General features: G+C 41.0%; 49 protein-coding genes (1 of these 49 running past the window's edge). 29 read left to right on the forward strand and 20 right to left on the reverse strand.

Annotated elements, in window-relative coordinates; genetic code table 11:
• Nucleotides 1-103 precede the first annotated feature (103 nt).
• On the forward strand, nucleotides 104-364 hold the full coding sequence (locus tag F0227_RS14585) for a DUF1330 domain-containing protein (protein WP_345775810.1): 261 nt from the start codon (nucleotides 104-106) through the stop codon (nucleotides 362-364).
• A gap of 51 nt (nucleotides 365-415) precedes the next feature.
• Here the strand turns inward: F0227_RS14585 and F0227_RS14590 are convergent, their stop codons facing one another.
• Nucleotides 416-724, reverse strand: a complete 309-nt coding sequence (locus F0227_RS14590) for a thiamine-binding protein (protein ID WP_216613436.1) — start codon at nucleotides 722-724, stop codon at nucleotides 416-418.
• Between the two features lie 279 nt (nucleotides 725-1,003).
• On the opposite strand from F0227_RS14590, the gene F0227_RS14595 reads away from it, so the two are divergent.
• The 3 genes from F0227_RS14595 (at nucleotide 1,004) to F0227_RS14605 (ending at nucleotide 2,861) form a co-directional block, all read left to right on the forward strand.
• Nucleotides 1,004-1,417 carry an NUDIX domain-containing protein gene (locus tag F0227_RS14595; protein WP_171753962.1) on the forward strand — a complete coding sequence of 138 codons (414 nt, stop codon included), beginning with the start codon at nucleotides 1,004-1,006 and terminating at the stop codon, nucleotides 1,415-1,417.
• 144 nt (nucleotides 1,418-1,561) lie between these two features.
• Nucleotides 1,562-2,221, forward strand: a complete 660-nt coding sequence (locus F0227_RS14600; RefSeq protein ID WP_171753963.1) for a hypothetical protein — start codon at nucleotides 1,562-1,564, stop codon at nucleotides 2,219-2,221.
• A 130-nt stretch (nucleotides 2,222-2,351) separates the two neighbouring features.
• A complete protein-coding gene (locus tag F0227_RS14605; protein ID WP_171753964.1) occupies nucleotides 2,352-2,861 on the forward strand; it encodes a YgjV family protein in 510 nt (169 codons plus the stop codon).
• Nucleotides 2,862-3,029: 168 nt separating this feature from the next.
• Here F0227_RS14605 and F0227_RS14610 read toward each other — a convergent pair whose 3' ends face one another.
• A complete protein-coding gene (locus F0227_RS14610) occupies nucleotides 3,030-4,775 on the reverse strand; it encodes a sigma-54-dependent Fis family transcriptional regulator (protein WP_171753965.1) in 1,746 nt (581 codons plus the stop codon).
• Between the two features lie 232 nt (nucleotides 4,776-5,007).
• Between F0227_RS14610 and F0227_RS14615 the strand changes: the two genes are divergently transcribed.
• Both F0227_RS14615 and F0227_RS14620 read left to right on the forward strand, forming a co-directional pair.
• Nucleotides 5,008-6,528, forward strand: coding sequence for an aldehyde dehydrogenase family protein (locus tag F0227_RS14615; protein ID WP_171753966.1), 1,521 nt, complete (start codon nucleotides 5,008-5,010; stop codon nucleotides 6,526-6,528).
• A gap of 357 nt (nucleotides 6,529-6,885) precedes the next feature.
• Nucleotides 6,886-7,488 carry a TfoX/Sxy family DNA transformation protein gene (locus tag F0227_RS14620; protein ID WP_171753967.1) on the forward strand — a complete coding sequence of 201 codons (603 nt, stop codon included), beginning with the start codon at nucleotides 6,886-6,888 and terminating at the stop codon, nucleotides 7,486-7,488.
• Between the two features lie 54 nt (nucleotides 7,489-7,542).
• On the opposite strand, the gene F0227_RS14625 is transcribed toward F0227_RS14620, so the two are convergent.
• On the reverse strand, nucleotides 7,543-8,376 hold the full coding sequence (locus F0227_RS14625; RefSeq protein WP_171753968.1) for a pyruvate, water dikinase regulatory protein: 834 nt from the start codon (nucleotides 8,374-8,376) through the stop codon (nucleotides 7,543-7,545).
• Between the two features lie 168 nt (nucleotides 8,377-8,544).
• On the opposite strand from F0227_RS14625, the gene ppsA reads away from it, so the two are divergent.
• From ppsA to mak, 4 genes are all read left to right on the forward strand, one after another.
• Complete coding sequence (ppsA, locus tag F0227_RS14630) at nucleotides 8,545-10,917, forward strand: phosphoenolpyruvate synthase (RefSeq protein WP_171753969.1); 2,373 nt, start codon at nucleotides 8,545-8,547, stop codon at nucleotides 10,915-10,917.
• Nucleotides 10,918-11,082: 165 nt separating this feature from the next.
• Nucleotides 11,083-12,327: a radical SAM protein gene (locus tag F0227_RS14635; protein WP_171753970.1), complete on the forward strand. Its 1,245-nt coding sequence runs from the start codon at nucleotides 11,083-11,085 to the stop codon at nucleotides 12,325-12,327.
• Between the two features lie 203 nt (nucleotides 12,328-12,530).
• Entirely contained in the window at nucleotides 12,531-14,183 is a 1,653-nt protein-coding gene (locus F0227_RS14640; protein ID WP_171753971.1) for an HD domain-containing phosphohydrolase, read from the forward strand.
• A gap of 183 nt (nucleotides 14,184-14,366) precedes the next feature.
• Nucleotides 14,367-15,275: a fructokinase gene (gene mak / locus F0227_RS14645; RefSeq protein WP_171753972.1), complete on the forward strand. Its 909-nt coding sequence runs from the start codon at nucleotides 14,367-14,369 to the stop codon at nucleotides 15,273-15,275.
• 82 nt (nucleotides 15,276-15,357) lie between these two features.
• On the opposite strand, the gene F0227_RS14650 is transcribed toward mak, so the two are convergent.
• Together F0227_RS14650 and F0227_RS14655 are read right to left on the reverse strand one after the other, a co-directional pair.
• Nucleotides 15,358-16,023: a 3-oxoacid CoA-transferase subunit B gene (locus F0227_RS14650; RefSeq protein ID WP_171753973.1), complete on the reverse strand. Its 666-nt coding sequence runs from the start codon at nucleotides 16,021-16,023 to the stop codon at nucleotides 15,358-15,360.
• 2 nt (nucleotides 16,024-16,025) lie between these two features.
• Nucleotides 16,026-16,691, reverse strand: a complete 666-nt coding sequence (locus tag F0227_RS14655; protein ID WP_171753974.1) for a CoA transferase subunit A — start codon at nucleotides 16,689-16,691, stop codon at nucleotides 16,026-16,028.
• Between the two features lie 227 nt (nucleotides 16,692-16,918).
• Between F0227_RS14655 and F0227_RS14660 the strand changes: the two genes are divergently transcribed.
• Nucleotides 16,919-17,842 (forward strand): LysR family transcriptional regulator, encoded by a 924-nt coding sequence (locus F0227_RS14660; protein ID WP_171753975.1) that lies wholly within the window; start codon nucleotides 16,919-16,921, stop codon nucleotides 17,840-17,842.
• Nucleotides 17,836-18,732: a LysR family transcriptional regulator gene (locus F0227_RS14665; RefSeq protein ID WP_171753976.1), complete on the forward strand. Its 897-nt coding sequence runs from the start codon at nucleotides 17,836-17,838 to the stop codon at nucleotides 18,730-18,732. The genes F0227_RS14660 and F0227_RS14665 overlap by 7 nt, the downstream gene beginning before the upstream one ends.
• Before the next feature lie 52 nt (nucleotides 18,733-18,784).
• Here F0227_RS14665 and F0227_RS14670 read toward each other — a convergent pair whose 3' ends face one another.
• The 3 genes from F0227_RS14670 to F0227_RS14680 are packed head-to-tail and all read right to left on the reverse strand — an operon-like array spanning nucleotide 18,785 to nucleotide 21,984.
• Nucleotides 18,785-19,756 (reverse strand): TAXI family TRAP transporter solute-binding subunit, encoded by a 972-nt coding sequence (locus F0227_RS14670; RefSeq protein ID WP_171753977.1) that lies wholly within the window; start codon nucleotides 19,754-19,756, stop codon nucleotides 18,785-18,787.
• Between the two features lie 60 nt (nucleotides 19,757-19,816).
• Nucleotides 19,817-20,647 (reverse strand): 3-keto-5-aminohexanoate cleavage protein, encoded by an 831-nt coding sequence (locus F0227_RS14675; protein ID WP_171753978.1) that lies wholly within the window; start codon nucleotides 20,645-20,647, stop codon nucleotides 19,817-19,819.
• A gap of 2 nt (nucleotides 20,648-20,649) precedes the next feature.
• A complete protein-coding gene (locus tag F0227_RS14680; RefSeq protein ID WP_171753979.1) occupies nucleotides 20,650-21,984 on the reverse strand; it encodes an aspartate aminotransferase family protein in 1,335 nt (444 codons plus the stop codon).
• Between the two features lie 348 nt (nucleotides 21,985-22,332).
• Here F0227_RS14680 and F0227_RS14685 point away from each other — a divergent pair, with 348 nt between their 5' ends.
• Nucleotides 22,333-24,801 carry a cache domain-containing protein gene (locus F0227_RS14685; RefSeq protein ID WP_171753980.1) on the forward strand — a complete coding sequence of 823 codons (2,469 nt, stop codon included), beginning with the start codon at nucleotides 22,333-22,335 and terminating at the stop codon, nucleotides 24,799-24,801.
• A gap of 175 nt (nucleotides 24,802-24,976) precedes the next feature.
• Nucleotides 24,977-27,472, forward strand: a complete 2,496-nt coding sequence (locus F0227_RS14690; RefSeq protein ID WP_171753981.1) for a cache domain-containing protein — start codon at nucleotides 24,977-24,979, stop codon at nucleotides 27,470-27,472.
• Nucleotides 27,473-27,520: 48 nt separating this feature from the next.
• On the opposite strand, the gene F0227_RS14695 is transcribed toward F0227_RS14690, so the two are convergent.
• Entirely contained in the window at nucleotides 27,521-29,737 is a 2,217-nt protein-coding gene (locus F0227_RS14695; RefSeq protein WP_171754032.1) for a YgiQ family radical SAM protein, read from the reverse strand.
• 181 nt (nucleotides 29,738-29,918) lie between these two features.
• Here F0227_RS14695 and F0227_RS14700 point away from each other — a divergent pair, with 181 nt between their 5' ends.
• Together F0227_RS14700 and F0227_RS14705 are read left to right on the forward strand one after the other, a co-directional pair.
• A complete protein-coding gene (locus tag F0227_RS14700; RefSeq protein WP_171753982.1) occupies nucleotides 29,919-30,602 on the forward strand; it encodes a hypothetical protein in 684 nt (227 codons plus the stop codon).
• 93 nt (nucleotides 30,603-30,695) lie between these two features.
• Nucleotides 30,696-30,890, forward strand: coding sequence for a DUF4250 domain-containing protein (locus tag F0227_RS14705; RefSeq protein WP_171753983.1), 195 nt, complete (start codon nucleotides 30,696-30,698; stop codon nucleotides 30,888-30,890).
• A 127-nt stretch (nucleotides 30,891-31,017) separates the two neighbouring features.
• On the opposite strand, the gene F0227_RS14710 is transcribed toward F0227_RS14705, so the two are convergent.
• A complete protein-coding gene (locus F0227_RS14710) occupies nucleotides 31,018-31,464 on the reverse strand; it encodes an META domain-containing protein (RefSeq protein WP_171754033.1) in 447 nt (148 codons plus the stop codon).
• A gap of 185 nt (nucleotides 31,465-31,649) precedes the next feature.
• Between F0227_RS14710 and F0227_RS14715 the strand changes: the two genes are divergently transcribed.
• The gene (locus F0227_RS14715) at nucleotides 31,650-31,913 is read left to right on the forward strand and encodes a DUF1289 domain-containing protein (RefSeq protein WP_171753984.1); all 264 of its coding nucleotides are present in this window, start codon (nucleotides 31,650-31,652) and stop codon (nucleotides 31,911-31,913) included.
• 96 nt (nucleotides 31,914-32,009) lie between these two features.
• On the opposite strand, the gene aguA is transcribed toward F0227_RS14715, so the two are convergent.
• Nucleotides 32,010-33,101 (reverse strand): agmatine deiminase, encoded by a 1,092-nt coding sequence (aguA, locus tag F0227_RS14720; protein ID WP_171753985.1) that lies wholly within the window; start codon nucleotides 33,099-33,101, stop codon nucleotides 32,010-32,012.
• Nucleotides 33,102-33,117: 16 nt separating this feature from the next.
• On the reverse strand, nucleotides 33,118-34,539 hold the full coding sequence (locus F0227_RS14725) for an APC family permease (protein WP_171753986.1): 1,422 nt from the start codon (nucleotides 34,537-34,539) through the stop codon (nucleotides 33,118-33,120).
• 531 nt (nucleotides 34,540-35,070) lie between these two features.
• Here F0227_RS14725 and F0227_RS14730 point away from each other — a divergent pair.
• The 4 genes from F0227_RS14730 to F0227_RS14745 all read left to right on the forward strand — a co-directional run bounded on the left by F0227_RS14730 (nucleotide 35,071) and on the right by F0227_RS14745 (nucleotide 39,569).
• Entirely contained in the window at nucleotides 35,071-35,676 is a 606-nt protein-coding gene (locus F0227_RS14730) for a TetR/AcrR family transcriptional regulator (protein WP_171753987.1), read from the forward strand.
• A 305-nt stretch (nucleotides 35,677-35,981) separates the two neighbouring features.
• Entirely contained in the window at nucleotides 35,982-37,028 is a 1,047-nt protein-coding gene (gene argF / locus F0227_RS14735; protein ID WP_171753988.1) for an ornithine carbamoyltransferase, read from the forward strand.
• Between the two features lie 211 nt (nucleotides 37,029-37,239).
• Nucleotides 37,240-38,760: an EAL domain-containing response regulator gene (locus tag F0227_RS14740; protein WP_171753989.1), complete on the forward strand. Its 1,521-nt coding sequence runs from the start codon at nucleotides 37,240-37,242 to the stop codon at nucleotides 38,758-38,760.
• 62 nt (nucleotides 38,761-38,822) lie between these two features.
• Nucleotides 38,823-39,569, forward strand: coding sequence for a helix-turn-helix transcriptional regulator (locus F0227_RS14745; protein WP_171753990.1), 747 nt, complete (start codon nucleotides 38,823-38,825; stop codon nucleotides 39,567-39,569).
• Between the two features lie 4 nt (nucleotides 39,570-39,573).
• Here the strand turns inward: F0227_RS14745 and F0227_RS14750 are convergent, their stop codons facing one another.
• On the reverse strand, nucleotides 39,574-41,829 hold the full coding sequence (locus F0227_RS14750; protein WP_171753991.1) for a bifunctional diguanylate cyclase/phosphodiesterase: 2,256 nt from the start codon (nucleotides 41,827-41,829) through the stop codon (nucleotides 39,574-39,576).
• A 396-nt stretch (nucleotides 41,830-42,225) separates the two neighbouring features.
• On the reverse strand, nucleotides 42,226-43,143 hold the full coding sequence (locus tag F0227_RS14755; RefSeq protein ID WP_171753992.1) for a DMT family transporter: 918 nt from the start codon (nucleotides 43,141-43,143) through the stop codon (nucleotides 42,226-42,228).
• 174 nt (nucleotides 43,144-43,317) lie between these two features.
• On the opposite strand from F0227_RS14755, the gene F0227_RS14760 reads away from it, so the two are divergent.
• The 3 genes from F0227_RS14760 (at nucleotide 43,318) to F0227_RS14770 (ending at nucleotide 46,091) form a co-directional block, all read left to right on the forward strand.
• Nucleotides 43,318-43,773: an Lrp/AsnC family transcriptional regulator gene (locus tag F0227_RS14760; RefSeq protein ID WP_171753994.1), complete on the forward strand. Its 456-nt coding sequence runs from the start codon at nucleotides 43,318-43,320 to the stop codon at nucleotides 43,771-43,773.
• 140 nt (nucleotides 43,774-43,913) lie between these two features.
• Nucleotides 43,914-44,825, forward strand: a complete 912-nt coding sequence (locus F0227_RS14765; RefSeq protein WP_171753995.1) for a sensor domain-containing diguanylate cyclase — start codon at nucleotides 43,914-43,916, stop codon at nucleotides 44,823-44,825.
• 63 nt (nucleotides 44,826-44,888) lie between these two features.
• Nucleotides 44,889-46,091 (forward strand): EAL domain-containing protein, encoded by a 1,203-nt coding sequence (locus F0227_RS14770; protein ID WP_171753996.1) that lies wholly within the window; start codon nucleotides 44,889-44,891, stop codon nucleotides 46,089-46,091.
• Nucleotides 46,092-46,253: 162 nt separating this feature from the next.
• Here the strand turns inward: F0227_RS14770 and rplY are convergent, their stop codons facing one another.
• From rplY to F0227_RS14795, 5 genes are all read right to left on the reverse strand, one after another.
• Complete coding sequence (gene rplY / locus F0227_RS14775; RefSeq protein WP_171753998.1) at nucleotides 46,254-46,532, reverse strand: 50S ribosomal protein L25; 279 nt, start codon at nucleotides 46,530-46,532, stop codon at nucleotides 46,254-46,256.
• 371 nt (nucleotides 46,533-46,903) lie between these two features.
• Complete coding sequence (locus F0227_RS14780) at nucleotides 46,904-47,632, reverse strand: glycosyltransferase (protein ID WP_171754034.1); 729 nt, start codon at nucleotides 47,630-47,632, stop codon at nucleotides 46,904-46,906.
• Between the two features lie 245 nt (nucleotides 47,633-47,877).
• The gene (locus tag F0227_RS14785) at nucleotides 47,878-49,209 is read right to left on the reverse strand and encodes a sensor histidine kinase (protein WP_171753999.1); all 1,332 of its coding nucleotides are present in this window, start codon (nucleotides 49,207-49,209) and stop codon (nucleotides 47,878-47,880) included.
• Nucleotides 49,199-49,858 (reverse strand): response regulator transcription factor, encoded by a 660-nt coding sequence (locus F0227_RS14790; protein ID WP_171754001.1) that lies wholly within the window; start codon nucleotides 49,856-49,858, stop codon nucleotides 49,199-49,201. The genes F0227_RS14785 and F0227_RS14790 overlap by 11 nt, the downstream gene beginning before the upstream one ends.
• Nucleotides 49,859-49,966: 108 nt before the next feature.
• A complete protein-coding gene (locus F0227_RS14795; RefSeq protein ID WP_171754035.1) occupies nucleotides 49,967-51,703 on the reverse strand; it encodes a DEAD/DEAH box helicase in 1,737 nt (578 codons plus the stop codon).
• A 79-nt stretch (nucleotides 51,704-51,782) separates the two neighbouring features.
• On the opposite strand from F0227_RS14795, the gene rsuA reads away from it, so the two are divergent.
• The 4 genes from rsuA to F0227_RS14815 all read left to right on the forward strand — a co-directional run bounded on the left by rsuA (nucleotide 51,783) and on the right by F0227_RS14815 (nucleotide 55,072).
• Nucleotides 51,783-52,478, forward strand: a complete 696-nt coding sequence (rsuA, locus tag F0227_RS14800) for a 16S rRNA pseudouridine(516) synthase RsuA (protein WP_171754003.1) — start codon at nucleotides 51,783-51,785, stop codon at nucleotides 52,476-52,478.
• Nucleotides 52,479-52,568: 90 nt separating this feature from the next.
• Nucleotides 52,569-53,762 (forward strand): Bcr/CflA family multidrug efflux MFS transporter, encoded by a 1,194-nt coding sequence (locus F0227_RS14805; protein WP_171754004.1) that lies wholly within the window; start codon nucleotides 52,569-52,571, stop codon nucleotides 53,760-53,762.
• Entirely contained in the window at nucleotides 53,762-54,430 is a 669-nt protein-coding gene (locus F0227_RS14810) for a DUF2913 family protein (protein ID WP_171754006.1), read from the forward strand. The genes F0227_RS14805 and F0227_RS14810 overlap by 1 nt, the downstream gene beginning before the upstream one ends.
• Before the next feature lie 303 nt (nucleotides 54,431-54,733).
• Entirely contained in the window at nucleotides 54,734-55,072 is a 339-nt protein-coding gene (locus F0227_RS14815; protein WP_171754007.1) for a DUF3135 domain-containing protein, read from the forward strand.
• A 62-nt stretch (nucleotides 55,073-55,134) separates the two neighbouring features.
• Here the strand turns inward: F0227_RS14815 and F0227_RS14820 are convergent, their stop codons facing one another.
• Entirely contained in the window at nucleotides 55,135-56,592 is a 1,458-nt protein-coding gene (locus F0227_RS14820) for a DUF2867 domain-containing protein (RefSeq protein ID WP_171754008.1), read from the reverse strand.
• 130 nt (nucleotides 56,593-56,722) lie between these two features.
• On the opposite strand from F0227_RS14820, the gene F0227_RS14825 reads away from it, so the two are divergent.
• A protein-coding gene (locus F0227_RS14825; RefSeq protein WP_171754009.1) for an MATE family efflux transporter crosses the window boundary here: on the forward strand, nucleotides 56,723-57,671 show its 5' portion. The gene runs 431 nt beyond the window's last position; only the first 949 of its 1,380 coding nucleotides appear in the window; the start codon lies at nucleotides 56,723-56,725; its stop codon lies beyond the right edge, outside the window.

Here is a 57,671-nt window from a genome sequence, read left to right on the forward strand (position 1 = left end):
GAAACTGGAAGCAAGCGCTGAACCGCTTTATGATTATGTTCGAAGACCGATTAACTGAATACTTGTAACCAATGGCAGTTACACAGAATTATTTACAGGGTCTATATACGCTGACTATAGGGCTGCTATGAAACCTATCTTAACTTCATATGGCGGTGGATTTGGTTTCGATTTTGTTGTTTCCGAAGTGCTGTTAGCTGAAGTTGATACCCCTATAAATCGAGTATTTACTATTCACTTTCCTAACCAAACTTCAGCAGATACCTTTTTCTCTGATAGTGAATATGTAAAAGTGAAAGCTCAGTATTTTGATAAATCAGTTTTCCATACCACAATCATTTCTAGTTATGAAAAAGATACTTAATGTGACATTAGCCGTCACGTCGAAAACATCAGTGACGGCATAACAATCAGTTTAGTTGTCTACAAACATGTGGTTGGCTTTGGTTACACCTCTGTCATAGGTGCAAAAAGTGTCGGTAGCAGCGTCGGTTTTACTGTGAATCTTAATGTTGGTTATTACTTCTACAGCACCCGCATCGTAACACGCTTGTTGTGCGTCTTTTACGATTTCAAGCAATTGGTTTAACTCACCTTTTAATGTGGTTTCCATTGCACTCACTTGGAATGGAACACCAGATGCTTTAACAACTTGAATCGCCTTATCGACGACTTCAAAATTGTTCCCTTCTTTAACTCTTGGGATAACTTGGAAAGCGAGCATTACTTCATCTAATCGAGGTTTTTGAGCTGACATTAATCGTGTCTCATTGGCTGTTGTTGGTATCGAATAGCGTATAGTAACATCAATTAAAAGCATCGAGGATTGCCCTTGAGAGTATCGGCTAGTAAAAAATTTAATAGAGATTGGCAACGCACTGCAATTTTGCTTTGAATCAGCTTTAGTGATGGCAGCACAATAGGTTAGACTCAGTGGCCGCGTTGCTTATGTATTAACGCGGCATTGGGTGATTGACATAATATTTCAGTTTGAGGCGGTAAAATGAGTAAGGTTATTGATAAGCTGGCGTGGGTTTTGGTTCAAGATGGCAAGTTGTTGGCTGTTCGATCTAAGGGGAAAAATCTTTTCTATCTTCCCGGTGGTAAACGTGAACTCGGTGAAAGTGACAGTGACGCACTAATACGTGAAATCAGAGAAGAGTTGTCTGTTGAACTGTCTGCAGATAGCATCGAATACATGGAAACTTTCGTTGCTCAAGCTGATGGCAAAGCAGAAGGTGTATCTGTCAAACTAACTTGTTATTTTGCGGAATTCTCAGGGGAGTTAGCGGCTGATGCCGAAATTGAAGAGCTCCGGTTTATTGATTCTAATGATGAAGGTGTCTGTTCTGTTGCGGCCTTGGTAGCATTACGTTGGTTAGTGTCGAAGTCGCTGGTAGGCGAAAAAATCGGCTAACAAGGCATTGTCGGTGAGTTAGGTTGAGCTTGGAACTTATAACTTAAGGTTAGGTTTTGGTATTTAAGCAGCAATAGTTTAGGCTGGATGACCGCGTTGAAAACGACTTACCGCGGCATCTGTTTATGGAGGAGTTGATAGCCTATGGGAAGCTTTTTTGAGAGTGAGTTTATGCTCTCTAACTCTTTACACTTTGTGCTGCTTACCAGTGCTTTGGTGTTAGCATTTCATTTGCCTATTTGGTGCGGATTTAACCTCTGTAAACGTAGATGGAAATACATAGATTATCTTTGGCCTTTGTTAGCTGGTATTGGTATGTTGGGTGCCGTGTCTGAAATTCGCTCCGTTGTAGCCGGAAACTGGGCGGCAACTGAACAAACTCGCGCAGTGACTACTCTTGAATCTATTCATGACTTCTCTGTTCGACAGATCAGAGGTGATATGTGTTCGGGAATCACATCAGTTAGTGGAGAAGACATATATTCAGACCCTTGTCGTTGGTATCTATCCATAGCCAAGCAGCTAAAGTCGTTAGATTTTAGTTCATTGCCCCAAGTGAGTCGTCGAAGCTTCCCAACCGATGGTCTTAGTCTGGAATGGATTGAAGATGATGTAGTTTGGGTCAAGGGTATGCTTGAGCAGTACAATCAGCAAAAAAATCAGTATAACAAAACGATTTCAGCGCAAGTAAAGCATCCTATGGAGCAAGTCTTTTGGTATATCAGCCCATACTTGGTCTGTTTTGCCGTAGCGTTACGTTTGGCTAAGGTGACCGGTGAACTCAAACTTGAGAAACAAACATAACTAAGCGTTTACGATAGAAATGTCCTGAGTGGCATTTTAATTATGAGTAGTATGAACCATCTAGCGAGTCGTCAGTATGAAGTTTGCCTGACTCACACTTAGCTGCGGCGATATATCAATAGGAGTTTTTGTGACACCATTTTTTTTATCTCAGATTTTAGTTGCAGTGGCTATTGGGTTTGATTTGATGTCATTCCAATTCAAAGATAGGAAAAAAATTGTAACTTGCCTATTTTTTGCGGGTAGTTTGATTTCCAGCCATTTCATTTTGCTTGAACAATGGACGGCGGCAACTCTTATGATCATTGCTACAGTCAGGTATTTGGTGAGCATATTCTCTACTTCTCAAAAGTTAAAATATGCCTTTTGTACTGCTTCCGTTATTTCTGCCGTTGTTACTTATTCTGGATTAGTAAGTGTTATTAGTTGCTTCGCATCGGTTTTTCAGACGGTTGCTGCATTTAATAAAGATGACCGTCGTTTAAGAGAGTTAATGATAATCGGTACTGCTCTGTGGTTAATACACAACTATATGGTTGGCTCTCCAACAGCGGTTGTGATGGAAGTGCTTTTTATTACCAGTAATTTGGTCGGTTATTATCGTTATTACTATATACGCAAGCACCTTGATGTCACTTGAGTATAAGAACACAGCCACAGTGTAAATACAGTTAGGGGATTAAGGCTGGTGACAACGCGCCGTAACGCAACTAAGCCTACTCATGTACTTCCAAACGAGCAAAACCACGAATTCCTTCCTGATTATTTTTGCGTATCAGTCTCTATCACTATGTTTGAGAATATTAAACTACATCCCAAGCTTCTTTAGCTTTCGGTAGATGGTATTTCTGCTTACTCCCAATATTTTAGAGGTGCGGCTTATATTGCCTTGGTTTGCTTGGTAAGTCGCAAGTAACTTGTCTTCAATTGTGGTTTGCAAATTTGTCTCTGCAGTCGTGTTATTGGGTGTGGTGGTGGTTATCTCACGGGCGATGTTATCGGGTATATGTTTAAGGCAGAGAACCGTTTCGTCACTGGCTAAAAGTGATGCCACTTTAATAACATTATCCAATTGGCGAATATTCCCCGGCCATGGATATTGCGTTAATAGCTCGACAAGATCAGGGCTAAGTGTTTGTTCTGTTAATGCGTGTTTCTGGTGTAGTTTGTTGATCAGCGCCACTTTGTCCTTTCGGTTCCTTAACGGTGGGATTTCAATTAACAAACCATTGAGTCGGTAGTAGAGATCTTGCCGAAATAAACCAAGTTCTACTTGCTGCTCTAGGTTTTTGTGCGTCGCCGCGATGACCTGAATATCCACATCAATCTTCTTATTTGAACCAACAGGAACCACCTCCTTGTCTTGTAATACGTGCAGTAATCGGCACTGAGCATCTAAGGGCATGTCGGCGATTTCATCTAAAAAGAGTATGCCTTTGTCTGCCTGACGCACCTTGCCTTGATAGCCTTTACTGTTAGCACCTGTAAACGCGCCGGGAGCGTAACCAAACAGTTCAGATTCAACCAAGTCCTTTGGTAAAGCACCGCAGTTAACCACCACTAACGGTCCTTGTTTGCGGTTGCTCTGTTTATGCAATGCTTTAACAAATTCGCCTTTGCCGACACCCGTTTCACCTAAAATGAGGAGATTAATCTGTTTATTAATGACCTTGCTTGCTTGTTGCCAACCGTGCTCAACTCTCTCATCACCGTAGTGGAGAGAACAAGCTTGAGAGTAGGTGGTGGAACTCTGTTTCTTCTGTTCTGAAAGAGGGTGAATTTTAAACACAAAGCTTTGCTGTTCTTGTTGCAGGAGGTGTTCAATCGGCCTGCCTATCATCTGTTCATGTTCAAGCAGTTGTGAGGCGACTTTATTGTGCGCGATGATCTGCCCTTGCTGGTCAGCAATAACAATACCTTGCCAGCCGCTATTTAGAATGGAGTTATCCATGGCAAGATCAACCCGCAATGTGCCTTGTGGCAACTGACATAACAGCTCACTCTCAATGTTTTGTACCATATTTTGAATAAGGTGTTGGGTATTGGCATGGTGAACTTGCTGTTCACTGGTGATATCTAATATCGCTAACATATTGTTATTGTGGTCGAAGATAGGGCTAGCGGTACAGCTGATAAAGCGGTGTTGATGAATAAAGTGTTGGTCACCAATAATGGAGATCGGTTTTTCCTCTACGATAGCGGTACCAATGGCGTTGGTGCCTTTTAAGTTCTCTCTCCAGCAAACGCCACTTTCCAATGCTATGGTGGTGAGCTTACTTTGAAACTGTTTTTGTCCCCATGATCCAATAATCACGCCATCGGTATCGGTTAAAATGAGCCGACTATTGGTTCTGGCGAACAGCTGATTGAAGAAAGGAAGTGCCAGCTTTTCAACTGCACTAATCAACGTCGCTAACATCGCTCTGCGTTCGTTGAGCTGTGATTTTTTGACTCTCGCTTCCTGAGGTAAACGCCGTTCGTGTAAACCTGCATCACTGCTTCTCATCCATGAGCAATTAAGCCAATCAGTTGTTTCATTTGTAGGGAGCTGCATAACTGTTCCATTTTGTAACAATAAGGGTGTGTCAATTGGTGACACTTGAACACGGCTTGACTGATAACGATCCTTGCCTAGTTAAATTTATACGACTTGTTAATGAAATGTAATCATAGTGTTACATGTTGTTGTGATCAAGTTTTGTAAAGTTGGCCTGTGACTTGCGTTAGGTGAGGTCATACTCCGGATGTGGAGTGTGTCTAACTCAGCTAAAACAAGGGAATATTTTATGATCTATGCTCAACCAGGAACGGAAGGTTCAGTCGTTAGCTTCAACTCGACTTACAATAATTTTATTGGTGGTGAATGGGTAGCACCGGTAAAAGGAGAATATTTTGATAACCTTTCGCCAGTTAATGGCAAAGCATTTTGTAAAGTGGCTCGCTCTACGGAAGAAGATATCAATTTAGCGCTTGATGCCGCTCATGCAGCGAGAGCATCATGGGGATCTACCAGCGTTGCAGAGCGCTCAAATATCTTATTGAAAATAGCCGATAGAGTAGAGCAGCATTTAGAAGAGCTCGCAGTGGCTGAAACTTGGGAAAACGGTAAGCCAGTTAGAGAAACCCTAGCGGCGGATCTGCCATTGGTGGTGGATCACTTCCGCTACTTTGCTGGATGCATTCGTGCTCAAGAAGGTTCTGCGGCTGAGCTAGATGTTAACACCGCGAGTTACCATTTTCCTGAACCTGTTGGGGTTGTAGGGCAGATCATTCCGTGGAACTTCCCTATGCTTATGGCTGCTTGGAAACTTGCTCCAGCACTTGCTGCGGGGTGTTGTGTGGTGCTGAAACCTGCAGAACAGACGCCGACTTCTATTCTCGTTTTGATTGAAAAAATCGCCGATATATTACCAGCGGGTGTGGTGAACGTGGTTAATGGCTTTGGCCATGAAGCGGGGCAAGCGTTGGCAACCAGTGAGCGAGTCGCAAAGCTTGCCTTTACTGGTTCTACGGAAATTGGTCACCATATATTGAAGTGTGCGGCAGAAAGCTTGATTCCGTCTACCGTTGAACTAGGGGGGAAATCCCCGAATATCTATTTTGCCGATGTGTTTGATCATGAAGATGATTATTTGGATAAATGTGTCGAAGGGATGTTACTTGCGTTCTTTAACCAAGGGGAAGTGTGTACTTGTCCATCGCGTGTTCTTGTGCAGGAGTCCATTTACGATAAGTTTATCGCGAAAGTGGTAGAGCGTGCTAAAACCATCGTACAGGGAGATCCTCTGGATGTATCCACGCAGGTTGGTGCACAAGCGTCTCAAGAGCAATTTGATAAGATTCTTAGCTACTTAGAGATAGGCCGCCAAGAAGGTGCGGAAGTGTTAGTCGGTGGTGAGCCTGCGGTACAGGAGGGTGACCTTGATTCTGGTTACTATATCCAGCCAACCATGTTAAAAGGTGATAACTCAATGCGCGTGTTCCAAGAAGAGATTTTTGGACCCGTGATTGCAATCACGACCTTTAAAGATGAGCAAGAAGCGTTAGCCATCGCAAATGATACGGAATATGGTTTAGGTGCGGGTGTATGGACACGAGATCAAAACCTAGCTTATCGAATGGGGCGCAATATAGAAGCGGGAAGAATATGGATTAACTGTTACCACGCTTATCCTGCTCATGCCGCGTTTGGTGGCTACAAGAAATCAGGTATTGGTCGCGAGACGCACAAGATGATGCTAGATCATTACCAAAACACCAAAAACTTACTGGTTAGCTATGATGTTAATCCGCTAGGATTTTTTTAGTTGGGAGACATTCTAAGCAAACTTTTGCGAGAGTAATGTTTTGCAAGAGTAATGGAAAAGGCAGCATTAGCTGCCTTTTATTCTTTTAAATAGTATTAAGTTTTATTAAAAAATATGAATAAGGTGTGTGAAAATTACCATTGATATTTCTATATGCTGATATTTATTTAATTAGTCTATTATTACTCAGGTGAGATATCTCACAATAATAATTGTTAATATAAAAATATAGTGTGTCGCTATTGAGCTGCCGAGGTGATTTATTATATCTTTGTTGTTAATCGCCGCGCTCTATTTTTCTTTTTTAAAGGAATGACGGCCTGTTCTTATTAATTACTAGGTAATATATTTGTCAATATGGAAAATATCGTACCCTTTCCCAACGAAGATTTTGTTTTAGATAGTATCGCGGATTTTTGCGAGATCTCTCGAAGCAACATTCAAGTACACTACATGTTTAAGTATCATGTTTTAAGCCTAAATGGTCATGCTTTTGCAATGGTTATCGATGGCCGACTGGCGCTTAAATACGGTAATAGTAAACAGCTTAAAGAGCGACTGTTGCAAGAGAATGGTCAGGTAGTTTGTGACTATTCAACAGTGACCAAAACCATGTCCTATTTATCGATTCATGAAGATTGTTCATTACCAATCTCTAACAGTTGTTTAGAGTTACTAAAGCGAGTGATGTACTACTGGTATAATTTAGGTGAATCACCTCGTGTGGCCTCTATAGAAAACATGACTAATATTACTAAAAGCTTGGCGCTATCTTTACATAATATTGGTATTAAAAGCGTTGATGAATTAAAGAATTTAGGTTCTGCTAATGCTTATCATAAATTAAAAACAGTTTATCCTGATATTCCAAATAGTTACTATAGTCGTATAGAAGGTGCATTAACTAATAAACACTACATGTTTGTTGAAGAGTTTTATATAGACTCTTTACCATGTTAATGATTGCCATTTATCTGAATATATAAATTAAAATGGGCGCTCGCCCATTTTTTGCTAGTAAAGACGTCCTTTTAGTCCCGTTTGCTGCAATATTCGTGCAGAGATCTCTTCTACCGATAGTGAAGAGGTATTGATATAGGGGATCGCTTCACGACGGAACAGTTGCTCAACGCTGTGTAGCTCTTCGGCACACTGCTTTTCACTGGCGTAGACGCTGTTGGCTAAACGTTCATTTCTAATCTCAGCCAATCTCTCTTTATTGATGGTTAAACCAAACAGTTTATGCCGATAGACTTGAAAAATATCTGCTAACGCTAAAGAGGGTATATCGTCACTAATAAACGGGTAGTTGATCACCCGCAATCCAAAATGCAGTGCCATATATAAACTGGTTGGTGTTTTGCCACTTCTAGAGACACCCAGCAAAATAATGTCCGCTTGCTCAATTCCTTTCAAAGATACGCCGTCATCATGGCTTAACGTGTACTCAATGGCAGAAATTCGGTCATAGTAGGCTTTCTCATCTTTTCCTACGCTACGCGAACGCTGAAGCTTAGGTTTGGCTTCTAGCTGTAGGTCTTGCTGAATAGGCTTAGTCAACATGCTCAAAATATCATAAATATGAGCATCCGCCGTCATGATAATTGCTTTGACTTCTGGAATCACGGTAGAAAGAAACACCACGGGAGAAGTGCCGGTCTTTTCTTTCGCCTGTTTAATATGTTGCAACGCCTGATACGCCATTTCACTGTTTTCCACAAAGGGAATCGTTTGCTCGTGAATTTTAAATGAAAATTGGCCTAATACAGCATTTCCTAATGTTTCACATGTGATGGCTGTTCCATCAGAAATATAAAACACGTCACGTCTTTCGATAGTTTTTTGCATATTTTGTTGAATCTTTCAAAAATATTTTATATTTGTATAAGGATAATACTGATAACTCTATCAAGCAATCGGATTAATGGTCACACTTCTCAATATTGGAATAAGAGAAACGTCTCATTTTCGTTGCTTACCCCCTACATCATTTGCTGTTAAGCATAGGAGAAAAACGTGGAAAAGAACGTACTTTGGTTCAACACTCTATCAATGAAGGATGTTGATAAGGTTGGCGGAAAAAATGCGTCACTTGGTGAAATGGTATCTAGTTTGGCAAAGGCCGGAGTGTCTGTCCCAAATGGATTTGCAACAACATCGTATGCGTTTAATCAGTTCTTAGATTTTGAAGGATTGGATGAACGAATTCATAGCATTTTAGATACGCTGGATGTGGATGACGTCGCCGCGCTAAGGCAGGCGGGAGAAACCATCAGAGAGTGGATTCTACAAGCTCCTTTTCCACCTGCGTTAGAGCAGGATATACGCGACTGCTACACGCAGTTGTTGGATGGTGACCAATCGATTTCTGTTGCTGTCCGTTCATCTGCTACCGCGGAAGATTTACCGGATGCCTCTTTTGCCGGTCAGCAAGAAACATTTTTAAATGTTGCAGGCATAGAATCCGTCATTGAAGCGACCAAACACGTTTTTGCTTCACTGTTTAACGATAGGGCGATCTCATACCGCGTTCACCAAGGTTTTGATCATCGCGGTGTTGCGCTCTCTGCAGGGATCCAGCGAATGGTGCGGTCGGACAGAGGAGCATCAGGGGTTATGTTTACTCTTGATACTGAATCTGGTTTTGATCAAGTGGTGTTTATCACCTCATCATGGGGTCTTGGAGAGATGGTGGTTCAGGGAGCGGTCAATCCTGATGAGTTTTATGTACATAAGCCGATGCTTAAAATGGGTAACGACGCCATTTTGAGAAAAACACTCGGTTCGAAGCGAAGTAAGATGATTTATGGCGATAGCAGCGCACTAGGGAAGCAAGTCGCCATTTGTGACACCGACGCTAATGAACAAACTCAATTTTCACTTGATGACCAAGACGTTCTTTCTCTTGCTAAGCAAGCGCTGATTATTGAGCAACATTACGGTTGTGCCATGGATATTGAGTGGGCCAAAGATGGTGTCAGTAACGAGCTGCTTATTGTTCAGGCTCGTCCAGAGACTGTGTGCTCGCAAAATAGTGCCGATGTAATTGAACGTTTCCAACTGAAAGACAAAGCCGAAGTGCTTGTTGAAGGGCGAGCGATAGGCCAGAGAGTTGGAGTTGGCCCAGTAAGGTTAGTGAGTGACCTGAGCGAGATGGAACTGGTGCAGAAAGGGGACGTATTGGTGACAGACATGACGGATCCTGATTGGGAACCGGTCATGAAAAAAGCGTCCGCTATTGTGACAAACCGAGGAGGAAGAACTTGTCATGCGGCGATAATCGCTCGTGAACTTGGCATTCCAGCTATTGTAGGTTGTCATGACGCAACCGAGCAGTTACAAGATCAACAACGGGTGACGGTTTCATGTGCGGAAGGTGAAACAGGCCATGTTTATCAAGGGGAGTTGCAGTTTGATATTCGTCGCTCAGAAGTTGGGAAACTGCCGCAACTGCCCGCCAAGATGATGATGAACGTGGGTAATCCTGACAGAGCATTTGATTTTGCTTGTATTCCGAATGAAGGGGTGGGGTTAGCTCGCTTAGAGTTTATTATCAATAAAATGATAGGTATTCACCCTAAAGCCTTGCTTAACTACCAACAACAGCCTAGTGAAATCAAACAGAAAATTGACCAGATGATTGCCGGCTATGCGGATCCGGTTGAGTTTTATATTGCTAAGCTGACTGAAGGTATCGCTACCATTGCAGGAGCGTTCTGGCCTAAGCGCGTGATAGTGAGAATGTCGGATTTTAAATCTAACGAGTACAGTAACTTGATTGGCGGTAAGCAGTACGAACCGCATGAAGAGAACCCAATGCTCGGTTTTAGGGGCGCATCTCGTTATGTTTCTCCTGAGTTTGAGGACTGTTTTGAACTGGAAACCGCCGCGATTAAGCGAGTGCGTAATGACATGGGGTTGAACAATGTCGAGATCATGATCCCATTTGTTCGAACGCCATCAGAAGCTTCATCAGTGATTGATTTGCTGGCAAAATATGGCTTAAAACGCGCTGATAACGGACTGAAGGTCATTATGATGTGTGAGCTACCTTCCAACGCGGTACTGGCGGATGAGTTTCTAAAGTACTTTGATGGTTTTTCTATCGGCTCTAACGACATGACTCAGTTAACTCTTGGTTTGGATAGAGATTCTGGCGACGTCGCCCATCTTTTCGACGAACGTAACTTGGCAGTGAAAGCGATGCTCAAGCTGGCCATCGACGCTGCTAACCGAGCAGGGAAGTATGTTGGCATATGTGGACAAGGTCCTTCAGACCACCAAGATTTCGCTCAATGGTTGATCAGTGAAGGTATCAACTCCTTATCTCTAAACCCCGATACGGTATTGGATACTTGGGTAGCGCTTGGAGAAGCAGATGACAGTTAATCCTGTTCAATAAATCTATCGTATAAATTATCTGAAACCCTCAATTGGTTCTGCTTAACCGTTGAGGGTTTTTTATTGGCGTTAATGACAACGGAACGGTAACGAAATCTTAACGATTTGGGGTGTAAGTTGTGCTTCGATATAGAATGAGATTTGGAGACGACCATGAAAATTGCACTGATTAAAGCAAGCCAGCAGAGTGATTTTAAAGAGTATAAAAAGTATGTGGGTGCGCCGCCACAGAGTATCTTTTCTGCCGCTGCTGTGTTGGAAGGTATTGCCGATATCGTAATGTACGATGAGACATCAGCAAAGAAATGCCCTGACAAGCTGTCTGTTGATCTTGCGGTTATTTTTATGTCCACTCCTGATGCGATAAGAGCATATTCTCTCGCGGACAATCTGATGTCGAACGGAGTAAAAGTTATTTTGGCTGGGCTGCACACAACGTTTATGCCACAAGAAGCCTTGTTGCACGCTCACGCTATTATTAAAGGCGAATCTGATGCTTTATGGCCGCAGATTTTGTTGGATGTCTCAGCCAATAAAATGCAACCTATTTATCAATCGTCGTCACCTTACGATCTCGCTCAGCTTAACCCTTACCCAACGCGATACCTATCTGCCGGAGTGTATAAGAATATCTGGTCGGTTATGGTTTCTCGCGGCTGTCGTTTTAAATGTAACTACTGCACCATTCCGCGTTTTTTTGATAGTCAGACTTATCGACCTATCGGACAAGTGGTGGATGAGATTAAGCGTAGTGGTGCTCAATATATTGAGCTCAAGGCGGATAATTTAACGTCAGATAGAGAATACTGCTTGGAGTTATTTGAGGCGATGACACCTTTAAATATTCAATGGGTGGCGGAAACTAACCTACGCTTTGCTGACGATGAAGAGTTGTTGGTTGCTGCCAGCAAAAGCGGTCTGAGTTATCTATTAGTGGGATTAGAAACCCCTTCTAAAGGGGCACTTAAAGAAGCGGCGAAAGGCTTTAATAATATCCATAAATCGAAAGAGTATATCGACAAGCTTCATCAACACAACATAGTGGTAGACTCCTGCATGTTGTTTGGTTTTGATGAGCACGAGACGGATATTTTCGACCAAACATGGGACTATATTCACGATGTGGATCTGGATGTTTGTCATCCGGTAATCATGATTCCATTTCCAGGAACACCTCTGTATCAAGATCTTGAACAACAAGGGCGAATTTTGACACGAGACTGGTCTCTGTATGACGGTGTTCATGCTGTTTATCAGCCAAGTAAGATGAGTGTTGAAGAGCTGGAGAGTGGAACGCAGAAGTTCTCTGAACGCTATTATTCTACCTCATCCACGTTGGCAAGAAAGTGGCGACACATAAAGCGTTTTGGTACATCAATGGCCTACATGCTGCCTTAATTCTTTGCTGATTAATAAAAAATTCATCTAGTTATGCGCTTTCATGGTGAACTCGTTGAATATCGAACTATACTAAAAAGGAGCATACAGCAAGGAATGTGATAAGTATGAACAATAGGTTAAGGGTTAGATGTTGTAAAACAGTATATGGCTTTTTAACTTTATGGTTACTGCTTTCACCTGCGGTTTTATTTGCTAAAAGTATGCAAAATATATTGGTTTTGCACTCTTACGATGCATCCTATGGCTGGACGGTAGATTCACAGCATGGCATAGAAGACGCAATTAAAACCGCATCACAACCGATCAAGCTCTCGGTAGAGTATTTGGATACTAAGCGCATTAGCAACCCTGAATATTATAAATACATGAGGGAGTACATTAAGTACAAATACAATAGCTACGAGTTTGATGGTGTAATACTCACAGACGACAATGCCTTGACCTTTTTTAATAGTCTGAAGCTAGATAATTTAAAAGGCTTACCTACGGTTGCTGTGGGTATCAACAATATAGAAGCCAGCCTTTACTCATCAACCAGTAAAGGAACGGTTATCTATGAAAATGATTATATTGTCGAAAATATTCGCTTAATAAAACGACTACGACCCAACCTCAAAACACTCTATTTTCTCTCTGACTATAGTGTTACCTCAAAAATCACTCGTGAAAAAATATTGACTGAACTGGCTAAACATACGGATATCGCTTTGGCTGAAATCCGCAGTGAAAGCTTAGCTCAAGCAGGAAATACGTTATCGAAAATCTCCCCGGATGATGCAGTATTGCTGACGCATTTCAATACCGAATTAGATACGGGTACCTACTATGGATACGAGGAAGTAGCGAGACGGCTTTCTGCAAAAAGTGCGGCACCAATCTTTGTTTTCTGGGAGTTTTATATTCAGGGAGATGTGCTGGGTGGTTACGTAAATCGTTCCTATAAAATGGGGGTACAGGCGGTGGAGTTGTTAGGGGCGAAACTGCCCGAGTCTATTAATGTCACCATGTCGGTAGAAAAAGAACATGCAGCCGTTTTTAACTTCTCTTCAATTGATCGTTACCAAATTCCTATGTCGTTGCTGCCTGAAGAGGCCTATGTAATTGGCAAGCCTAAGTCTTATGTAGAAAAAAATATACGGATACTTTCGTTCTTGCTGGTGGTGCTGGTCTTATTGATGATCGTCATCTTGATCTTGTCTATTTCATTGAAGAGAAAGCGTAAAATTAACCGGCAAAAACAGCAGCTAATCGAAATTCAGGAACAGAATCTGGCAGAACAGAAGAACTTTATTCATCTATTGAGTGATGCGATAGAGGCGCATTCAGGGGGCATTGGTCATCACATTAATAGTGTGGCAGAAATGACGGGGCTACTAGCGCGATTTGCTGGGTTAACAAAGCATGAGCAGCGTGTGATTGAGAAGCTTAGTCCTATGCACGATATTGGCAAAATCGGTGTACCGCGGGAGATTTTGATGAAAGCGAGGGCACTCACGGATAATGAAAGACTGATTGTTGAAACACATACCGTCATTGGGCATCAATTGCTCTCCAATAGTGAAGGGGAGTTGATGGGGTTAGCGGCTATGATCGCTTTGGATCATCACGAGTACTGGAATGGTAAAGGGTATCCAAATAATAAAGTTGGCAGTAGCATTCATATTTTTGCTCGAATTACGGCGATAGTGGATGTGTTTGATGCGTTACTCAGCCCGCGTTGCTATCGAGAGCCATGGAGCATAACCGATGTAATGGACTATTTTGAGGAGCAGAGTGGTGAGCAATTTGATCCTCAACTCACCCGACTGTTACTGGATAATATCGATGAGTTTTTATTGTTAAGAGATCTATAAGTTCAAGTTATCTCTGCATCACTGAGTTTCAATTTACGGTGTTAAAACCCAGCTCTTTAGCTTAGCGGCTTTAGAGCTTTTTATTATCTTTTGACCGCTAGCACAGACACTTGCATCAAGATTATTCAAACTAAACGCAGGTCAACAGACCATTGAGACTTCACTAATTTAGAGAGATAAGTAATGAGAATAGGTATTGATCTGGGCGGGACGAAAATAGAAGTTATTGCACTATCGGATTCCGGTGAAGAGCTGTTTCGTAAAAGAGTGAGTACGCCAAAAGGATCGTATCCAGAGACTCTCAACGCTATAAAAGGTTTGGTAGAGGATGCAGAATCGGCAACGGGTCAAACGGGTACGGTTGGCATTGGAATTCCGGGAACCATCTCGCCATACTCTAAAAAAGTAAAAAATGCTAACTCAGTATGGTTAAACGGCCAGCCTTTAGATGTTGATCTGTCTGCTCTGCTTGATAGAGAAGTGAGAGTAGCGAATGATGCCAACTGCATGGCCGTATCTGAAGCAACTGATGGTGCCGGGAAAGGCTACGGTGTTGTGTTGGCGTTAATTTTAGGCACTGGCGCGGGTGCCGGCATTGTGATTAATGGCATCCCGCATCGTGGTGGTAATGGCATTGGTGGGGAATGGGGACATAACCCTATGCCGTGGCAGGATGATGAGGAACAAGCATTTTCTCGTTCAACCCCTTGTTATTGCGGCAAGAGTGGCTGTGTTGAGCAATTTGTCTCTGGAACGGGCTTGTGTGCAGATTACCAGCGCCGAACAGGTCAGTTGATTACTGGTAAAGAGATTTCAGATCTTGCAGAACAAGGAGATGCAACGGCGTTGCTCTCATTAGAAGCATTTGAACGACGTTTAGCAAAATCCATTGCTAGCGTTATCAATCTACTTGATCCAGATGTGGTTGTTTTGGCGGGTGGTGCATGCAATATTTCACGTTTATATCAGAATGTGCCTAAGTTGCTTGAAAAGCATACGTTTGGCGGTGAATGTCATACACCAATAAAACCTGCGGTCCATGGTGACTCTAGTGGTGTGCGCGGCGCGGCTTGGCTATGGCCTGCTAAATAGCCTGTAATATCTTAGGGTGAGAATTGGCCCTAAGATATTACAGCAGTGAGTGATATATCTGCTCACTTAAGTGGAGCGATGATCACGCCATCACTTTAAGGTCATCGGCAATAATAAGCGTCGCTTCGGTGACGCTTTGTACTTCTTCAACGCTTGTGTCTTCTGCTATCTCAATTAAGGTCATGCCGTTTGCGGTAATCTCGATCACTGCTAACTCTGTGACGATCAAGTTGACTTGCCCCTGCGCGGTGAGAGGCAGTGTACAGTGATTAAGTAGCTTTGGTTTTCCTTTCACTGTGTGTTCCATTGCCACAATAACCTTTTTAGCGCCAACCACTAAGTCCATGGCTCCGCCCATACCCGGAACCATTTTTCCCGGTATGATCCAGTTTGCCAAGTTGCCATGTTGGTCCACTTGTAGGGCGCCTAGTACGGTAGCATCAACATGACCGCCGCGAATAATGGCGAATGACTCAGAGCTGTTGAAGTAAGCGGCACCCTCAATAGCCGTAATTGCTTGGCCGCCAGCGTTAACGAGATCGGGATCAGAGTCAGCTTCAGTGGCCATTCCTTTTATGCCAAGTAAGCCATTCTCCGATTGAAATAATACCGTAACGTCATTGTCGATTTGATCTGCCACCATTGTTGGTAATCCGATGCCCAAATTAACCACATAGCCATCTTTGAGTTCTTTAGCCACTCTTTTGGCGATCCGCTCTCTCGGCTCAATAGTTTTGTTAGTGTTCATTTTTATCGCTCCTCTGAGTGGCGGCTTTGAACAATGAAATCGACAAAGATAGAAGGCGTGTGTACAGACTCTGGCTGTATTTGGCCGATATCTACTATTGTTTCAGCTTCGGCGATAACAGTGTCGGCTGCGGTTGCCATCAGTGGATTAAAGTTCTGGGTGGTTTTTTTATAAAAAACATTACCAGATGTATCGACAATGGAGCCTCTGATTAATGCAACATCGGCGTGTAGTGGCTTTTCCAATATGTAAGGCTTTCCATCGACTTCAATAATTTCTTTCCCTTCTGCGACGATAGTTCCAAGGCCTGTTGGTGTTAATACACCACCTAGACCTGCTCCTGCGGCTCGAATTCGTTCAGCTAATGTCCCTTGTGGAACAAGTTCAACGTCAAGTTCTCCGCTGTTCATCTGCTGTCCGGTTAATGGGTTTAAGCCGATATGAGAGGCGTAGAGTTTTTTAATTCTTTTTTCAGAAATCAACCGACCGGAACCAGACTCAGGCATACCTGTATCGGTACTGATTAAGGTTAATTCACGAATATCACTGTCAAGAATGGCATCGATCAATGTTTCCGGCGCACCGTTGGCCATAAAGCCACCAATCATTACTGTCATTCCGCTTTTAAGGTGTGACGTAACGATGTCAGTATCGGTTATTTTTTTCATCGTTTATCCCAATTAATTCATGTCGCTATTTTGTACAGTGTATGAGCAAAACTCATATTTAGCATAGGGGCACATTCAGGAACAGGCTTTGCATATTTGCAATGTGGACTTGCATCGCTTGTTTGGTAAGCTTTTTATTCAGATTACATTTAATTAACTGATTATTTTGCAAACAGAAATTAGAAAGAATATTCTTGCCTGTATGAACCAGAGGAATAGGTGGGACCATGCTTAAAGGAAGTGAGCTCCCTTCAATCAAGGCGTTGAGAACCTTTATTGCAGTGGCAAATCATATGAGCTTTTCGAAAGCGGCTAATGAGCTATCCGTAACGCAAGGGGCGGTTAGCAAACAAATTGCGGCTCTTGAGCAGCAGTTAGGGCAGCCTTTATTTGAAAGACACATTAACGGAATTGTCCTTTCAAATGCGGGTAAGCGCTATCTGCCAAAAATTTCTCAAGCTTTGGAGATTATTCAGTACTCCACATCCAGCTTGCTACAAACTGAGCAAGTGGAAGAAGTGTTAACCGTGAATGTAACCCCTTCATTTGCGAGTCTTTGGTTGATCCCTGCTATCGAAAGTTTTAATCAGAAACACCCCAATATTCAAGTCAGGGTGAAAACAGGGGATGGCATGGTAAAGAGTATTAACAGTGATAGTGACCTATATATTCGTTGTTTACCTCTCTCTAAACACTATGAAAATGCCTCGCTATTACAGAAAGAGACCTTGTTGCTTATAAGTGCAAATAGCCAAATGAACACCGATCCTGAGGGAGGGAAAACGCCTCTTGATGATATGGTGTTTATTCCTCAGATTACCAGACCACAACTGTGGGAACAGTTTAAAACAGAACAGCAATTACCAAAACTGAATCGCTTTTATGGCGTGGGTTTTGAGCATTTCTATATGTCTTTAGAAGCGGTAAATAACCACGGTGGGGTTGCTCTGCTACCGGATTTTATGGTGGCTAAATCGCTCACAAGTGGCCATCTTATTAATCCACTAAATCTGTCTATTGAGAGTGGTTATGGTTATTACCTAATCGTACCCAACTACCGGCTGGCATCGCGAAAAATATACGAATTTAATCAATGGCTTAATGAGACGCTTATTCCAGCAGCAAAAGCTGCAAAAGGTGATGTATGTTAGATAAAATGGCATTTTTTGTTTATGTGGTTAGGCTCAACTCAATTTCTGCTGCTTCTAAGCAGTTTGATATTTCGGTTTCTGCTGGTAGCCGTTGGCTCAAAGAGCTAGAGCAGCAGATGGGAACACCTCTTTATCGTCGAAATAATCGCTTGCTCACTCCAACGCCAGCGGGAATTAAACTGTTTGAAGAGTACGCGCCTATTGTTGACCGTTCCGAGGTGATTGTTCGTGAAGTACAAGGATTTCAGTCAAGCCAGAAAGGGCATATAGATATTAGCTGTACGCCCGTTTATGCCAATCATTTTTTAATGCCGATTGTGAGTGAGTATCTGCGTGAGCATCCCGGTATTACATTTAACTTAAATATCACTCCATGGGCACTTGATGATGCCACCAACGTTGATTTTGCTGTGAGTGCGATTGCCAATTATCAAGGGTATCGGGAGCGCGACGTGTTGCTTGTACGTCGTGAATTGATTGCTTGTCCGTTTGTTGTGGTTACCTCCAAGGCGTATCTGCAATTACGAGGGGCACCGATGGAGCCAAGCGAACTAAAGGAGCATCTCTGTTTATTTGCTACCAGTTTAACAGGGAGTAATGACTGGGTGTTTACTAAGGAAAACGAATCGCAAATTGTCAAAATTCCTAAATCAATTGAAGTAAACGACAGTGATTTATTGTTACAAGGTGTGTGTAATGGCGCTGGTATTGGTTATCTACCCGACTTTCTTGTCAGAGAGAAAGTTGAAAATGGTGAGCTTGAACAGCTGTTAACGGAGTACCAGACCAGTAGTTGGAGCTTGAACTTATATTATCAACCTCAAGGCAAAGCCTCTTCGGTGGCGGAGCATTTTAAAAATTATTGGTTAAAAAAACAAACCAGCCACTAGGGCTGGTCTAATTATTTTTATAAACAAATACCGTTTGGTTACTTGAGTATAATTACATTAATCCTGCTTCTTTGTAGTACTTAACTGCGCCAGGATGAAGGGGTGCAGAAAGACCATCTTTGATCATCTCTTCTTTCTTCAAGTGAGCAAAAGCAGGGTGCAGTTTTCTAAAGGTATCGAAGTTTTCAAATACGGCTTTAACTATTTGATACACAACGTCATCTGGTACTTGAGTAGAAGAAACAAAGGTTGCCCCTACACCAAATGTAGCAGTGTCATCTGGGTTACCATTGTACATGCCACCAGGTACTGTTGCGGTACGGTAAAAGCTCTTATCGTCCACAAGTTTCTTCACTGTGCTGCTGTCAACCGCAACAATCTTACTGTCACATGAAGTGGTTGCTTCTTTGATAGCACCACTTGGGTGACCTACAACGTACACCATTGCATCGATTTTGTTATCACACAACGCTTTAGACTGCTCAGAAGCTTTTAACTCAGAGACCAGTTTAAAGTCTTTTTCAGTCCAGCCATAGCGCTCCATAAGTACTTCCATGGTGCCGCGTTGGCCTGAACCTGGGTTACCAATATTGACGCGTTTGCCTTTTAAGTCGTCAAAAGTATTGATGCCTGAGTCGGCGCGAGCAACAACGGTGAACGGTTCTGGGTGGATTGAGAATACAGCACGTAGATCACCAAAAGCGCCTTTATCAGCAAATTTGCTTGTACCGTTATAGGCGTGATATTGCCAGTCTGATTGTGCGATACCCAGATCTAACTCTCCGGCACGAATGGTATTGATGTTGTAAATTGAACCACCAGTACTTTCAACAGAGCAGCGAATGCCATGCTCTTTTTTCGATTTGTTTACTAAGCGGCAGATTGCGCCACCTGTTGGGTAATACACGCCCGTTACGCCACCAGTACCAATGGTAACAAAACGATCTTGTGCGCTGGCGTACAGTGACGTACCCAACAGAGCGGTTGCTGCGGTGGCGGTTAATAGGGATTTTAAACGTGACATAATAATTCCTTTTACTAAAAATGAACGTGTCCACGATGAATTCTGAATTGCGGATATCATCTATTTGATTAATTCCGCTTTAAAGCTGCTAGCGCTGTGCTGCTCGATATTAAGTAAGGTCATTATTTGCAGTAATTTGCTCACCTGTTCAGCATTGCTTGCTGCTTCTAATCCATGGCAATTCATATGGTTATTTTCAAAGCCTATTCTTACGTCGGCTCCCATTAGCATAGCACTGATTAGGCATTTCTGTTCCATTCGACCAAAGGCGCATACCGCCCAGCGATTTTTTAGTGTATTAAGCGGATGGTTAGCAAAAGGGATGAGATCCATTGGGTTTGCTTGCATTTCTTTGTGATATCGACCTAGAACCAATAGGATATGATGACGGTGATTTGGCAGAATACCAGATTCAATAAGTGAGAAGTAACGCAAGAGATCGTGTTCAGAATAGAGGATATATTGCGGAATAATCGACTTATCTGTTAGCCAATGAAAGAATTTTTCGGCGGTTTGTAGATAAGAATCATCAGGAATGAGTTCACAAAGCGCAAAAGACGCCGCTTCTGGTTGAGTATGAGTAATTAATTCCATCTGTTGTTCTGGCGTATATAAGCCGATAGCTTCAGTGGTGAGTTGAACAATAATCTCGTCTGCTAACTCAGATTTTATCGCGTCAAGTAGCCTTTGGTTGGTATCAATATCTAATGAATGATGCCCATTGCCATCTCTTGCGTGCAAGTGCACCATTGCCGCTCCCGCTTGTTGACAAGCAATGACTTCATCTACAATTTCATTAACTGAAATTGGCAGTCGAGGGTGATGTTCTTTGGTTTTTTTCGCACCGTTAGGAGCAACAATAATAGCAATTTTATCTTGGTGATTTGTCATTGTTAAACGTCCCATGTTTTTGCCGACTCAGTGATTGCATGATGGAGCTTGTCTACCAGCTCGGTTATCTGTTCATCAGTAATAATAAAGGGTGGCGCAAGTAACACATGATGCCCCTGTTTTCCATCAATCGTTCCGGCCATTGGGTAGCAAAGTAGGCCAAACGACATGGCCATTTCTTTGATCTGTTTGTGGGCAAGGGTTTTACTCGAGAGTGGAGCTTTGCTGCGTTTATCTTTAACCAGTTCTATTGCCAAAAAAAGTCCTTTTCCTCTTATGTCTCCTATATAAGGTAGCGCGGACAGACGAGCGTTTAATTGCTGTTTAAGACGCTCACCCTGCTTAGTTACATTTGATAGTAAATCATCCTTGATAATGGTTTGTACGGTAGCTAAAGCGGCGCAACACGCGAGAGGATGAGCCATAAATGTATGACCATGTTGAAAAAAGCCACTTCCTTGAGCGATGGCGTTATAGATGGTTTTACTGGCTAAAACGGCGCCAATGGGTTGGTATCCGCCGCCCAATCCTTTGGCAACGGTGACGATGTCCGGCACCACTTGTTCCTGTTCAAAAGCAAAGAATGTCCCAGTTCTTCCTACACCGCACATCACTTCATCAAGAATGAGCAGCACATTATATTGGTCACAGATTTGCCGAATTCGTTTAAAATAACCCTCTGTTGCCGGCAAGGCTCCTGATGTCGCTCCGACGACAGGCTCTGCGACAAATGCCATCACATTTTCCGCTCCAAGTTCTACGATCTTTTGTTCAAGCTCATTCGCCACTCGAAGAGAGTATTGTTGTTCTGATTCATTGTCATCTTGATCACGGTAGGCGTAGCATGGCGCGATGTGATGCCCGTCAGTTAATAACGGCTTGAATGGCTCTCTTCGCCAAGCATTTCCCCCCACTGATAATGCACCCAGAGTGTTACCGTGATAGCTCTGCCTGCGTGCTATTACCTGTTTTTTTTGCGGTTGTCCTGTCTCCACAAAGTACTGTCTTGCCATTTTTAATGCGGATTCTACTGCCTCAGAACCACCGCTAACAAAATAGACATGATTTAACGAGGAGGGCGCTAATGAGCAAAGTAACTCCGCCAATTTTTCACTGGGTGTGTTGGTAAAAAAACCGGTATGAGCGTAAGGAATATCGTTCAATTGGTTGATGATTGCCTGCTTAATATGCGGGTGGCTATGCCCCAAGTTTGATACGGCTGCGCCTCCGCATCCATCTAAATACTGTTTTCCTTCCTTATCATATAGATAAGCGCCTATTCCTTTTGATATTACCGGCAAGCTTGCATGACAATGCCGATGAAAAACGTGTGTCATTGGGACCATTCCTGTATTGATCTGAACAAAATTTATACTGTGCTAGAAAAGCGACAGTGGCAATGGAAATGAATTCTGAGGGTATGAGTATTGGTAATAGGGGGAGGAGGCTTGGCTACAATCGTGTAAATAATAATCAAGTGCTTAAAATCTAACCGTACAGGTGGTCGTAAGTGTTTTTTAAGATGGTGATAAAGCTATCAATTTCAAAAAATGGTTATTCTGTAATGTCTCTCAATCCGGAATTTACTGAGAAAGTTAGATATACTTCATTAATCTGAATGTTGTATCGAGTTGTTATTGATGGTTCATATTAATGATAGAAAGTTGCTAAGGTTTATACAGGTTATGCCTGTTGTTATTATTGCCGTGGCGACATTTCTTATTATCGTTGTTATGTTTCGTGATAACCGCCTTGAAGCTAATGAGAACTTAGCAACCCTCCGACAAGATTACCTTTTACAGCAAAAAATACGCATTCAACAAGAAGTTGATAGCGTTTATCGACAAATTTCCTATGAAAAAAAACAGACCGAAGACGCTCTTAAGCTCGATCTTAAAGCGCGAATTTATGAAGCGCATCGGATAGCGACGGCTATCTATGAGAAGAATAAAGAGAAATCAGAGCAAGAGATTACTAAACGGATCACTACAGCATTAAGAGCATTGCACTTTAATGAAGGGAGAGGGTATTACTTCATCTATAAGATGGATGGAACAAATGTAATGCTGCCACCTTTGCCTCATATGGAAGGAACGTCTCGCTGGGATATGCAAGATAGCCGAGGTGCTTATATAACACGAGATGTTATTAATATTGCTAAAAATAAGGGAGAAGGCTACCACAGTTGGTGGTTCTTCAAGCCGGGTAATCAGCAGCGAGATCATGAAAAAGTCGGCTTTATTAAGTATTTTTCACCAATGAAATGGATGATAGGAACCGGTGAATATGTCGATAGCTTTGAGAAAAATATACAGGACAAACTATTAGCTAGGATTTCTGAAATTCGATACGGCAGCAATGGTTATGTTTTTGTTTTAGATGAAAATGGCGTAATAAAGGCTCATCAGGATAAATCGATAATTAATACTAATAGGATGAACTTAAGAGATAAAGAAGGTAACGAGTATATAAAGAACATCATTAACAAGGCCAAGTCTGGCGGTGGATTTATTCGTTATCATAGTTTGTTTAAACCTATGAGCATTGATGATAGTGAAAAGGTAAGTTATGTCCGCTGGTTTGGTGACTGGAACTGGACTATAGGTACAGGCTTCTATATTAAAGACTCAGAAATTTATCTGGCAATTAAAGAGAAAACCATAAAACAGCAAAACAGTGATGAATTACTTAAATTGTTGATATACAGTGCCATATTGGCATTTGTAATGACATTGGTTGCCGCATTGTTAAGTCGAAAGGTCGCATCGCGCTTTCAGAGCTTTCAATCTAAGATAAGCCAAGATTTTAGCGAATTAGAAAATGCTAAGAATACGATGCAACGCCTCGCCTTGTATGACTCTCTTACCGACCTACCTAACCGATTACAGTTCACACAGTTACTGCGTCAAGCGATTACAGAGTCTGATAAGACCGGTAATTTATTGGCTGTAATATTGGTTGGTTTAGACGACTTTAAGAAAATTAATGATCTGTACGGGCACTTTGTTGGTGACAAATTACTGACCATCTTGTCGAGAGAGTTTGAGGCTATATTGGATCCAGGTGATAGCGTTTGTCGCTTTGGAGGCGATGAATTCATCTTTTGTATTCAGAATTTGCACTCTAAAGATGAAGTTGAAAGGAAAATTGCGGTTATTCAAGGCGTATTTTCTGAGGCACAACTGATAAATAATGTGCAGATAAAGTCGAGCTGTTCTGTTGGTGTTTCTTGTTATCCGGAAGATTCATTTAGTGCAGAGGAAGCGATGAGTAATGCCGATATCTCTTTGTACCGTGCTAAAAGCGATAAAAAAGGGACTGTCATCTTTTTTAATTCCGCCATTGCTAAGCAGTTGGAATATGACTTTAAGTTAGAGAGTGAATTAAAAGGTGCATTAGGTCGAGACGAAATTAGTTTGGTATATCAACCGCAGATATGTACCTCATCGGGCAAAATGATTGGGGTAGAGGCTCTTTGTCGTTGGAACAATCAAGCTTTGGGTTTTGTTTCTCCGGTGGAGTTTATTGATGTTGCGGAGCGTATTGATCTTATTCACTCTATTGGCCAGTTTGTGGTAGAGAAGGCGTGCAGTGATATTGTCGCTGCGTATCCGAATGGAGATGATGCGGTTAAGCTTTCGGTTAACATATCCCCCAAGCAACTGAAATTGAAACATTTTGCTGATGATTTTCACAATACAATATTGCGCTCAGGTATCGATATTAGTCGGGTAACCATCGAGATTACCGAAAATGTACTGCTGGAGGATCAAGCTTCAGTCACCCCTATCTTACATGAGCTAAGGGAGTTAGGTTTTAGCATTTCCCTTGATGACTTTGGTACAGGTTTCTCGTCATTAAGTTATTTAAATAATTTACCGATTAATGAGATTAAGATTGATCGCTCATTTATAGATAAGATTTTGATTAGTGATCAAAGTGATACTTTGGTTAAGGCCATTTTGGCAATTGGACAGTCTTGTGGAATGAAGGTTGTTGCCGAAGGTGTTGAAACCATTGAACAGTATCATAAATTGCTAGACTACCAATGTGACCTTGTCCAAGGTTACTATTTTGATAAACCTCTTGAGTTAGGCCTGTTAGAAGAGCGAACGGAACAGCACTGGAAAAACAAGTGCTCAAGCTCTAAATAACGATAAAGATCAAAAATTTATAACCTCGTTATTGGTTGCTCCTATACTTGCGAGTAAACCGCTTATCTTGAACTATACTTATAGCCAAGTAACCTTTAGCTGTTAGTTTTAATGCGGCAGCTAGAGGTCATTAGGTAGATTTATACCAATGAGTCGTTACTGCGTATGAGGGATTATGGCAGCGGTTAAGGACAATAAGTTATTTCAGTTAATTCGATATGGGCCAGTTATTTTTTTTGGGGTCTTCGCCCTCGCGATTAATTTTATTGTAATTAAAGAAAATTCGGATAGAGCGGAACACAGTATTGATACATTGCGTTCTGAAGTCGTTCGTCGTCAAAAAGAAATTATCAAACAACATGTTGATCAAATAACTAATGAAATTGGTTATCATCAATCTCGAGCGGAAAATGTGCTTAAGACCCAAGCAAAAAATCGAGTAGAAGAAGCTTACCAAATCGCAATTAATCTACACCAAACTAATCTAGATAAATCCAAACAGCAGATAAGCAAAATTATTTCTGAAGCCTTGCGGCCAATACGCTTTTTTGATGGCCGTGGTTATTTCTTTGTATTTAATATGGACGGAACCAATGTGATGCATGGTTTACGTCCTCATGTGGAAGGAAAAAACCTTATTGACTCTGAAGATGTGCGAGGAACGAAAATTCTCAAAGAGCATATTAACTTAGTGAGTCAAAGTGGCGAGGCGTATTATCGATGGTGGTATCCAAAACCGAATTATCCGGAAACTATGGAGTTTGAAAAGATAGGTTTTGCTAAATTGTTTGAACCCTATAATTGGCTAATTGGTACTGGAGAGTATTTAGCCGATGTTGAACATGATATTCAAAAGCAGGTGTTAGACTGGATAAATAATTATAGCTTCGACAATCGTGGTTACATATTTGTTGTTGATAATAACGGCGTTATTTTGTCGCATCGAGAACCTTCTTATGTCGGTATTAATTTAAAGGATTTTAAAGACCCCGCAGGTTTGCAGATGCGGGGAATGATATTGAACAGCGATGCTGATGGTGGTTTTGTTCGATATGATATTCCTACTGTGCCAGAGAGCGATAAAAAAGAAGAAAAGATAAGCTATATCCAAAAAGTGGAGAAATGGGGCTGGTATATAGGTACTGGTTTTTATCTTAAAGATTTTGAAGTCTACTTCTCGAAACAGCGTGGCTTATTAGAAGAAAAAAATAGAGCTGAACTAACAAAAATTACCATATTAAGTGTGCTACTTACAGGTATATTAATGGCCTTGTCCATGTTGCTTAGTAATAATTTGGCGAGACGTTTTGAGCGCTTTCAATCTAGAATTGATGATGATTTTTGTGAACTGGAAGTGACCCGAGATCGAATGCAACATATGGCGCTACACGATGCATTAACTGGCTTACCGAATCGACTGCTACTGCTGGATAACATCAATCAAGGTATTGATATTAGTAGAAAAAATGGCAGTTATTTAGCGGTTATTTTTGTTGATTTAGATGATTTTAAGAAAGTAAATGATCTTTATGGACATTCATCGGGTGATAAATTGTTAGAAATTATTAGCCGTAAGTTTGAAACCTTGCTTGGTGACAATGATACGGTTTCTCGTTTTGGTGGTGATGAGTTTATATTTTGTTTTCCTATGTTGGATGATATTTCTCAGGCGGAGAAACGAGTCAGTAAAATTAAGGATGTATTTCGAGATCAGTTCGTTATTAATGGCAAAATATTATCCAGTAATTGTAGTGTCGGCATAAGTATGTACCCGAATGACAGTGACGATGCTGAGTCATTGATTCGTAAAGCGGATATCGTGTTATATCGAGCAAAATCGATTCGCAAAGGCGACGTAATGTTTTACGACAACAAAATCAATCAACAAGTGCAGCTTGATTTCTTGCTTGAAGAAGAGCTAAGGCGTGCGTTGAAAAAAGGTGAGTTGTCTGTTCTCTATCAACCTCAGATTAACGTTAAGAAGCAAAAATTGGTCTCTGTCGAGGCATTAGCCCGATGGAATAATGACCGTATGGGTTGTGTATCACCAAGTAAATTTATTGCTATCGCAGAAGATATGGGGCTGATTAATGAAATTGGCTTATTTGTATTTAGAACCGCGTGTGAAGATATTTTGAGCTATTCACCGAACTCCAGTCACGCGATTAAAGTTTCTATTAATATTTCCCCTAAACAGTTAATGAGAGAAACGTTCGCCGAAGAGTTGCTAACCATTACCAATGATGTCGGGATTGATGTAGAGAGAATTAACCTTGAGATCACTGAAAATGTATTAATTAATGATATGGACAAAGTGGCTCCGGTATTGAATATGCTGAGAAATCTTGGTTTTGGTATTTCATTGGATGATTTCGGAACGGGTTATTCGTCATTAAGTTACTTAAATAGTTTACCCATTACTGAAATTAAAATAGATCGCTGTTTTGTGGATAAATTATTGGTTAGTGAGCAGAGTAATACCTTGGTGAAAGCCATTATTGCTATTGGGGAGTCGTGCGGTATGCAAGTTGTCGCGGAAGGGGTGGAAACAAAAAAACAGTATCAGCAGTTGATGTCCTACGGCTGTAACCTTGTCCAAGGTTATTATTTTGACCGCCCGCTGCCTATAGATAAGTTAATGTCACGAACTGAAGGGCAGGAGAGTGCGTGATATAGAACTGAACAGCGAGTTTATACGGCTGTCCAGTTCTGATGCTGCTTATCGAGTGCGTTGTCGATTACCCTTCTGATTGCCTTTCCCTTTGCCTCTTTCCGATGGGTTCTTAGCGGATTTACTGTTGGGCTTTTTATTTCCATCAGTACGAATATCAGGTTGCCCTTTGCTGTGTTTGGTGGCAAAACGGTTGGCACCATGCCTGCCGGACTTTCTGCGTTGGGCAGGCGTTTTACTCTCTTTATCTTCAGCAGGTATTAAGCAGCCCCGTTTATCGCCTATTAAATGCGCTTTGCCCATGTCTGTTAGGGCTTCTCGCAGTAATGGCCAGTTCTTCGGATCATGGTAACGTAGCAGTGCTTTATGCAATCTTCTTTGTCTTTCCCCTTTAGCAACGGGAACATCTTCTCGTTTCTTGTACTTCACTCTTTTTAAAGGATTGGTTTCTGAGTAATACATCGCGGTTGCATTACACATAGGCGACGGATAGAAGTTTTGTACTTGGTCACACTCAAAATTGTTGGCTTTTAACCACAAGGCAAGGTTAAGCATATCTTCATTTTCTGCTCCCGGATGAGCAGAAATAAAGTAGGGGATGAGATACTGCTTTTTCCCTGCTTCTGCACTGTACTTCTGGAACATATCTTTGAAAGTGTCATAGCTGCCCATACCCGGTTTCATCATCTTATCCAGAGGTGATTTTTCCGTGTGTTCTGGGGCAATTTTCAGGTAACCCCCTACGTGGTGAGTAACTAACTCTTTAACGTATTCGGGTGACTGAATGGCGAGATCGTATCGGACGCCCGATGCAATCATTATTTTTTTGATGCCTTTTACTTTTCGTGCAGAACGATAAAGGTCGATTAACTGCTGGTGATCGGTATCCAGTTTGTTACATATTCTCGGGAATACACAAGATGGGTGTCGGCAGTTTTTTTCTGCTTTAGGATCAGAGCAACCGAGGCGATACATATTCGCCGTTGGGCCGCCAAGATCGGAAATTGTGCCTGTAAAACCGGGTACTTTGTCGCGAATTTCTTCTAATTCGGTCAAAATAGACTCTTTTGAACGGTTCTGGATTATACGCCCTTCATGTTCAGTGATAGAACAAAATGAACAGCCACCAAAACATCCACGCATGATATTGACTGACGTTTTGATCATGTCGTAAGCAGGGATTTTAGCTTTGCCATACATAGGGTGAGGCACGCGAGCAAAAGGCAAACCAAACACGTAATCCATCTCTTCGGTTGTCAATGGAATAGGCGGTTGGTTAACCCACAACTCTCGATTACCGTGTTTTTGGATTAATGCCCGACCAGAGTATGGGTTAGTCTCTAGATGCATTACGCGGCTGGCATGTGCGTACAATATCCGGTCATTGTTGAGTTTTTCATAAGGTGGCAGACGGACTGCTGTGGTTTTTGCATCGTGTCGTGACGGGCGAACAGTAATTGCAGTCGCTTGTTGCTCTTTTTCTTCTACCTTGTCATCGCAGTTGCTCTCAACCTGATATGGGTTAATCGGTACAAATGCTTTACCCGGTTTTTCGATTCTTGATGAATCAATGATCTTAAACTGCTCTGGCGCTTGCGCAAGGTTAACCGCAGTGCCTCGAATATCCGTTAATGCTGAGATTGGCTCGCCTGCTGCAAGACGGTGCGCGACATCGATAAGTGCGCGTTCAGCGTTTCCAAATAGTAAAATATCGGCTTTTGCATCAAACAGGACAGAACGACGTACTTTGTCAGACCAATAATCATAATGAGCAATTCGTCGTAAACTTGCTTCGATACCACCAAGAACGATAGGAGCTTCTTTAAATGCTTCGCGACAACGTTGTGAATAGACGAGCACGGCTCTGTCTGGGCGTTTGCCCCCTTCGTTGTTTGGTGTGTAAGCGTCATCATGTCTCAGTTTTCTATCTGCTGTATAGCGATTGATCATCGAGTCCATGTTGCCAGCGGTGATGCCAAAAAACAGATTGGGTTTACCTAGCTTAGTAAATGCCTCTTTGTTGCTCCAATCAGGTTGGGCAATGATTCCTACCCGAAAACCTTGAGCTTCCAATAGTCGGCCAATAATCGCCATACCAAAGCTTGGATGATCAACATAGGCATCCCCTGTCACAATTATAATGTCACAGCTATCCCAACCGAGTTGTTTCATTTCTTTCCTACTGGTAGGAAGAAATGGTGCTGTGCCGAAGCACTCAGCCCAAAATGGCTTGTAATCGAATATGGGAGTAACTTCTTTGTGCAGTATTGCCTTGTGCATTTTTTGACCTCAAATCTAGCAGGCGGGCATCATACCAAATCTTGCTTGGTCGTCTAGCATTTTCCTGCGGTTGCTAGGGTCTAAATTTGCTCTCCGCCTGTAATCGACCACATAGAAGTGGAGATATGCTATCATCGCCGCTGATTTTTTTTAGTTAGCTAATTCTATGACCTATTCAGCACTTATTCTTCTTGCACCAATGTTATTGGGCGCTCAAATAATTATTACCTTAGTTCTTCAGAAAGGGGAAATTTGTCCTGGTCAAAGGGGTAGGGTTCATAAGCTACTACCGGCATTAGGTGTTCTTTGGCTGGCAATTACGTCAGTGGAGCTGCTGGCATTTTTGGTGGCAGGTGCAATATTCTACTTTTACTCAAAGGTAAAAGTGGGTAAAACCAAAGACAAAGGTCCTCTTTGGATGCTCTATTTTGCCAACGGACTAGCTATTGCCTTTGTCGTGAGTCAGCTCTCTCAATTTGATTCTATTGCTGCCTATTGCGGCTGGATTCTCTATGTCTTTTTATTGGGGGCAGTCTTTGCTAACCTGACGTTAACAATCGCTAGAAGTCGATTAGACGCATTTCACCGTTTATTGCCTTTTGTTGGTCTAACGAGTGGTATCGCATTCGCTGCCACACTGTTTGTTCAACTGCTCTCTATTCAAGAAAGTACATTAACCACGTTGCTCTGGCCTCTATCTATCGGCTTACTGCTGCTTATCTCTGGTCTGTTGATCTGGAGTGTTCATCTATTTGCCAGCACTATCGCGGTTACCAAAGCACGGTTAGTTGTTGCTCTGGTTATGCTCTACGCGGCATGTCTAAGTTTTTATCCAATCATGCAACTCTAAATTTGGCATCTGAGTTTACTCGGGGAAATCTGGTTTCCAAACTAAGCAGTTAGGTCTACGCTTAATAAAGGATGCGCAGCAAGAGAAAACTCAATGGACTTAAGTAATATTAAACGTTTTGACAGTAGTATTTTGTTAGGTATTGTTAATGAGAAACTGCGTTTAGAGTGTGACAGTTTTGATGAGTTGATTCGTCGATATGAGATGGATGTAGATAGCTTAGTGGATAAACTTGATACGCTGGGTTATCAGTATGACCCGTTAACTAATCAATTTAAGTCACTTTAGTACGGAGAGATTTTGGCAAAGTAACGGTGCCAGAACAGAAAAACGCTACAAAAGTAAAATGGGCTAAACGCCCATTTTAGAATAACCAGAATGATTGTTTTATCCGGTTAATGTCAGCCATTTACGCTTACTGTTTCCAGTCGGCCAGTTCAAACACCAGAGTGTTGCTCTTGCCTTTTAGTATTAGCTGTTTGTCAGTTAAAGCAATGTCACTCCAGTCCGATATAGACTCCGCGAATAGGCGTTCGGTATTCATCGCATTTCCAACGCACATTTTCATGGTCATTCCCATTTTCTCGATACGAAATTGGTTGTCTTTTAGTTCGCTTTGACCAAAGAAGTTATTGCAGCCAGCATTACCATTTGCCATCAAACCTTCACCGATCTCTAAATTCGGTGCATGCATATTATTTGCGGCTACAAATGGTTCATCATTTACTTTCACTAACGTCCAATTGTGATGCTGAAGATCTTCTGCTGTGATACTACTCTGTTCTGTACTACTTTTAGAACATGCCGCGAGCAGAAGAGGTAAGGTGAGGATTGCTAAAATCTTTTTCATAACTATTCCAATCTGTAAGAAATATAGAGAGTACTTATTTAGTCTAACCCTATGTCAGCAAAAAGTAAGGCTTAGGTTACTATTTGTTTACAAATAGTGAGCAATTGTTGTTTACAAATAGTAAGCAATTGCACTCAAACAACCTAAAAATTACTTTGATATATAATTAAACAAGATAACCAGCAAATTGAGCTTGTATGGAACAATTAGAATTTTTTACTGTTGTTAGCCCTTGCATCGGAGTCTGTACTACCGATGAGAAAGGGTATTGCAAAGGGTGCATGAGAAAGAGAGAGGAGCGGTTTAATTGGCTCTCTTATACGCCTGCCCAGCAACTGCATGTTATTAAGCTGTGCCGTCAACGGTATTTGCGTAAAAACAAAAAGATTAAAAAACAGGTTGTGATGGATTCCGAATTGGAGAATATTCAGCAAGGATTGTTTGATCTTGATAATGAATAAAAAGGACTAAGCGACAGTAGCCGTTTAGTCCTTTGTTGTTTACGTAATATTGCTGCTTACGTAATTTTGCTGTTTACGTAATATTGTTAAAGCGTATTAAACCGCAGGAACCTGCTGAGTAATACAGTGAATGTTACCACCGCCTAACAGTATCTCTCGTGCATTAACACCGGTTACTTTGTAGCCAGGATACAGTTCATTGAGTAGTGCTTCTACGTCTGCATCCAGTTTTTCGTCGAGTAATGGGTAAACAATATGGTCATTAGTGATCAAATAGTTAGCATAAGAACCCGCTAGGCGTTCGCCTGGTGTTCTTTCCATTCCTTCAGAAACGTCAACGCCACTTGCTTCGTCGTCAGAGATAAACAGTGGTCCCGGCATTGGTAGTTTGTGTACTTTAATTTGTCGACCTTTTGCATCGGTTTGACTCAACAAGCTATCTAATGCCGCTCTAGAGATGGCGTACTGAGGGTCGTTCTCATCTTCACACCAAGTCAGGACGACTTCACCCGGACGAACAATATGGATCAAGTTATCAACGTGTCCATTGGTTTCATCATTGAACAGTCCGTTTGGTATCCAGACGACCTTATCTACAGACAGATAATCACAAAGAACTTGCTCGATTTCTGCTTTGCTTAAATCTGGGTTACGGCTTGGGTGTAACAGGCACTCTTCAGTTGTGTATAAAGTGCCTTCGCCATCAACGTGAATTGAACCACCTTCTAATACGATAGGAGCGCGGTAGCTGTTATCTTCATGTATTTCACATATTTTTTGTGCTACAGCATCATCTTTATCCCATGGGAAGTACAAGCCATCAATTAGGCCTCCCCAAGCGTTAAAGTGCCAATCTACACCTCGGCGTTCACCTTTATCATTAATAACGTATGAAGGGCCGATATCACGCATCCATGAATCATCTGTGCTCATCTCTACCAATTTAATGTGTTCAGGGAGTAACGTCCGCGCATTCTCAAACTGCTGAGCGCTCACTGCCATAATCACTGGTGTTGTCATGGCTATCGCTTTTGCAACTTCAACAAATGTTGTTTGAGCTGGCTTACCGCCATAACGCCAGTTGTCTGTTCTTTCTGGCCAAGCCATCCAAATCGCTGCTTGGGGCTCATGTTCACCCGGCATTCTAAATCCGTCTTGTCTTGGTGTTGAATTAATTCTTTTGCTCATTTTCAGGCCTCCTACATTAATGGCTATGAGTTAAATTGTCAGATTCTTCAGGTGCAGCGTTGTTCTTTTTATTGACTGCCAGTTTTAATAAATACTCGCCAATTAAGATGGTGGCGATAACACCGATTAGTACGGGTGCACTGTATACCCAGTCAACACTCATAGTGATTAAGTCAGGGAAGATAAATAATACTACAGCTTGAGCAATGACAATAAAGCAAATAATACTAAGTGCCCATTGAACACCCATTCCACCTGGTACTCGGAAAGGTCTTTCTGTATCCGCATCTGCAATGCGAAGTTTTAGATATGACGGGAACATAAATAGGTATGGCAGTAAGAATACGCAGCTTGAGAATGCGAATACTGACCAGAATAGCTCATCACTGTCTTGAGCAAACAGGGCATACGCTAAGATTACGATAGTAGAAATAATACCTGTGATATTGTTGGCACCTACAGGAGTGTCGTGTTTCTCAGACATTTTGCCTACGATTTCAGGAAGTTCACCTTCGCTGGCCGCTTCAGCTGCTGCACGGCTTGCACCCATAGTCCAAGTCACCATGTTACCGATGAAAGTGAGCAGAGCCATAACACCGATCGCATTCACCATGAATTGACCAAATGCGCTGTCACCAAATAGCTTGTGCAGTGTATCGATAATACCGGCAACGAGACCGATATCTTCTACTGGAAGTGCTAATAGGATACCAACAGTACCAAATACGTATAGGAACGCAGTTATACCAGCCGCCAAGAAGATAGACTTAGGCATGTCACGCACATCTTTCATCTCTTTGGTCATGGTTGCAACCAACTCAAAACCCATTAAGTTAAAGACCAATGCTGGAAGGAAAGCAGCACCTGTATCCAGGCTTGGCATCATTGCTTGAATAGTGAATTCGTTTGCAACACCGTTTTTGGCTGCGTAGATAAAGCCACCAAAACCCAATACAGAGATAACAGTGATTTTAAGAATGGCACCAATATTGGTGACCCAAACGCCAACATCGACAGAAACGTTACATATCCAGATTGTTAACCAAGTGAGTACAACGCAGATAGCAATTTGTGCCATAAGAGAAAGATCAGGGAAGAAAAGTTCTGCAAACATACCTGCAAACATTATGTATACCGCTGGCATCCATAAGCCGACGTTAATCCAATAGAACCAAGTTGTTCTTACTGCCCATTTGTAGCCAAATGCTTTTTTTACCCAGTCATAGATACCACCATCTCCCGGATAAGTCGTTCCTAGTTCAGAAGTGATTAAACCGTAAGGGATAACAAATATAACCAGTGTGACTAACCACCAGCCGATAGAGCTAACCCCAATTGAGGCTGATGCTGTTAATGTATCAACAACAATAACAGCACATAAGCTAAATAGGGCTAGACTACCTACACCCATTTTTCCGCTTGAACTTTGCGTTTCCATATTATTCTCCGTGTTTATTCACACGAGTAAATTATTTACTTAGTGAAATTTAAATTACAATTCGACCTTATAAATATTAATTACTTTGAATCTGTTCTTATGTTATTAGAATCACTTATCGGTGTTCATATATTAATTGTAGGGAAAGACGTGACGCCACCCATAAATAAGCTTGGTTGAATTGTCTCAGTTGAGAAAATTGATTCTGATCAAGTTTTCTTTAAAGTGGCTAGACAACACTTCCAAGATTGGAAAGATCTTTCTATAACAATAAATATGCAATATATTTGGATACCCAGTAAATTGAGAGTTGGCGAATTTATGCAGTTTAGAGTTCTGCATTTTTTGGGCATTTAAAGAGATACTTAATGGCTATAGTTGGTAGATAGCAGTAGGATACGGGGTATTGAGATTAGCTTTATCACTGGGTAAGTAGTAACAGAAATGCAGGATTGGTCGCTGTTTAAGCTGAAACGTAACAAATTTGTATGAACTGGTAAGCTAAAATACTGATAAGAATAAGGTAGAAAAATGAAAAAAGAGTCTACAGAACAAAGACTTGAAAGAATACACAAAGCTGCTATTCAATTAGCTTCACAAAGAAATGTTAATTCAATCTCTATCTATGATGTTGCTAAAGAAGCGGCGATCGCCGCTTCAACGGTTTACCATCATTACCCAAATATAGAGTCATTGATTTGTGAACTGATGAATGATGTTTTTGATGATTTTCTCAGTGTTTTAGATACCGCGGTAGAGTCTGATAAAGTGACACATTGGAGTGATATCAACCGTATGATTGAGCAGAGTTTTGTTGACTATTATATGTCTACTCCGTTGGCTCAGCACACGTTATTAGGCCAGCACACCTACGCGACAGTACGTCATGCCGATGCACAAAATGATCAGCTGTTAGGTCAACGTGTAGAAGCGATTTATCGTCAATTTTACACCTTGCCAGAACTGCCTAAAGATGTGAATATTTTTGCAATCGCTTTACAGGTTGCAGATAAAGTTTACTCAATGAATTATCGTGAAAATGGAGAGATTGCTCCAGAGATGGCAAGAGAAGCGATTGTTTTAACTGAGGCTTATTTAGGGGTTTATTTACCCAAGCATCTACCAAAAATTAATTAATTTGTCTCTGTTATATATAAGGCGCTGTATTATTCAGCGCCTTTTTTTATCGCTATTAAAATCAAATATCGAAAAAATAGAGTAGCGATAAAATTAGTTTGTGAACTCTGTCATGTAAATTTTCAGACTCGTCCCAAATACGCCGATTAGTGATTCTAGTTTTAGAAATGAGATTTGTATTTATGGATACTAAATCCATCGAGATTGGTTGTTGAATTTAATTGACCAGCCAAAGATTAAAACATAGTCAGCATACATTTAAATGCTAACGACAACACGAATAACGTATACAAGGAACCACAAATATGAAACTGCCATCTTCAAGTGCAACTGATCTAAACAAAGCTAATCTGGAACATATGGTTTCAATGAAAGACTTCTCTGTAAAAGAGATGGACGACATGATGGAGCTGATGACTTATCTTAAAGAAGCAAGAAAAGACAATGCTGTTCCTCAGTTATTTAAAGGCAAGTCTGTCGGTATGATTTTTGAAGCGGGTTCTACTCGTACTCGCGTATCATTTGAAGTTGCTGCAACACTACTGGGCGGCCATGCCCTGTTCTTATCTCCTAAAGATATCCATTTAGGTGGCAAAGAGTCCATTGATGATACTTCTCGCGTATTGTCTCGTATGTGTGATGTGATTATGGCGCGTACCAACAGCCCTGAAACTCTTGATGGCTTGCTAGAAATGTCGACTGTTCCTGTCATTAACGGTCTAGATACCCGATTCCACCCAACTCAGATGCTTGCTGACCTATACACAATCAAAGAGCACATCACTGACGGCCGTACGTTGTCAGATTTAACTTTGGCATTTATGGGTGACGCTACCGATGTTTGTCGCTCTCTTATGCTAACTTGTGCTAAATATGGCATGGGCTTTAAGCAAATTGGTCCTAAGAAGTATCAAATGGAGCAAGAGTGGATCGATATGGCACAATCTTTCTGTGAAGAGTCTGGTGGTCATATTGAAATTACCGATGATGTAGAAAGAATTAGTGACTGTGATGTGGTATACGGTGACAGCTTCTACTGGGTAACACAAATGGATGAAAAAGAAGAGCGTCTAGCTGCCTTTATGCCAGACTATGTTATTAGTGAAGAGTTGATGGCAAAAGCAAAACCAGGAGCAATGTTACTTCACTGTCTACCTGCAAATGATAAAGAAGAAGTGACGCGTGGAGCATTGGAGAGTGAATATTCCGTTGCGTTCGATGAAGCCGAAAACCGCTTAACTGCGCAAATGGCTATTTTGGTTTACTTTACTCATAAGTCAATTAAAGAGCCAACAGAAGAAAAACTTGCTATGCATAAAGAAAAAATTGAAGGGTTTCTTGCTAAATTGTAAAAATAATCATGCTATAAAGTAGCTAAATTAAAATCGCTCCACATAGGCCTGACTGAAAAGTCAGGCCTTTTTTTATTTCTTAAATACTGGTCAATGACATTTAATAATTTAATAGATATTTATATGCCGTGGCATTGTACGTAAGTTTTTTTCAAAATGTGCACCTGTCATTGTTATTTCTAATAAATTAATTTTTTATGAGTGCTTAGCTATGAGAAAGAAAGTGGTATGCGTTGTTGATGATCATGGATTTGTTAACGATTTAGTTAAAACTTGTTTTAGTAGCTTATTCGGTGAAGAGTTTGAATTTAGATATTTTTCAAGTGGTAATCAATTTTCTGAATATTTGGATTTGGATGAAGAAGAACTAGACATCGTATTTCTAGACATGAAGATGGATGATGGCGATGGTGTTAGTGTTCTCAATAAGCTCTCTTCTCTTCATAAGAATGAAGTGCCGCTGTTTATTTTGACAGCATTAGAGGAGAGCTTGGTGAATTATATTGTTGAGTCTCTTTCTGATTCCAAGCTTAATATTGTGCAAGTGGTTTCCAAAAACTCACCGGGAAGCTTATATAAGGAAATAGAGAGATATAAAAAACAGATAATCCATGGTTTTAAGAGTGAATGCGAGTCGTTTGATGGTCCCAAAATACCTCGCCTAATGAGCACTGATTTATCAGATTTTGCACATTATATAGATGAGTGCCTTGTCCCCTTCATTCAGCCGAAAGTGAATATAAAGAATGATTGCGTAAGTGGTTTTGAACTGCTCGCGAGAATAATCGACCCTGAGCATGGTGTTGTCCTTCCTTTTACATTTTTGCCAGAACTAAACAGCATAGAAAAGCAGTACATTTTCAATATTAAGGTGATTGAACGATTTATGTTAGTGATTGAAGAGCTCTTAACGGAAGGCTACCGCTTTAATTACTCCATAAACATCGATCCAATGGCGATCTCTTATCCTAGTTTTATCGAAGATTTAGACAAAATTATAGAAAACAAACCGATGTTGAGTCGTTGGGTTACTTTTGAGTTAACGGAGACATCTGAGTTAATTGGATCAGATTGCAACCTTAAGCTGGCACAACTGAAAATGAAAGGCTTTAAAATCTCAATTGATGACTTTGGAAAAGGCTTTTCTAACTTAAATAGAATCAAATCTCTACCTTATGACGAAGTAAAAATTGATCGAAAACTAATATGCGCTATAGAACATTCTGTTTCAGATAAGCAGTTGGTTTTTACGGTAATCAATTACCTGGTTGATATAGGTAAAAGTGTTGTAGCAGAAGGTGTCGAGCATATATCGACGTTAAATACTTTAAAAACGACGCGGTGTACTGAAGTGCAAGGCTTTTATTATTCTTGTCCTAAACCTTATTTCGACATCGATAGTATCTTGTACAACTTATTTATAACAAGAATAAATGAACTTTTAAAATATATTGATGTGTCTGAACTTTCATCAATGTATAAAGAGCTATTTGATAACACGGTTTCTGATATTGAGGCGCTGTCATCAATAGAAGTTCCTCAACAAAGAAGAGATATCATTCATAAAATAAAAGGGAGTATGGCTACCGGAGGGTTTAATGAGTGTCTTCATTATTTAAATAAATTTCGAGACTGTAATGCTGAGCAACTCAATAGTCACTGTAGACAATTAAAAGAGATGTTGTTTTGTTATAAGAAAATACTGATTAAGTTTAATCTGATATTTTTATAAAAATTCAGAGTTAGTATCAATCGTTGAGAGGATTTGTTGCAATAGTAACTAGGTTGAATGATATGAAAATATTTAAATTTTTTGAGGCTTTAAAGCTCGCACGAAAAGTTCTAGGATTAACTCAAGCACAAGTGGCCTATATTATCTCTAAACCTCGAACGGGTAGTGTTTGTGATACAAGTACTATTAGTCGCTGGGAGGGTGGTGGTGTTGTTCCTCCCCACAAAAAGCAGATAGAAATATTTACTGAATTGAATCTTGATTTTGAATACCTCAAAGGAAGTCGCTTTTTCAATATAGATGGCGAAGCTTTGGAGCGATATTTTAAACAGAGTTTATTTGAAAATTGCCATTGGGATTTTGCTTGTGATGAAGGGGATGACTATTTTATTTCAAATGACACCACGGTAAAGACGTCAGTTAAATCAGATAGACAGAAACTAGAATACTCGATTTATTATGAAGACTCTGGAAACTTGCTAGGTAAACTTGATTACGACCTAAAAGAGAGAGAAGAGCTGTTTAGCCAATCCATATTGACCATTAACAGTATCTATTGCACGAGAAAAAGTATTTTATTAGATATGGTGGCTTTCTTGATTGCCAATTTAACATCAAGAGAAGTGGAAAATATTGTCTATTTCTCCTCAAACAAGTTGTCTCCCATATGTAGATTGTTGAAGAGCATTGGTTTCCAACCCCATAAACACGGCACCGAAGGGTACTGTTTTATGCTTGATTATCACACAATGCTGTACAACCAATCTCTATTTTACTTGTCACTAGTGGATAAAGACAGATTTCAGTAATGGATTACTTCTCGTTCATATACTGACACAGTTGATCATAGGGCAGCGGTTTAGAGAAGTAGTAGCCTTGGAACTGAAAGCAGTCATTATCTATCAGTAACTGTTTCTGAGCTGAGGTTTCTACTCCTTCCGCAATTATGGTCATTCCTAAACGCTGACCAATAGAAATAACATTGGTAATCATGGCCAGCGAGCGAGAATCTTCGTCAATCTTATCAACAAAACTCTTATCGATTTTAAGTTCATCAATAACAAGCTCATTTAACATACTCAATGAAGAGTATCCGGTACCAAAATCATCTAGTGATATCTGTATGCCTTGCTTCTGTAAATAAGCACAAATAGGTTTAATTTTATTGAGATCCTCGATGAATAGGTTTTCTGTGATCTCTAAAGTGATGGTTTCGGGACTGAGTCCAAACGCTTTTATACTGGCGAGTATCCTTTCTGCGAACAGCTCTTCCGTAAATTGACGTACGGAAATATTGATTGAAAGCTTAAGTGGCTTATCAAGGGTTCGGTTTAATTTGGATAGGTCTGTTAAAGATTTGTCGATAATGAGTTGCCCTAGTTTACTCATTAGTCCGGTCGATTCTGCAATGGCGATAAACTTCTCAGGGCTGACAAAACCAAGTGTTTCATCTATCCAACGAACGAGTGCCTCAACGCCATAAATCTCACCGTTTTTGTCAACCTGTGGCTGATAGACCATAAAAGGCGTTTCTTGCTCTATGGCGACTCTCAATTTTTGTTCAAGTTGGACATGTTGATAATGCTCTTCTTGCATCTGACTGGAGAAGAAACAGGTAGAGTTACGTTTCTTTTTCGCGCTATGAAGTGCTATGTCAGCAGCACTAAGTAACTCATTTAGTTTTACGCCATTCTCTGGATAGCGAGAGACACCGATGCAACTGCCTAAGAGAATACTGCTATTTTTGACTATGTAAGGTTCGGCTAAACTGGTTGAGATAAGTTTGGTGGTATATTGCAATTGCGCATGTTCGCATGAATAGGTTAGAAAGATAAATTCGTCGCTGGATTCTCGAATTAGTAGGCCATCTGAAGCTAAAATTTGGCTCAATCTTTGTGTTGCTTGGATTAGTACTTTGTCTCCAAATTCATGACCGTAACTATCATTTACGCTTTTAAAATTGTCTATATCGATATACATCAAGGCGAAAGGTGGGTTATTGCCGGACTCTGAGTTAATCCATTCATTGATACAAGAGCGTAAATACTGCCGATTGGGTAGATTGGTTAAAGAGTCATGTTGAGCTTGATAAACCAACTTGCTGTTAGTTTTAATTTCACTGTTGGCAATTGAACGGATAAGAATAAATAAAATAAACATTGAGCTAACAAAGAAGCCCAAGATAACCGTAAATCTGGATATAAAAACTTGATTGATATATTGCTGTTTAATGTTTGATACAAAAAACAGTTCTGAATATGGGTCGTATTTCACGACTAAGCGTTGGTTTTTATCGCCAATGATGTAATTAATAGATTGGATAGACGGTAGTTCATTGCTGATTGCTTCAGAGAAGGTAGAGTTAAGTAACGGGAGCAAGTCTTGGTTACTTTTCTGTGAGTAATTTATATCAGAATCAGAAGAGTACTGATTGTAGCCATCTTTACGAATAATCTGGATATTGTGATAACTATTTAGCTCATCTCCTACACCAAATAGAGGTGAATTATCAATTCGGATACCAGCCGTCATGACTGCAATAGGTTGAGTTCGGTCTTTACCAGCATAGATTGAACGACGTATTGGCATTGCATAGGTTTTTGTTTTTAAAGCATTGACTAAATAAGTTGGGCCAATGGATATTTTGTCGATACTACGAGCTATTTGAAATGATGGCTTTGTTTGTGGAAGCTCCATAAGGTTTGGCAGCTTATTAAGATCAAAGTTCGAGCTGGCAACTAAAGGTGTGCCATCATAGGCCACTAGGCCAAGTCCTAATAGAGCTGGATAGTTCACCATGATCTCATCTAATGTTTTATCGTGAACTGGATGAGCAAGAGTTGGGTACTCTGCTACCATTTGTAACCCTAAAATATGTAGCAGAGCATCTTGTGTTCGAAAGAAAGCGTGAACGGAATTAGAAAACAGAGTAATGCTGCTTTTTTGCTCATTGTGAAAGCGTTCTACCGTATTATCGTGCATATAAACAGTAACAAAGCCAAAAGCCAATAATGAAATGATAAATATGAGTGCAAAAATAGCCCAGATTTTCTGTTTTAACTTAGCCATAAATTTATTATATGTTTTTATTCTTAATCATAATATATAGCAAGTTCTAAGAATGTACCAACTCGAACTGACAAAAATGTCATGTAAAACAGTGAAATAGTATTTATGGAGTATAAAACGCCTTTATTTTCTTTGCTAACTAATGACCAAGTAAGAATTAGGGCATACTGATATATATTAACCTCAGCTCGGGATAATTTAAGCCGCTCAGTACTGCTCTTATAGCGTCTGATTTCGTTAAAATCAACGTGATAGAATAACTATCACTTATAATTTTGCCTTGTCATTCATCTAAAATAGCAGCACTGCGCCTAGTTAAAGCTTAACTTATTATTAAATATGGAATTTTGACTTTCTTATCCCGAGTTGAGGTTATATTAGAAAATTAAAACCTAATTAATTGGAAACAGATAATCTGTTAGATGGCTGCTTCTTTTCAAGTATGGTGCTTGCCACAATGCTGCCAAGACATACTGCAAGTAAAGCTAGTGTCGTCACAACATCCAACTTTTCAGAGAAAACGGCAAAGGCAAGCAACGCAGCTACGATTGGTGTGCTTGCTGCAAATGCCGCACAACGCTCTGCTCCTAGCTGTTTTATCGCATACAGATATGTGAACGATGCCAGTAATCCAGCTCCAATCCCTTGCAGTAATATATGTCCAATTACCTCTTGCCATGGCCAGTGCACAATGTTGCTGCTTATTAACGAACTGTTTAATAGTTGACTGGCGATAGCAGCAAACAAACATAATGTTGATATACAAGCGACCAAACCCGCACAAACCAAAGGGGGTAAGCCTGCTACTCGTGCACTGATGGTAAACAGCGCCCACATAAAACTGGCACCAAGAAACATGAGCTGACCGGTGAACAAGCTATTGTTAGACGTTGCTAAGCTATTGAACAAAAACAGAACAATGCCAAAGCTTATTAGTATCAATCCAACTCGCCTATGTAATCCAGAAGGCTGTTTATAACAGGTAATGGCGATACCAGTAACAAATAGCGGTAAGGTTCCAGGAATTAAGGCGCTTGCATGAGCAACCGGTGCATACTGCATAGCATGACTGGCTACTAATAAGTAGGGGAGACCACTGCCGATAAAGATACCGATTAAGTATTTTATCGGTACCTTTTTAATCTGATGACGAGCATTAATAACAACTGGTAGTAATAATATTGTTGGCAGTAAGAAGCGCGCTAAAGCAATATCGGCAGAAGTGAGCTCTGAGTTTGCCCCACCTTTGAGTGAGATAAAGAAGCCTGACCACAAAATTATGGTAACAAAAATAGCCAAATGACCAAGAATCATAAATGTTAACTTTTTGTTATTAAATAATAAGAGTATTATGCATCGTCTTAGATGGTGGAAATAGGCTAATTATGGTTGTTTTTGCCTAGATATTGGTGGAAATGATAATAAAATAACTTATTTGAGATGAATAAAGCCAATTTTTCATAAGAAAGTGATTTGATGGGTATAAGCATGGACAAATTTGATCAACATTTATTAGAACTATTGCAGCAAGATGGACGATTAAGCACGGTGGAGCTAGCCGAGCGTGTTGGCCTATCTGCTTCTCCGTGTGCTCGTAGATTGAAAAAGCTGGAACAGCAGGGCGTTATTGAAGGCTACAGCGCGTTATTAAATCGTCAAAAAATAGGTATCGCAATGACGGTTTTTGTTGAGGTGAGTTTAAGTAATCACCAAGCACAAAGCATTGATAAGTTTGAGTCTGAAATAGTAGAAATGAAACAAGTGGTCAGTTGTCATGTTGTGTCTGGAGCGTATGACTATTTATTAGAAGTGGTGAGTCAAGATTTGAACGATTACGAACTTTTTATTCGCCAACTACAGTGTGTGGACAATGTTAAGGATATTCATACTCATATGGCGATGCGTCAAGTTAAAGGGAGAGCGTCTTTGCCGATACTAAACTGAAGCGTTTTGTGCGCTAGTGTGTCTTTTGTCACTTATATTTAGGTGAAACTGATAGAGGTTTCAAAGTTTAGCGACTTCTAATGCAAACAGAGCGTCTCTCTTACTATAATGAACAAGTGGTATTTAGTTAGTGAATGTATATGGCTCAATTATCCAATATAACCTCTTTTCTGGAGTTCTTAGGTGATGCAGTAATTGTCGTCAACCACTCCTCTGATATCGTCTATGTGAACTCTGCTTGTGCAGAGCTATTTCATTACTCTGAATCTGAGCTTAGTTCGATGAAATTGGATGCGCTAATGCCAGAAGTTTATGCCAATACTCACCGTCTAGAAGTGAGCAACTTCATCGAGGCGCGTAAGCCAGCGAAGGTCATGAATAAGCGAAATGCTTTACCTTGTGTTGATGCTAATGGTGAGGTCTTTCAGGCAAAAGTCTCCATTGCTTTTGTTGAAATGGACAGTCAGGTTTATGGTTTCGCTATTGTCCAAGATTACTCACAAATTCAACGAGAAATCAATGAGCTACAGAGTGAAGCAAATACAGATCCAATCACAGGGCTAGCAAATCGAAGGCACCTTCATCAATTACTTGAAAATGAACATTTCTCTATCAGCCTATCGAGTTCGTTTGGTGTCGCCTATTTTGATCTTGATAAGTTTAAGTCAGTTAATGATCTGTATGGGCATCATGTTGGAGATGTCTTGCTTGCTAAGTTAGGTGAACGTTTGACTAACATGTTACGTGCTGATGATTATGTGTTTAGAGTTGGAGGGGATGAGTTTCTTGTGATATTTCGTATGGCGAACAAGAGTGATTATCAGTATGAGCTAGAATCCATGAGTAACAAAATCCATCGACTAGTTTCACACCCTATTTATCCAGACAATGGTGATGTGAGTATAACTATTAAGGCAAGCATCGGTATGGGCATTTACCCCCAAGATCATGGTGACTTGTCGACATTAATAACATTGGCTGATGAAGCTATGTATATCTCTAAGTCATTAGGCGTTGATTTTTCAATGGTTGAACAGCTGGCTGAAGGTTGATTAAAGATAGTTTGAATATTTTGGCGTGATCCGCGCTATGTTTGTCTTAAGGAGTCTGAATAGATGTATTCTTATGTTGCAAGACAGCCCATTTTAAACCGACAACTCGATGTGATCGGTTATGAGTTACTGTATAGAGATGGAGAGAAAAACGCGTTTCCAAACATTGACTTATCAATTGCAACCAAAGAGCTGCTTGTCGAGCAGTGCTTAGTTCAGCAAGGTCGGGTTATTGGAGATAAGAAAGGTTTTATCAATTTTGGTTATGACACAATCATCTCGAAAGTGCCATTGGACTTTCCAGTAAAGCAGTATGTGATTGAAGTGTTAGAAACGTGCCGACCAACGGAAGAGTTGTATTCATCATTAACAGAATTAAAGAAGCAAGGTTATTCTATCGCGTTAGATGATTTTGTTGTTTCTGATGAATGGAAACGCTTTTTGCCTCTAGTGGATATCATAAAATTTGATCTACAAGCGACCTCTTGGCAACAAATTAGCAATTATATGGACGAAACCTCGGGATTAACATTGGAGTATTTGGCGGAGAAAGTTGAGTCATACCAAGAGTATAGCTTTGCAAAGAAACAGGGTTTTCATTATTTCCAAGGCTATTTCTTTAGCAGACCTGAAATCATTAAAAATCGTACTGTCGATTCGTCATTGATGACGAGTATCCAACTGTGCCGGGCGGTAGCGGACAACAGCATTGATTTTAATAATGTAGAAAAAATTATCTCTAGCAATGCGGCGCTGTCATTTAAATTGCTTAACTTTGTTAATGCTTGTGCGGCAATTACTGCACCTATCCACTCTTTTCATCAAGCATTGGTGTATCTAGGGGAAGATAACTTACGTAAATTTGTCTCTTATGTAGCTCTTGCTGAAATGGGGGATAACAAGCCTGATATTCTCTCTATCACTTCTTTGCACCGAGCCAAGTTTATTGAAAGTATGCTCAGTCGAATGGGGCAAGAGAAATTAAAAAGCATCGGTTATCTTTGTGGAATGTTGTCGCTTATTGACGCTGTACTGGACATAGAGATAGAAGACATTTTACAACCGCTAAATATTGAAATGGCGATTAAAGAAGCGTTACTTGAGCATCAAGGTACGCTAGGAGCGTTGCTTAAACTTGTTGAAGCCATTGAAGCGTCGAATTGGCAACAAATAAGTGAGATAGAGAAACAATTAGATGTCGCGAAAGAGACAACCATAAGCTGTGAACTTGATGCCGCATTTTGGGTAGGAGAATTAAGGGGTTAGTTTGGTTTTATCTGTTAGTGAATTAATCCATCTCTATAAACGGCGAAACCCCAGATGTTGGTAGCATCTGGGGTTTCTAATTTTTAGATTTCTCGGATGGTAAGGCCGATTATCTTCTAAGCAAAAAGTATGGAATTATCGTTGTTAATTCTTGGTAGAGAATTAAACGCGGATAAAGTCCATGTGCTCAACTTTTGGCTTAAATGCGTGACGTTGAACATCTTGTGGCTTAACCTTAACTTCTGCGCCGTCGATCACTAGAGTGATTGCTTCGTAGAATTCTGGCTTATCCATTTGGTTGATCACATCGCTGTGTTTCAACGCGATAGATACTGGTGCTGCTTCACCACCATAAACGATTGCTGGGAATTGGCCAGCGTGACGTAGGCGGCGGCTCGCACCCTTACCTAGTTCAGTACGTACTACTGCTTCAAATTTCATAGTATTTACTCTCAAATTAGTAAAATAGTTAAAGATGACTGCCGACATAGCGACCTTGCTGGCAGTGCTCAACGCTTAAGGTAATTGGTTGTTACCGCTAAGCGAGCGCGGATACTATCATTCTACGTTGTTAAGAGCAATAGAATCACCAATAATCTAGATAAAAAACACGCAGCTAGGCTTGTTGTTACTCGCTTTGCGACTATATTGCTCAAGCCTGAAATCGAGCCCTCACCTTGTAAATATTGTTTAGCAATTGAGCATTTCAACGCTCGGCCGTATTTGGGCATAAAAAGACCCCAATAATTGGTGTCCAACTATTGGGGGTCAGTTCAGTTTTAGCCACTGGCTTTTTTATCTCAGGTTACTTGCTATGACTGGCTATAGTGACCAAATTCATACTTTATCTGACTATCTTTTAGTTCACCTTTAAAAATGCGGTGGGCATTTGCTCTTAGGTAGGTGAATCCCGTTTTAAATACGCCATCTTGATCAAGTCTTCTTGAATCAAAACGGAACGTCATGGGTAGAAAACGAAAACGCCAGGTTTTGCTTGCACGCTTTACATAGTCGCAGTCTTCACATAAATAAATGGACTCATCAAAGCCACCAATTGCTTTATGAATTCGTTTTGACGAGAAAATACATGCACCTACAGCGGTAGGGAAAACGTATTGAGTCGCAAAGAAGCCTAAATTAAACAGTCCGTAGCCAAGTTTATGCAACATTGGCAGACCTTCTGCGTTCATATAAACACCCGCTACCTCTAATCCTGTTTTTTCTAAGTTCTGATCTGCTTTTTCCAAAAAGCTCTCAGATAGACGCACATCAGCATCCAAAAATAGCAGTCGTTGATGTTTAGCAATTAATGCACCTTGATTGCGACCTAAACTGGCGCCTCGTTTGGTCATTTTATGAATAGTCAGCTTGGGTAAACGCTCTTGATACGATTTTGCAATTTCAATAGTGTTATCTTCACTATTTGAATCAACCAGAACCACCTCAAAATGTTGATTTGTTTGTTGGGTTATGTCCTCTAACAAACGACCAATGTTCTTTTCTTCATTCAATGTAATAATAACGATACTAATAGGCTTAATCATGGCAACATCCTTTCAACTTGTAGTGTAGGGATAGATTAAACGGAAAGGACTTAACCAAGCCTGATAGGATTGTTAATCTTCAGTTCATCTACAGTTGCCGTACTGAGTCGCATATAGAAAACTATGCTGCTCTCCTCAAACCTCTTTCCGATTGAATATAATCTGTATTAGAAGATCAACAGACCCTAGTGTCTTACTCTAAGTTAAGATGAGATCGATGTGATATAAATTGAGTTTGATAGCTAACAAGGCAGAGTTAATATCACTTTTAGGCCACCCAAAGAGGCGTGGTCAAGCTGTATAGAGCCTTGATAGCTCTCAACAATGTCTTGCACAATATTTAAACCAAGGCCACTTCCTGTTACTTTCTCATCCAATCGCGCCCCTCGCTGTAAGGCATGTTTGAACTGTTGTTCGCTAATGCCACAGCCATCATCTTCGATAATCAATTGTAATCGATGTTCAGAATAGCTTTCGCTATAGATACGAATTGTCGATTTGGCCCATTTGTAGCTATTCTCTAGCAGGTTTCCAAGCATTTCATCCAAGTCATTTGTATCAACATTCACCACTATATCGTCATCAATTTCATTGATCATCAGTATTTCTCTATGGGCGTAGACTTTATCAAAAGCGATATTGATGGCTTCGATTCTTTCTGCAGGAGACGATTTAACCGAAAGAATAGAACTAGAACCCGCGAGACGAGCTCGGCTGAGGTGATAATCGATGTAATGCTGAATATTATTAACGGGCACAAGCAGAGGTTGTTGCTCTTCTTCTGGGTAATGCTTTATCTGGTTTTTGAGTACAGTGAGAGGGGTTTTAAGGGCGTGAGCCATATTGCCTGTATGGTTTCGTGCTCTTTTTAATAACTCTTGATAATGAAAAAGAAGGTCATTCAAGCTGCTGGCCAATGGCTCGATCTCTTTAGGGTAGTTACCGTCAATTCGGTTAACTTCCCCAAGTTTTAGTTTGATCAGTGCTTGTTGTAATTTCGTCAGGGGCTGTAGCGACCATGTGAGCTGAAAAGCAACCAGCACCAGTACGCCAACAAATAGCAAACCGAGAATAAACCACAGTACTCCAGTTAGTAAAACAACGCTCTCTTCTATTTCGTCGTTATCTAAAGCAACCTTGATTTTCACTTTACCTAAACCATCGATTTTGTACTTATCAGAAACTTGGATAATTTCGTGATATTTATCCTCAAATTTATCGGTTAGGTCTTTATCTCCTAAAGAGGGAGATTTAAAGGTGTTGTCGTCGGTTTCTATCTGCCAAAATCGGCTCTGTTTGTTCTCATACAGTTTGGAGTTAGAGATAATAAAGTGATCGGTAGTTGGTAACTTGTTCTGCTTTAACAGTTTGTATAACTCATCTTGAGTAAATTCGAGTTCACTTTTTGCATTTTGCTCAAGTTGATAATTAATTAGCAAAGGAATAACGATGCCTGCGATAGATACCATCAAGCTTAACCATAATCCTGTTACTAATATGAGTCGATTTCGTATACTAAAATGAGCAAACAGATTGCTGAGATACTGTTTACAGGCGTTCAATTTACTCTGCATTTAATTGGTATCCTAAACCCCGTACCGTTTTAATTCGTTCTGAACCCAGTTTCTTACGTAAACGGCCGATAAAAACCTCAATGGTATTTGAATCTCGATCAAAATCTTGTTTGTAAATGTGTTCTACTAACTCGGTTCGTGAAATGACTTTGTCTTTATTGCGGATAAAGTACGAAAGGACCTTGTATTCTAATGCGGTAAGAATAAGAACGGTTCCGTTCAATGATATTTTGGAGCTAACGGTATCAAGAGAGAGAAGACCTGCTCGAATGACGGGAGAAGCGGTTCCTGATTGACGTCGAATTTGTACTTGCAGTCGAGCAATTAGTTCCGGCATTTCAAATGGTTTTATTAAATAATCATCTGCCCCTTCATTGAGACCCTCAATACGTTGAGTTAGTGTGTCTCTGGCACTTAATATAACGATAGGAACCGTTATCCCTTCGTCTCTTATGCCTTTTAAAACCGCAATGCCGTTAAGCTTAGGAAGGCCGAGATCCAACACAATGGCGTCCCAGGATTCTGAGGTAGCACGATAGAGAGCATCAATACCATCCATTGCATTTTCTGTGGTCCAACCCTCTTGCTCAAGAGAGTGACCCAGTTGCTTGGCTAAAGTAATGTCATCTTCAACAATTAGAACTTTCATTTAATTCACATTATTCGTGGTTACACATTTGATTACAATACTACAGAAAACATGAACAAAAGCTGAATGTGGAGGCATAATTTGCTTTGTTGCTCACTGAGATGCGAATTATTGTGACAGCTCATCGGCGAAAACAATATCCCTGAGCTTCCAAAATCGTCCGGATTTTCGTGCTATCACAAATTGCGGCAATCTAAATCGGTGCTGATTTTGCACCACTTTGCTTGGTGAACTGTCATGGAAAGGACGGTGGTGATCCGCTAGGAATGGTCGTACAAACTGAGCAAAAAAGGCTTTTTTCTGCGCTTTGGTGGTGAGAGACCAAAATTGATGCACCTGAACGTGATCATCTCCAATATAGCTGACTTTGAGTTGATTATTCCCAGAAGGGCCTTTGTGAGTCGAGAGTTGCATGTCTCGACATTCAAAAACAAGGGCATCCTTGAGGTTAAGTGCTTCACGTAGTTTTTTATCAGCATCGACAAGGGTGGCATCGCATTCGTGGCATATACGAGCGGCGATATCATTATCTGCACCACAATCGGGACAATACTTGGCTCTAAAGCGATAACCACAATGCGTTCGTTCGCCGTTCTCTTCTTCGAAGTATCCCTGACAGCGACGGCCGTAATGTTCAATGAGAAAACCGTTGTTGTCTAACTTACCCCAAAAGTTGTTATTGAAACCACAAGCGGGGCAGGGAATGGTGACAATGTCACTATCGCTGTCTGGTTTAGGGTTGCCAACTTCAGGTTGATAAAGGTCATAGCTATTACCCGCGTAATCTAACACTAAGCACTCTGTTTTTCCTTCTGACAGTCGTAAGCCTCTTCCGACGATTTGTTGGTAAAGGCTAATGGATTCTGTTGGCCTTAAAATGGCGATTAAATCCACATGAGGTGCATCAAATCCGGTGGTTAGAACAGAGACGTTAACGAGATATTTGATCTGCCGATTCTTAAATCTCTCAATGATGTCTGAACGTTCAGGGCTAGGTGTATCGCCAATGACGAGTGCAGAGTGCGGTTGCGGCAGTAGGGAGAGGATCTCCTGAGCATGACGGACAGTCGCTGCGAAAATCATGATGCCTTGTCGATTTTCTCCATGGGAGATAATCTGCTGCACAATTTGTGGTGTGGCTCGTTTGGAGTTCTCAATTACTAAATCTAAGTCAGACTCTTTATAGCGTCCGGTATTGGCGGGCACAAGCTGAGAGAAATCGTAACTAAGTACCGGGGCATCAATCAGCTTGGCGGGGGTTAAAAAACCTTCATCCAGTAGATAACGAATAGGGAGCTCGAATATGCAATCTCGGAAAAAACGAGCTTCTTCACTGCGAACTTGGCCTCGCGTGTGGTACTGATATATCCAGCCCATTCCTAATCGATATGGCGTCGCGGTTAATCCCAAGATCTTAATTTCTGGGTTCTGTTCAGTTAAATGACTTATGACTCGTTGATAACTGCTTTTTTTATCATCAGGAACACGATGGCATTCATCAATGACTAGCAAAGAAAACTGTTGAGAGAAATGCTCTAGATTACGAACGACCGATTGGACAGAAGCAAACACCACTTGTTGATCGGTCTCTTTTCTACCAAGTCCCGCTGAAAATATCGCGCCTTTTAAACCATACCCTTGGTATTTCTCGTGGTTCTGCTCTACCAATTCTTTGACGTGGGCGAGCACCAAAACTTTGCCTTTAGCCAGACGAGCAAGTTCAGCGATCACTAAGCTTTTACCTGCACCCGTTGGTAAGACGATAACGGCAGGGGTAGATTGCTTACGAAAATAGTGAATAACCGCTTTTACCGAGTCGGCTTGATAAGGACGAAGTGTGTACATAGGCATTAAAAGTGTGAAATAGCTCAACTATTTTTAATAAGACGCTTATAATAAACCACTTAACTGAAAAGAGGTATTCATGCGGTTAGATAAATTTTTGTGTGACGCATTAGGCGCTACGCGCAAAGAAGCGACAAAAATCATTAAAAGTGGTGACATCACGGTCAACGAAAAAGTACAGAAGAGCGGTGCTTTTAAAGTGACAGAAGAGAGTTGTGTGGAGTGGCAAGGTAGAGAAATTAACAGGCACGGGCCTCGATACATTATGCTGTATAAACCACAAGGTTATGTCTGCTCTCATGAAGATGGCTTTAATCATACTGCCTTTGTATTGCTTGATGAAGTGAATATGGACAAACTGCACTTCGCGGGCCGCCTAGATGTAGATACCACGGGCTTAGTGTTGATCACAGACGATGGTAAATGGTCACATAAGATCACATCGCCAAAACACAAGTGCGAGAAACGATATCGGGTATGGCTTGTGGACGCCGTTGAAGATGACTATGTGCAGCAGTTCCAAGCAGGTATTGAGCTAAGAAATGAGCGTGAAGCGACGTTGCCCGCTCAACTTGAGATTATCGATTCACACCAAGTGTTATTAACCATTACCGAAGGCAAGTATCATCAAGTTAAGCGAATGTTTGCGGCGTTAGGTAATAAGGTTGAAGCACTGCATCGAGAACAAATCGGTAGCATTGAATTGGATCATGAGTTAGAACCTGGAGAGTATCGCTATTTGTCTGAAGATGAAGTTAATTCGATTTGGCGCTGATTCTTTTATGACAAGTGAGTGAAAACATATTAACATATTAAGTAAACCTTATACTTTATATATTTCCAATACCGACTATTCAGGGGGCATATGACTCAGAGTCAATCCACACAGCTTAGCTTGCTAATGTTTATTATTTTAGGCGCTATTGGTGCGTTAACACCACTGGCCATAGACATGTATTTACCGGCAATGCCAAGTATTGCTAAAGAGTTGGGCGTTGAAGCCGGGGCTGTGCAGATCACCCTTACCACATATACTGCCGGTTTTGCCATTGGGCAGCTACTGCATGGACCGCTTTCTGATAGCTATGGTCGCCGGCCAATACTGCTGGCTGGTATATTTTTGTTTGCGATTGGTTCAATCTTATGTGCGGTATCCAGCGATATTGAATCGCTGAAGTATATCCGCGCCGCCCAAGGTTTTTCTGGTGCTGCCGCTGCGGTGATTATTCAAGCTGTCGTTAGAGACATGTTTGATAAAGAAGACTTTGCCAGAACCATGTCTTTTATCACTTTGGTGATGATGGTTGCTCCTCTTATTGCGCCTATGCTGGGAGGACATTTAGCAGAGTGGTTTGGTTGGCGTTCTATCTTTTGGGTGCTCACTTTTGTGTCTGGTGTGGTTATTGCTGCAGTTATGTGGAAGATCCCCGAAACACTCGCCGTAGAGAAGCGACAGCCGCTACGGTTTAAGACCACGATGCAAAACTATATGCGGTTATGTACCAACCCCGTCGCTATGGGATTGATCTTTTCTGGAGCATTCTCTTTTGCGGGGATGTTTGCCTTCTTAACCGCAGGGTCATTTGTCTATATCGATATATATGGAGTTAACCCTTCAGACTTTGGTTACCTTTTTGGTTTAAATATTATCTGCTTAACGTTAATGACCAGCCTGAATGGTCGTATCGTTAAGAAAATGGGTTCGAAATGGATGTTAGCCTTTGGCATTAGTATTCAGCTTATAGCTGGCATCGCCCTGTTTTTTGGTTGGTTGGCGGATATTGGTTTATGGGGCATTGTGCCATTTGTTATGCTGTACATTGGAACTATGTCAACGATTGGTAGTAACTCTATGGCACTGCTGCTTACTAACTATCCTAGTATGGCGGGTACGGCGTCATCTTTGGCAGGAACACTTCGTTTCGGTACAGGATCTATTATTGGTGTTGTGGTTGCGATGCTGCCAAGTGGAAATAGTGCCTGGCCGATGATTTTGGTTATGACTCTGTGTGCGGTTTGTTCCGCGGCTATGTATTGGTTTTTAGGAAAAAAAGCGTAATGACATCTTATTATATTGAAATACAAAATCTGGTTAATACTGCGTTAAAAGATGTTGGTGAACAGCATAGCAAAGGCAAATTGATAAATGCGCCTATTAGTAATACTCATTATATGGTTCGTTGGGTCAGTAAAATGCTCAAAGCTCAAACTTTTGACCGTTGTGTGCTTGATGACTTAAAGCGTTGGCAGAAGGCAGGACGTAGTAAAGGGACTCAATCTGAGTTGATATTTACTTTTGAAAATATATCGAAATTTTACGCTAAACATATGCCTGTTGATGTCGAGCCGAAACCAATTTTGGATTCGCAAATTGATGCCTTTTTAGAACATATGTATCAGCTGGGTTGGAGTTACTGCACAGAGGATCCCGTCACCGATAAGTTTCAGGTATTTACCGATGGAGATAACTCTCTCGTCTTGTGTGCCAATCAGTGTGATGACTGTTTTGAAGGAGGCTCTGAATTAGTGAAACCCATGAGTTTCTACGTGAGAGGAAATCATGCAGAGTTTATTGAACAAGCGACTAATGCGGGTTTTCTACTGCATAAGCGAACCAAGTATAAATCGAAAGTAAAATATCATGGTGAGTACCTTGTTTTCCCTAGCAATATGGGCAACCAGTTAGCGGAAATTCCATTGAGTTTTAGTCAATCGAATCGAATGTAACGGAAACAATGTTATTTAAGCATAGTTAACCGTAACAACATTAAATAGCCTTTATTTCATAACATTATACTCAAGTGACCTCAAGGTGCTTGTTCAGCGAGAATTTATTGGCTGCTGATCAAGGCACTGATTTGAACGCATAGTCATTCTACGGCAAGAATCAGTATATAAGTATGTGCAATAAAGGCTATTTGATGAAACTAAGACATTTTACGTTTTAATTTAATGTAAAATGCTGTCGTAGTGCCACTGTTTTTCCGAGTTTAATAGTGTTTGATTTAAATACTATTAGCGAGTGAGTTTATGGGCACATTAGACGATGATAGCAAGACTAAGCTACCTAGTTTTGATGAACTGGTGAATCTAGCAAGGGAAAATCCCGACAGGTTTGATCAGTTAAAACAGTCCCTATGCGATGACCTTATCGCTTCTTCCCATACTGATAATCAACCACGACTTCGCGCCCAACAGAGTCATATCGATCGCCTAATTAGTAAGGGAAAAAATGCAAACCACGTCAATGTTTTACTCTATAAAGAGTTGATGAAACAACTGGGTCGCTTCAAACAGAGTTTGCTTAGTAGCAGTGAGACAACCAAGGATAATGTGCTCTCTTTTACCGCGAAAAATAAAACGGATTAAATAGAAACAACGTTATTTTGATCTAGTTATACTTAAGTGATCTCAAGGTGTTGCTCTGAATCCTACTTCTTGAGGTCACTTGAGTATAGCATGCTGCTTTTTTTATCAATGGCTTTTACCATGCCTTGAAAAATAAATAGGTGTGCAGGCATCATAGCAAACCAATATAGCAAACCTCTAAACCCTTTCGGGTGCCACCATGCTCGCACATCAAGCTCTCTATAATCACCATGATCGGTGATACTGCACTCCAGCCTACCTAATCCCGGAGCTTTCATGCCAAACAGCAAAGAGACAAAGCGATTCTTCTCGCAACGAATCACTTTCCATGAGTCGATATGATCTCCAACTTTTAGTTCAGGACCCGCAGGACTTCTTCGCTTAGGAGCGCCACCGCCGACAAATAGATCCAGCCATTCTCGAGTACGCCACAAACTATTCGCGAAAAAGTACCCCTCTTGCTTACTGCCTATTTTCTCGACAATTTTCCATAGATCTTCAGAACTTTGTTGTGTACGCAATGTTGAACCTGCGTTTTTTGCGTAATAGCCATACCCTGCCTGCCAGCGTTTTAAGGCTGCTGGATCAAATCCCCAAATATTATTGCGGATACATTCACCTTCTGCTTCTACTGCTGCTAATACCGCATCTCGATAACGAACCAGTGGTTGGGGATATTTTTTGCGAATCTCTTGAGAATCTGCAATGTAGTCATGCTCTAATCCTGCCAATAGTGCTCGACCAATATTTGAAGGGACAGAGGTGACCAATCCTAACCAATAAGAGGCCATTTTGGGGGTTAACAGTGAAGTGGACCATAATCGAAGTGGTCGTTTGATGGCTTCACAAATGACCGCAAACTGCTCTCGGTAAGTGAGGACATCAGGACCGCCGACTTCATAGTAAAGATGACCGTCTGGTGACTCATCTAGCTGTGCTAATAAATAGAAATTTAAATTTTCTAATGCAATAGGGTTGGCTTTGGAATCAACCCACTTGGGGGCAATTAATATGGGCAGGTTATAGGTGAAATCTTTCATAATTTCAAAAGCAGCAGAGCCCGGCCCAATAATAACTCCGGCTCTGAGCTCTGTAACAGGAACCTCTGCTTGGCGAATGATTTCGCCGGTCTTTTTTCGTGCTAACAAATGGTCTGAGTTACCAGTTTGAGGTTGTATGGCACTTAAATAGACTACATGCTTGACTGTACTTTGGATAAGCGCGTCTTTGAAGTTAATGGCAAGAGATAATTCATAATCTAAAAAGTCATGACCGTGAGCCATTCCGTGTACTAGAAAAAATACCAAATCATGGTTTTTAACCACTTCTACGGTCTCATTTTTATCGACGAGATCTAAATAACGGATTTGTAGATTTTGATGAGCTTCGACTCGGGCGGTAAGGTAATCAATATTTCGTGAAGCTGCCGTAACCTGATGGCCGAGTTGAAGTAAAAGAGGTACTAACTGAGAACCAACATAACCAGAAGCACCTAATACTAATATCCGCTTTTTATCCATATTGATAACAAATCCTTTTTATGGTGATTGATGCGTATTGAGAGTAGAATAGCCACTCACTCCGTTGCCACTTTTTGTAAACTTTAACTCATAAAGTTTATATCACGATTTTATCTGCATTGAGGTTTTAATGAACAACACCTTATCACTAGTTCTTAAGTATACAAAAGGTGATTTTTTACGTCGTCTGTTCGCCATTGCCATGCCTATTGCATTGCAGAATATCATGTTTTCCAGCCGTGGTTTGGTGGATGTCTTGATGCTGGGACAGTTAGGAGAAGCTGATATTGCCGCTGTTGGTGTGGCCAGCCGTGCGATGTTCGTGACCACTATTATGCTGGTTGGGGTTAATACCGGAGGCGCGCTGCTCACTGCACAATATTGGGGAGCAGGCAATAAAGAAGGGGTTAGAGAGAGTACCGCGTTAACTTGGATTATTGCTAACGGTTTTGCGTTATTAACCGTGACACTATTTATGCTCTTCCCTAGTCAAGTTATGGGGCTTGCTACAGACTCTGCTGAAGTTAATAGATTGGGTAGCGAATACATAGTGATCACGTCGCTAAGTATGTTTGCGGTTGCTTGTGTGAGTAGTATGGCCGTTGGTTTAAGAGCGATGCACAAACCTGGAGTAAGTACTTTTTTCAGTGGTATCGGCATACTTTCTAACGTCTTCTTGAACTGGGTATTGATATTTGGTCACCTTGGTATGCCAGCAATGGGGATCAAAGGGGCTGCCATCGCAACAGTGTTAAGTGGTGCTATAGAGATACTCTGCTTATATTCTTATCTCTATTCCAAAAACCATCTACTGGCATTTAGAATGTCAGATCTGCTGGCGGCACTACGAGGAAATAATGTTTCAAGATTCTTGCGTTTGTCATTGCCTACCACTTGTAACTTCTTTATGTGGGCGGCAGGTATGTTTGCCTATCATGCCATTATGGGACAGACAGGGGTGCAGGGACTGGCGGCATTATCAGTTATGACTCCGGTAGACTCGATCGCGTTGAGTTTACTTATCGGTACCTCTACCGCTGCTGCTGTATTAACTGGTAACCAGATCGGTGCTAAAAACT

This window comes from Vibrio sp. 99-8-1 (genome assembly GCF_013114595.1).
Classification (GTDB): domain Bacteria; phylum Pseudomonadota; class Gammaproteobacteria; order Enterobacterales; family Vibrionaceae; genus Vibrio.

What these genes read in the sequence shown, in the direction of transcription:
- F0227_RS14590 (WP_216613436.1), bottom strand. Translation starts at nt 724, where the DNA reads ATGCTCGCTTTCCAAGTTATCCCAAGAGTTAAAGAAGGGAACAATTTT.
- F0227_RS14595 (WP_171753962.1), top strand. Translation starts at nt 1,004, where the DNA reads ATGAGTAAGGTTATTGATAAGCTGGCGTGGGTTTTGGTTCAAGATGGC.
- F0227_RS14600 (WP_171753963.1), top strand. Translation starts at nt 1,562, where the DNA reads ATGGGAAGCTTTTTTGAGAGTGAGTTTATGCTCTCTAACTCTTTACAC.
- F0227_RS14610 (WP_171753965.1), bottom strand. Translation starts at nt 4,775, where the DNA reads ATGCAGCTCCCTACAAATGAAACAACTGATTGGCTTAATTGCTCATGG.
- F0227_RS14615 (WP_171753966.1), top strand. Translation starts at nt 5,008, where the DNA reads ATGATCTATGCTCAACCAGGAACGGAAGGTTCAGTCGTTAGCTTCAAC.
- F0227_RS14620 (WP_171753967.1), top strand. Translation starts at nt 6,886, where the DNA reads ATGGAAAATATCGTACCCTTTCCCAACGAAGATTTTGTTTTAGATAGT.
- F0227_RS14625 (WP_171753968.1), bottom strand. Translation starts at nt 8,376, where the DNA reads ATGCAAAAAACTATCGAAAGACGTGACGTGTTTTATATTTCTGATGGA.
- F0227_RS14635 (WP_171753970.1), top strand. Translation starts at nt 11,083, where the DNA reads ATGAAAATTGCACTGATTAAAGCAAGCCAGCAGAGTGATTTTAAAGAG.
- F0227_RS14640 (WP_171753971.1), top strand. Translation starts at nt 12,531, where the DNA reads ATGCAAAATATATTGGTTTTGCACTCTTACGATGCATCCTATGGCTGG.
- mak (WP_171753972.1), top strand. Translation starts at nt 14,367, where the DNA reads ATGAGAATAGGTATTGATCTGGGCGGGACGAAAATAGAAGTTATTGCA.
- F0227_RS14650 (WP_171753973.1), bottom strand. Translation starts at nt 16,023, where the DNA reads ATGAACACTAACAAAACTATTGAGCCGAGAGAGCGGATCGCCAAAAGA.
- F0227_RS14655 (WP_171753974.1), bottom strand. Translation starts at nt 16,691, where the DNA reads ATGAAAAAAATAACCGATACTGACATCGTTACGTCACACCTTAAAAGC.
- F0227_RS14660 (WP_171753975.1), top strand. Translation starts at nt 16,919, where the DNA reads ATGCTTAAAGGAAGTGAGCTCCCTTCAATCAAGGCGTTGAGAACCTTT.
- F0227_RS14665 (WP_171753976.1), top strand. Translation starts at nt 17,836, where the DNA reads ATGTTAGATAAAATGGCATTTTTTGTTTATGTGGTTAGGCTCAACTCA.
- F0227_RS14670 (WP_171753977.1), bottom strand. Translation starts at nt 19,756, where the DNA reads ATGTCACGTTTAAAATCCCTATTAACCGCCACCGCAGCAACCGCTCTG.
- F0227_RS14675 (WP_171753978.1), bottom strand. Translation starts at nt 20,647, where the DNA reads ATGACAAATCACCAAGATAAAATTGCTATTATTGTTGCTCCTAACGGT.
- F0227_RS14680 (WP_171753979.1), bottom strand. Translation starts at nt 21,984, where the DNA reads ATGACACACGTTTTTCATCGGCATTGTCATGCAAGCTTGCCGGTAATA.
- F0227_RS14685 (WP_171753980.1), top strand. Translation starts at nt 22,333, where the DNA reads ATGCCTGTTGTTATTATTGCCGTGGCGACATTTCTTATTATCGTTGTT.
- F0227_RS14690 (WP_171753981.1), top strand. Translation starts at nt 24,977, where the DNA reads ATGGCAGCGGTTAAGGACAATAAGTTATTTCAGTTAATTCGATATGGG.
- F0227_RS14700 (WP_171753982.1), top strand. Translation starts at nt 29,919, where the DNA reads ATGACCTATTCAGCACTTATTCTTCTTGCACCAATGTTATTGGGCGCT.
- F0227_RS14705 (WP_171753983.1), top strand. Translation starts at nt 30,696, where the DNA reads ATGGACTTAAGTAATATTAAACGTTTTGACAGTAGTATTTTGTTAGGT.
- F0227_RS14715 (WP_171753984.1), top strand. Translation starts at nt 31,650, where the DNA reads ATGGAACAATTAGAATTTTTTACTGTTGTTAGCCCTTGCATCGGAGTC.
- aguA (WP_171753985.1), bottom strand. Translation starts at nt 33,101, where the DNA reads ATGAGCAAAAGAATTAATTCAACACCAAGACAAGACGGATTTAGAATG.
- F0227_RS14725 (WP_171753986.1), bottom strand. Translation starts at nt 34,539, where the DNA reads ATGGAAACGCAAAGTTCAAGCGGAAAAATGGGTGTAGGTAGTCTAGCC.
- F0227_RS14730 (WP_171753987.1), top strand. Translation starts at nt 35,071, where the DNA reads ATGAAAAAAGAGTCTACAGAACAAAGACTTGAAAGAATACACAAAGCT.
- argF (WP_171753988.1), top strand. Translation starts at nt 35,982, where the DNA reads ATGAAACTGCCATCTTCAAGTGCAACTGATCTAAACAAAGCTAATCTG.
- F0227_RS14740 (WP_171753989.1), top strand. Translation starts at nt 37,240, where the DNA reads ATGAGAAAGAAAGTGGTATGCGTTGTTGATGATCATGGATTTGTTAAC.
- F0227_RS14745 (WP_171753990.1), top strand. Translation starts at nt 38,823, where the DNA reads ATGAAAATATTTAAATTTTTTGAGGCTTTAAAGCTCGCACGAAAAGTT.
- F0227_RS14750 (WP_171753991.1), bottom strand. Translation starts at nt 41,829, where the DNA reads ATGGCTAAGTTAAAACAGAAAATCTGGGCTATTTTTGCACTCATATTT.
- F0227_RS14755 (WP_171753992.1), bottom strand. Translation starts at nt 43,143, where the DNA reads ATGATTCTTGGTCATTTGGCTATTTTTGTTACCATAATTTTGTGGTCA.
- F0227_RS14760 (WP_171753994.1), top strand. Translation starts at nt 43,318, where the DNA reads ATGGACAAATTTGATCAACATTTATTAGAACTATTGCAGCAAGATGGA.
- F0227_RS14765 (WP_171753995.1), top strand. Translation starts at nt 43,914, where the DNA reads ATGGCTCAATTATCCAATATAACCTCTTTTCTGGAGTTCTTAGGTGAT.
- F0227_RS14770 (WP_171753996.1), top strand. Translation starts at nt 44,889, where the DNA reads ATGTATTCTTATGTTGCAAGACAGCCCATTTTAAACCGACAACTCGAT.
- rplY (WP_171753998.1), bottom strand. Translation starts at nt 46,532, where the DNA reads ATGAAATTTGAAGCAGTAGTACGTACTGAACTAGGTAAGGGTGCGAGC.
- F0227_RS14785 (WP_171753999.1), bottom strand. Translation starts at nt 49,209, where the DNA reads ATGCAGAGTAAATTGAACGCCTGTAAACAGTATCTCAGCAATCTGTTT.
- F0227_RS14790 (WP_171754001.1), bottom strand. Translation starts at nt 49,858, where the DNA reads ATGAAAGTTCTAATTGTTGAAGATGACATTACTTTAGCCAAGCAACTG.
- F0227_RS14795 (WP_171754035.1), bottom strand. Translation starts at nt 51,703, where the DNA reads ATGTACACACTTCGTCCTTATCAAGCCGACTCGGTAAAAGCGGTTATT.
- rsuA (WP_171754003.1), top strand. Translation starts at nt 51,783, where the DNA reads ATGCGGTTAGATAAATTTTTGTGTGACGCATTAGGCGCTACGCGCAAA.
- F0227_RS14805 (WP_171754004.1), top strand. Translation starts at nt 52,569, where the DNA reads ATGACTCAGAGTCAATCCACACAGCTTAGCTTGCTAATGTTTATTATT.
- F0227_RS14810 (WP_171754006.1), top strand. Translation starts at nt 53,762, where the DNA reads ATGACATCTTATTATATTGAAATACAAAATCTGGTTAATACTGCGTTA.
- F0227_RS14815 (WP_171754007.1), top strand. Translation starts at nt 54,734, where the DNA reads ATGGGCACATTAGACGATGATAGCAAGACTAAGCTACCTAGTTTTGAT.
- F0227_RS14820 (WP_171754008.1), bottom strand. Translation starts at nt 56,592, where the DNA reads ATGGATAAAAAGCGGATATTAGTATTAGGTGCTTCTGGTTATGTTGGT.